This is a genomic window from Parendozoicomonas sp. 2304DJ65-17, assembly GCF_058148445.1.
The window spans coordinates 173,015-230,685 of the sequence record NZ_JBYVJV010000004.1; the positions used below are offsets into that span (position 1 = coordinate 173,015).

Here is a 57,671-nt window from a genome sequence, read left to right on the forward strand (position 1 = left end):
TTGCTGTTGCAGAGAAACAGCCTCCCCCATCTCCACATTCACGCTGGCAATGCGAGCCGTTACTGGTAAAACAATGCGGGTATTGTCCAATGAATGAAGGGCTTCCCTCATTCGGGCCTGATTCACATTCAGCTGGGCCTGGGTTACCTTCTGGTCTGCTGGAATCAGCGCCAGCTGGTTCTCTAAATCCTGTATCCGGGTTTGCAGACTCAGGTAAGTCTGCTGCTGGCGGTCATAATCTGAGCGGGAAACAGAGCCCTGCTTAAACAGTCGGGCCATACGTTCCAGCTCGGTTTTACCCAGTTTCCGGTTAGCCTGTTCCAGCTCAAGGGAGAACTGCAGATTGGTTTTCTGCTGCTGCAAGCGGATTAATTGCGCCTGTGACGCAGCCACATCCGCTTCAGCCTGAGCCAGCTTGAGTTCATAATCCAAAGGATCAATAGTGAGAATTTCCGTGCCAGCTGGCAGGATTCGGCCTTTTTCCAAATCCGGGTGTAAAGCGGTAATTTTGCCACTGACTTCCGCTACAGCTTTCCAGTCCACTTTTGGAGAAACCCTGCCAAAACCGGAAACAACCGGTGCGATATATATTTCTTGAATATCTGTTACCCGCGCTGGTGTAGCCCGCTCCGTTGCTGGTTTCAGCGCAGGGGCCTGTCTCAGGCTGGTGACAATAACCAGTACCACAATACCCACGGCAACAGCAGGGAGAAAAAGCAGCCTGGGATGCTGGTCGGCCCAGGCTTTCAGATCAGTTATTGTCATCACTCTCTTTCCTTAAAATTCCCTGCTTTAACAACCGCACATTGTGTTCAGCCAGTTGTTCTAAAAACTCATCATTCAAATCGAACGCTTCCCTCTCTCTGGCTACCGGCTCTATGAGAAAAGGAAAAACCGTCAGGCTCATTAGAGATAACCAAGCCATTCGGGGATCAACACCATCATCCAGAGACTCAGACAAACTGATGGAATGGCGCACCCGTCTGGAAAACTCTTCAGAAAAAGGCATAAGCCTGGTAAGGATTTGCTTTTGTGGCGCACTGGCTGGCATGGAAAGCACCCGAAAGATCAACCGGGGAATTTCCGGATTAGGAGCCATAACACGATAGTAAGTCCGCAATACCTGGATCATGCTGCCAGTTTCAGAACCCGAAGCTACCTTTCGGAACTGCTCCCTCACTGGCTGGGTGACTTCTGCCATCATGGCTTCAAACAAGCCATCTTTATTGCCAAAGTAGTAACGTATCAAGGCAGCATTCACATCTGCCTGTTTTGCCAGTAACCGGGTAGTCACCTTTTCATAAGGCATAGAGGCAAAAAGTTGCCGGGCACTGTTAATAAGACGGATACGGGCATCAGAACCACCTTTTGGACGTCCTGCAACAGCCATGATATCTCCGCTAATTCATCATCCGGTGAATATTCTACGAAAGACCGGAAATAACTGGCAGAGCATTAATTCCGCCAATTTCATCATTTGATGAATTACTGAACAGGCAGGCTGACAATAACCTCCCGGGCCAGCCCAACAGCAATCAGTGTGATGACCATAATGGTTGTTGAAACCCAGCCAGCCCACCTCGATCGAAGCCACCCGGTTATACCGATGGCAAGCAGAAAAACCAGAAGCCCGGTAGTCGCTCCAGCCGTACTGAAATTCCTGACATAAGCGACCTGTGCAACCAAACCCTCAGTAAACAACTGGACACCTGCAAGCCGTAGTATCAGGGATACATCCACATAGAGCGCAACCAGAAAAAGTAACGCGCTGATGGTAAACAGCAGAAAGCAAAAAGTGGCGAGAGGCCGGGGATCCCTGCCCCGAATGATCTGCACGGCGATCGAAAGAGCAAAGCCACACATCAGGCTGCTGATATAAGCAACCTGCCCTGTTCTCAACTCCAGAATTTCACTCATAAAGGCCAACTCCAGACAGGCTCAAACGAGGCCTTAATTATGGGTGAAGATTTGGCCTCCCCGGTCGATAGGCAAGGTAGTTGAACGACGGATAATGTTATGAAAAATGACAGGAAATCACCCCTAAACCGGCGAGGGTTTACCTTGATTGAGCTGATGGTCGTCGTTGCGATCATCTCGATTCTGGCAGCCTATGCCATGACAGAATTCGAGAAAAACGCTGGCCGAGCCAAAATTCAGGAAGTAATAAGCCTTGCGGAAGGGGTGAAGGTTGAAATTTTGGAGTATTACAGCGTTAACGGGGAACTTCCACCCACCAGCGACTGGAGAGAAGTCACCGACTCAGAGACTATCGGGTCCTGGCGTGTAGCCCGCTCTTCCGACACCCCTACCCGTGGCACTATTGCCGTAACCCTGACTGACAAAACCTATCCAGGCTCCAACGGCAACAAAAGAATACAGCTGGAAGCCAATGTTCAGCCGGACGGAACGCTGGAGTGGACATGTGGTACCCGCAACTACTCTTTACGCAGGGTTGATTTTGATTACATGCCACGAAACTGCCATAACCTGCTTATGTCTCCCTACGACGACAATCTCTAGCTAACATTAATATTTTTAGCCATTCTCAACTAGACTCTATTCCCGCAGGATCATGAGGCGGGAATAACAACCACGCCACCCTTTTGCGTTTTTGCAAAAATCATATTTTCTCTTCCCACTTTCGCTATCGACTCTTTGGCCTGCCTGCACATATCGTTTTGTCCAAATTCAGTGAATCTTCTTCTCTGCTCTCTGCGTAACCCCACTGACCAGAGATGACAAGCGGTAGTAGTTTCTCCATGCACAATGTTATTGCAGCCCTGTCCGACAACCACCACAGACTTAAGCAGCATCTCTCTATTGCTGTTATTCACGGTGGAAATAAAGACGACGAAGGCAGCTGTTTTTATAAAACACACAATCCCAGAGCCACCAAAAGCTATGAGCCTGTCGCCAGGCAGATTGCAGAAGCCCTGCGTAATGCTGGCTATCGCCATGTAATCACCCTGCCAGAAAATGCTCAGCTTCTTGAGCAGCTCCATAGCCATGGCATTGATATTGTGTTCTGCAACAGTGGCGGCCTGCAGGGTTATAACCCCATGTCACACCTTCCAGCTATGCTGGAAATGGTTGGTCTTCCTTACGTCGGGCACAACCCACTTAATGCCACCCAGCTTGATAATAAACATCTGTTTAAACAGGCACTGACAGACCTTGGCATTCCCACGCCAACATTTCTTGTTTGCCATAGCTGCAATCAAAGTTTTGAGGAATTAAAGGCCAGAATCGAGAAGCGTTTTGGTCAGACTGATGGGCCTTTTATTGTTAAGCCAACCTCTGGAAGAGCGTCCATTTATGTTAACTACGCAAAAGATATTAACGACGCCTGGCTATTAACCCAGGAAACCCTTAAAAAAACCTCAAACACAGTTTTGGTAGAAGAGTACCTGCCAGGACGTGAATTTGTTGTTGCGGTCAGTGGACCTGTTGTTAAGAACAATAACCGGCTGAATGTTCTTGAAACGCCCTTTGCCTTTTCAGTGATCGAAAGAAAACTTGAAGACAATGAATATGTTTTTACTTCAATGGATAAAAAGGCAATTTCATCAAACAGGCTGATGTCCGTTGATGATGAAGAGCTGATCCAGAAAATAAATCTCTTGGGCCAGCAGGTGCATGCAGGGCTTTGCCTGCAGGGGCTGGTTCGCGTTGATATTCGTATGGATGTCAACGGCCAGCTCTCAGTTATGGAAGCAAACCCTAAGCCTGACCTGACAAAGCCAGAACCCCACAAAACCAGCCTGGTTTGCCATGGGCTTCCCAGAGAACAAATGAGCTATGAAGAGCTAATCGAATCACAGCTTCTTAATGCTATCAGTCTGCGTATGAAAACATTGCCAGACTCCATCCCTCATATCTGCAGGTTGCTTCACTGATGGTTCAACACCTGCTAACCAACCTGTTTCACTGCATCCGATTGTTCAGCATATGCGTACCAATAAGCATGGCAGGGGCTGGCTACAGCCAGTCTTCGGAGTTTCCTCAATGGTTTGGAGTGAAAGATGATATTACCTCGTGGTCGCTTAATTTTGCCGAGCAGGGCCCGGCGTCGCCAGCTACTGAAAAGCAGATACTCTTTATCTATTCCAAAGCCTCGCAGGCTTATGACCAGGCCTTTTTAACCATCGGCAGATCGTTCCAGAAGCACCGGATAGATGCCAATTACACACTGGTCAATAATCGTACCGCACCGGAACTAACCGAGCAGCTGATAACAGGCAACCAATTTGACCTGATATTTATTGCCGGGTCCTCTGCAACAGCAAAACTCTATAAAAAGCACCCTCAACTGCAAACGCCTGTGGTGACAGTGACGGCAAAAGATCCGGTTATTCTTGGCTTAATTGACAGCTACCAACCTGCCTCTGGCAGTTATGCGTTTACTTCACTGGATATTCAGGCCAGCAGCCTGATGAGCTATTTGCAGACTATGAACCCCCAGCTGACAGCTATTGGAGTTTTGTACGGAGAAAATAACAACAGTGCCCTGAAAACCCAGGTACAACCACTTGTAGCTGCCGCAGAGTCTGCAGGTATAGATGTTGAAATGCTGGCTATTTCATCAGTCAAAACAGCAGATAGCATTCAACAGCAACTACCTGGTGTCGTTCAACGATTCCAGAACAGCTCAGAGTACAAAGGAAACTCTCTGCTCTGGATAACAGGAAGCACCGTTCTTTTTAAACACCTGGATCTCATAGATGAACTGGCAGGCAATACACCGGTACTCACAGCTGTTCCTGATTTAGTCAGCTCCAGTCCATTCAGCCCAATGCTGGCGATAGGAACAAGTTTTACTAGTAATGCAGCTCTTGCTGCACTGTATGGGCGCCAAATTTTGAACGGTTCTGTTTCACCAGACCAGTTACCGGTGGGAGAACTGTCACCACCAGATATCGCTATTAACTTTCAAAAGGTTCAGGAGTCCGGCTGGAAAGTGCCGGTCCGCATGTTTGAACTGGCCACCATTCTATTCAACAACAATGGCCAGTTAGTACAACAAGGGGGAATGCAGGTTGAACAGACAAGGTAATAAGCTGACCGCTTTGAGAGTCAGCTTGCTGTTGCCGCTTATGCTGTTCACAACAGTAGTCGCTGCGGCAGAAAGAATAAAGCTGGCGACCCAGGAATGGTCGCCTTACCAAACTTCAACACCTTCAGGGCAGGTTAGCGGTATTGCTATTGATCGGGTGCGCTGTGCACTGGCGACTATGCAGCAGCCCTATCAAATTGCCTTTATGGAATGGAGCAACGCCCAACTGAATGTGCGCCGAGGTGAGTTTGATGGTTTCTTTCTGGCTTCCAGAAACGAGGCTCGGGATAAATATGCAACATTGTCGGCCCCAGTGGCCCAGCAAAGCTGGGTTCTCTATAGCTTTCAGGACACCGCAGGTGACCTGTTTGCCACAATGGATTACAAGGAAAATGTCAGCATTGCCGCTACCTTTGGATCAGGTAAATGGTTCTGGCTGATGAAAAACGGTTATCGGGTCGACAAATATCCAAAAGATACCCGTCGCCTTGTCGATCTGCTGCTTGACAGAAAGGTCAGTGCAGTTCTTGAAACCCGCCTGGTTATGGAAGAAGAGCTGGCACGCAGGGGAATTAAGGCCGATATTCTCAACCAACTGGAAATACGCAGCAGTGATCTGGGCGTTTATTTCAGCAATACCTTTTTGCAAAACAATCCCGGCTTTCTGGAAAGCTTCAATCGTGCACTATCACACTGCCGCACGCAGAAGGAGCAGCCATGAGCTTACAACTCCAGGTTATTCATATTCCTGAAGGGGAGTTACTGGCGGATACTCTGTTTAAAGTTGCCAGCTCCGGTGGCCTGATCGGACGTGCGCCAGATTGTGTGGTTTCTCTGCCAGACAATAGCCGTATGATTTCCAGCCGTCACGCCCGGTTGTTTCAGGAAGACGACAAGTGGCTTATTGAAGACACAAGCATCAATGGACTTTTTATTAACCAGTCAGACCGGCCTCTTGGGCGTAACAGGCGGCACACGCTGGTTGATGGTGACATTCTTACCTGTGGCGAATACCGCATACAGGTGAACCTGTTCTCTCCGGAAGTCAGCCTGACTCCAGGATCGTCCTCCCTCTCTTTTGAAAATACTGAGCCAGATACAGGTGAGGATGATCCATTTTCCGAGCCAACAGAGTTTCAGAAACTACCTGGTGCAAAACACTCCGCTGCTTTGGATGACCCATTTGCAAGCCCGGCAGCCAGCGATTTCCAAAGTTCATCGTTGCCGGTATCGGAAGATATAAGTCTTTCCGCTGATGAATCATTTCTGTCTCAGGCTTTGCCTACTGAAGAGAAAAATACACAGCCAGTAAAGGTTACCTCTGACAACCTGATTAATGTGTTGGATCAGGAAAGTGATGATGTTCAGGGCATCCAGGCCGTGGACATTATTTCTCCATCACATCAGCCTGTTACACATTCAGAGTCTTCTGTTACGGCACAGACTCAGGACAATACGACTGTGCAAAATCCACCAGCAGCATCTGTACTCTCTCAAACCTCCAGATCTTTACCAGCTTTTACAGCCCAGGCTGAAAGCGAACTTTATCGCCTTCAGGAAGAGAACCGACACCTGCGGGAAATGTTGAAAAAAAAGAGCCGACTGCAGAAGAAAATGATCTATCACTGCATGGGTGAAGCTCTTGAGCAGACACTGATGGACTTTTCACCGCCTTACCTGGAAAACCTGTTCGATGACTACTCTGCGAAAAAAACGGGATGGCTGAAGAAGCGCGATAACTGGCAGCTGTACAGCCGCCACTTCAAGCGGGTTATGAAAGAACAGACATTGCGTCTGAAATTTACCGCCCGGTTTCAGGATGCTATGCGCAAGCTTCAGGAGAAAGATACATGAAACTCTTGAACGCCATTGTCATCACAGTGCTGACACCGTTACTGCTGAGTGGTTGTAGTATTTTTTCGGGGTCTGCAGAGCAGGTCAGCCAGATTCAAAACAGCAACACCACCCTGGAACTGTCTTTGGAGGCTGGTTATGACCTGAACCCCAATGACCGTGGACAGGCGTCGCCCTTGATCATACGGCTCTATGAACTCCAGGCTGCTGACTTGTTCTCCCAGGCAGATTTTCTGGATCTGTTCGAGCAGGATTCTGCTGCGCTTCAGGACAGTCTGATCAAAATCCACCGCATTCCGGCCCAGCGCCCGGGTCAGAGAACTCAACTCTCAATCAACCTTGATGCGGCCACCCGTTATATCGCCGTGCTGGCAGAGTTCTCTCAGTATCTGGATGCGGATGCCCGGGTTATTGCCCCGGTAGTTCAGGACACTCGCAATATTGGCCGTCTGACTATGGACGGCAACAGTCTCTTTCTGCAGATTTCACCCGAGCGTAATGCCATCGAACAAGCCCAAGATTGGTGGAGTCAGAAGCTGAACAGTATTCCCGGTATCGCCCCTGGCACAGAAAATCCGGAACCGACTCACTCGTCTGGTCAGCAGTAACCGGATAACAAAGCATGGAATTCGCCAATGGATAATAATCGTACCGTATGGCATGAGGGCATGTTTCTCAGCCCACAGCATTTCCAGCAGCAGGAACGCTATCTGGAATATTACAGCCGTCAGCTGATTGCTTTATCTGCGGGAAAGCCAGCAGGCTTCTCTGAACTGACTATCGATCAGGAGCAGCTGTCCATTGGGCGTTTTATGTTGCGCCGGTGCAGTGGCATTCTTCCGGACGGAACACCGTTCCGTTGCCAGAGTGCAATTGTTCGAGAAATAACAACACCAGAACCCGGCTCACTGATTTATCTGGCATTGCCAGCCGTGCGCCCTGGTACTGTCGATACCAGTGCGGAAGGCGAACAAAATTCAGGTGCATCCCGTCATCTCAGTTTTGATCATGACGTTTATGACAGTGCAGACAAAGACAATGACCCGGTTTCCCTGACACTGTCACGTCTGAACCTGAAAATTCTTCTGGCCGATGAAGAGCCAGATACTCATATACGCCTGCCTGTTGCCCGCATCCAGGAAAAACAGAATGATGGCCGCCTGCTGCTGGACTCAACTTTTATTCCCCGCTGTCTCGACTACCGCAGCAGCCAGTACCTGAAAGAACAAGTGCAGAACCTGCAGGCCCGTATGAGAAATCGTGCGGCCATCATGGCAAACCAGATAGGCCCTCACGCAGAACAGAAAAGTGTTCACACCATGCAGCTGGAATACCTGTGGCTGCAGGCTCTGAACCGTTACTCTGCACGTCTGACCAGCATTGCAGGCGGAGAATGCCTGCGCCCGGGAGAGCTTCACCGGGAGCTGGTCACCATGGCAGCGGACCTATCAACCTTCACCACAACACTGGCGCCTGAGTTTCAGAACTATAACCCAGAGGAGCCCTACCAATCCTTTGCTCCGGTTCTGACTGCACTTCAGCAAAACCTGAGACAGGCACGCAACGAGAAGATTCTCTCTCTACCATGGGATGACAGTCTATTCGAACGCCGTCGCTTATTACGCACGATGGTGGAAGACCGTTCACTGTTTAATGATGGCCGCTTTATCCTGGCTGTCACCAGCTCCCTTGGGCCTGGTCGCTGCCGTGAACTGTTTCCGGCATCGGCCAAACTCGCAGGCCATCAGCGCATTGCCGAGCGGGTTCGAGGAGCTTTATCGGCAGTCCCATTAACTGCGATGCAGATTCCTCCTCTGGAGCTGAAAGCCCGGGCCGATACGGTTTACTTTGAAGTGGATACCAGCCATGAACTCTGGCAGGAGATTATCTCCAGTCAGGATGCCATTGCTCTCCACATAGATGAACAGATATCGGCCGACAGCAAAGTCGCCCTGTATGTTGTGAGGTAACATTTATGGGACAGGTATTCAGTTTTCAACGCAGCGATACAGTCCCCCGGCATCATGGTGATGTACAGGGTCAGTCGTCTGCCACAAACGCTAACAAAGATTTTGCTGACGAACCCACTTCGTCGACAACAACACAAACCGGTCAGAACTGGGGAGTCCATGGTCATGCCCGGGAGCAGTTGAATGATTTTCAGGCCAGCAATAACAGTTTGATTAACCTGTCAGCTGAGCTGCTTGCTTTACTGGTAACACTGCCACAACTTCACCAGCCTTTAAATCTGGCCGAGTTTCGTGAAAATCTTGTCAGCCAGGTGTCGGCCCTGAATAACCGCGGACGACTGTGTGGTCATCCACAAAGTTTGATGGACCGCTGCTGTTATGCACTGTGCGCATCGCTGGACGAAGGCATTAACCAGACCCCATGGGGCAGAAAATCAGCATGGGAAAACCACAGCTTAGTCAGCCGTCTTTTTCAGCAGCGAAATGGTGGCGAAGTTTTTTTTGTGCTGCTGGAACAGGCTCGCCAGCAACCAGAACAGCAATCTGAGCTTCTGGAGCTGATGTATGTTCTGCTGCGCATGGGGTTCAAAGGACGTTATCAACATCAACCAGATCCTGCCCTGACGTCTTACCAAAACAACAGTCACGACTTAACCCGGCTGTGTGCAGAACTTTACAGCGAATTAAGCAGAGTGCGCCCAGCGGCTAAAGAACGCCAGCATCTGCCAGTCGGTCGAAGCTGGAAGCCTTTACGGCTGTTCCGAAAAACGCCCTGGCTGATTTTGATTCCGGTTCTTTTACTGGCTGGATACGGCGTCACCGCATTCTGGATCAATGACTACAACAACAGTCAGCCGCAGAAGTTAGATTCATTGCAGAACTGGGTAAGGCCCGGACCAAGCATGGGTACCATCTATAACAGCACAGCGGACGATATGGAGCAGTTTCAACCATGAGTTCCCTGAAAAAAGCCCTGACTATAATTTTTATCATTTTCCTCAGCTTTTCCCTGTTTCTCATCTGGACTGGCTATTACATATGGCCTGAAGCCCTGTCTGGATTAGAACAGTTAAGCACCCGGGTTGAACTTTCCCTACTGGTTATTGGTACCCCTGCTCTGCTGTGGGCTCTGTTTTATGGCATCAGCAAATGGCGCCAGCACCAGCATCGCCTGCAGCAGAATCAGGAACTTCAGTATCTGCGCAGAGAAAAACAGCGCCTGAACCAGAACTGGAAAAAGCTGCTCAAGCAACTCAAGACACAGCCCGGTGGATACAACCCCTATTCACTTCCCTGGTTGACCATGCTTGGTGATGACACATCCGGAAAAAGCAGCTGGCTGCAGCAGGCTGGTTTTGAGCGTGTCACGTCACTGGCTGAAAACGACGATGAACGTGAAACAGACGATATTGTTTTCTGGATCAGTGAACACGCCGTTGTTCTGGAGCTTGCCGGACACTATCTGGAAGAAAGCACCAGTGAACTGGATACACCGATTCTTCAGCACCTCTTCTCTTTACTGAAAAATTATCGCCCCCGCCAACCTTTAACAGGGGTACTTGTGGCCCGGTCAGCAAACCAGCTGATTGTCCATCAACCTTCGTGGCTACAGGAACAGGCAAGGCACCTGCGTCGTCGACTGCGGGAACTGGATACCATGACAGGGATAAAGCTACCCGTCTGGTTACAAGTTACTCAATGCGATCATCTGGAAGGGTTTCAGGCCTGCTTTAACCAGAGCTGCAGTACCGAACGCAGCCTGCCTCTCGGTATTAACCTGCCAGATGGTTATCAGCCTGACATCTGGCAGCTGGCGTTTAAAGAATTACAACAATCACTGACAACCCGCCTGACTGAACTACTGCACAGTGAGAAAGAAGTGACCGAACGTCAGGCAATCACCCGTTTTCTTCTACAGCTCACTCTGCTGCAGGAACGCATCAAGATCAGTTTTGAGGAACTCTACGGTAATCGTCACCACGCCCCCGTTGCCTGGATTGCCGGTGTGTGGCTAAGCTCTGCAGCACAGGCTGGTAACAGTTATAACCTGCTGGCCAGTGAAATCAGCCGCAGCTGGGGTTTTCAAAACCAGCGCCAGCAATCTCAGCGACTGGGTAACAACAGTTATTTTATACGCAGCTTCTTTTCACGGATCGCGCTGCCGACACTGGCCAGTGTCGAAGAAAACAATCTGGCCCGGCATTTCTGGCAAGGCAAGGTACTAGCTGCTGTCGCATTGACAAGTCTGCTACTAGCAGGAGGCGCTCTGGTTCTGTGGGAAAATGTTGTTTTCAACCAAAGCTTGCAGACTCTGACAACAGAAGAGTTCAATAACTACACCACAGAAATCAATGCTCTGGGAACAGATGCTGATATTGCAGACCTTATCCCACCATTGTTACGACTGCGCGAATTAGTACAGGCATTCGAACAGCCCCGCCCCCTGATGCTGGATATCGGGTTGTTTGATTACCAAGCGGCCGACAAAGTTCGTCAGGTCTATATTAACCAACTGCAACAAAGACTGTTTCTGCCACTTGCTGAACGCAGTCACGATACGCTGTCAGCTTTTGTGCACTTAGGTAATAACGAGGAAGTATTCCGAAACCTTCTGCATTACCTGATGCTATTCGATGGTGATGTTCGCCAGAACCAAGAGCTGAACAACTATCTTGCAGGTATGCTGGCCGACCGAGAGGAACTGTCCGAAGGTACTGAGGACTACCTGTTTGCCCTGCTTGATGACCTTTGGTCAACACAGCTAGATACCTTCACTCCTGACAGTAACCTTATTGCTCAGGCTCGTAGTGATCTCAGCCAGAGAATTGATAACCAGCTGGTGTATGACTTTATCCGTGCACAACCAGAGCATGCTGGCAAAATCGATATTCGTAACCGTCTGGGTGAGAACTTTACCAGCCACTTCCAATTCAATGAGGGCTTTGATGGCTATTATCTGCCGGTAATTTTCACCCGTGAGGGATACAGCAAGCTGGATCTCACCTCAGATTCCGAGCTGATAAAAAAGGCCATCGCTAACCTTGCCCGGGTAAAAGGTGACAACCAGTCTCTATCGCTGGCCGAGAGAAACCGCATAAGTGGCAAGGTACGGGAGCTGTACTTCCTGGATTATATCCGGACCTGGAAAACGCTGATCAGCAATATTTCCCTAGTACCTGGCCGTGGTGTAGATCTGCAGTTAGAGCTTCTGGAGTCTCTTTATCAGGGGGAAAACCCCGCCCTGTTTGACCTGATCGCAGCCATCGCCGATCAAACCCAACTGGAACCTGAAACCGAAGAAGAGTCTTCCGACCCTACCAAGAAGCTGTTGGCTAAACAGGCGGAAAAGAAAGCAGCCAAAGCCTTGGGATTGAAAGGTGCCAACAAAAAGATTGCGAAAAGTGCCAGCCGCAGCGCACTGGCAAAGCTGCAGAAACAGCGCACCGCCGCAATTGTTGATGAAACATTCCGCGCTTATGCCACATTTTATGCCGATCGAGGCGATGCCTATACCGCACAACTTGATCTTCTCTACAATGAAATGCAGGCCATAAGTGCACACCCTGACAGCAACCAAGCCTATTTTGACAGTGCCGTGAAACTGGCCAAAGGTGAAGGCAGCAGCCTTCCTGAACTGCAGCGTCTGGCGAAACAGGAAAGAACTGCCGCAGGCATCTGGCTCAAACAACTGACTCATGCTTACTGGCAGGAGTGGCTGGCGGGTGCTGGCAACTATGTTCAGGAGAGTTGGCATTCAGGCCCCTGGAATACCTGGGAAAGTCGCTTCTACAACCGTTTCCCCTTTACCCGAGATGCACGCAGAGAAACCAGGCTGGGTGATTTTGTCGAGTTCCTGCGCCCTGATGGAGAACTGGATCAGTTTATCAACCATTATCTTGCTCCCTTTGTTATCAGCAGTCAGGAAAGAGGCAATCGACACTGGCAACTTCGCACTGTGAATGGCGCAACGCTGGCTCTTGACCATGGATTCCTGAAACAGCTGGCACAGGCCGATCAAATCAGCGATGCCTACTTCAGCGCTAATGGTGACCTGGACATCAGCTATCGTATGCGGGCACGACGCCTGAGTAGTGATATCACCACCTTTAATCTTCGGGATGGTAACGGCAACTTCAGCTACAGCCACGGACCGCTGCGCTGGCAAGAGAGACACTGGCCTCAGGATTCAACCGAAATTCTATCTCTGAACTTTTCTAACAGTGGCCTGCAACTTGCCCGTAACAGCTACTCAGGCCCCTGGGCATGGCAGCGTTTTGTTGCCGACAGCAGCTTATGGGAAGGTAACGGTCAGATGCGGCTGACCTACGGGTTGAAAAAGTTTGATATCACCCTGGAGCTTGAACTGGATCGCCGCAGTAATCCTTTTGATCCGGCATTGCTATCAGGCCTGAGTCTTTCATCCAGAATCATTACCCCTGCCAACAACATTTCCAAGGACAGCTATGCCTATGCAAGATAAGGACATCACTGCCCAGAAGGATTTGGCTGAAGCAGGACTTATTGCTGGTCGCTTTATGTGTGGTTCCCCTCTGGCCAAAACCCGACACGCTCAGGTTTACCAGGGATGGGATCGCCATTCCGGCAAAAGTCTTATTCTCAAAAAACTGATTGAGCCCACTCCGCGCAAAGTTGCTGCTTTGCGGCGGGAAGGCTCTCTCCTTAAATTGCAGTCTCATCCCGGTCTGATTAGCGGCAAAGGCTACCTTAACTGGCAAGATCAACACTGGCTGGTTATGAACCCTGCCCAGGGAAACCTTTTACTCGACCTTTTAAAGTCTGGTCAGGTTTATTCCTGGTCGGAATCCCTTCGTAGGCGAGTGGTGACCAGTCTGGCTGAAGCTTTGAATAATCTCCACGACAATGGCTGGATACACGGAGACCTGAAACCCGATAATATTTTTGTCGATGCCGATAAAGGGAGTATCCAACTTATCGATTTCTCTGCCACACGCCTGTTTGGTGAGGAATATGTAAATCCTTATTACACTCCCGAGTGGCAGCACCCAGAAATAGGCAAAGATGAAGCGGATGAACAGATTGACAACTACGCCTTAGGCCTTCTTATCTGGTGCCTTTGGACAGGAGATCATCCTTTTGCTCGTTATGAGGCGGTTAACTTTAACAAACCGCCTATGCCATGGCCTCTGAAAGAAGGCAACTGGTTAAATGGTTTCTGGCTTCGGCATAAGTTGAAAACCAGAAAGCCTCTCACTCTGGTTGATCTGGAGCAGCGATTTGGCATTGGCAGAATGCCCAAAAGCCATTGACAGCTACTCTCACCGTTCCACAGGGTGCTAGCAAGCCGTTTTTCCAGATGCATCTGCTGGTGCACATAAGGGAATAGACCACATAAAGTCTGCTTGAAAATATTTTTGAAACAGCTCATCCGAGCTCATCAGTTTAAAGAACCATTCCCATTGGGGGGCTCCATTAAAGCTTTGCTGCTTCTTGTTAAACACATCAGGGTGATATTTTCCCGATACATCCAGGGCAGCTCTTGCATGGCAGGTTAAACAGCTGGATGTTGTCTGAAAACCAGCCTCAGTGACAGAGTTACCTAAAATCACAGGCCTGCCGTAGGAGTCTGTGTAATCAGTCATAGCTCCCACAAGCCGGTAATTGGTAATGACTTCTACAAGAGAACGAAACTTGTCATCATCACCAGCGTTCTGACGAGCCATAAGCAACAGCTCTTCACTGAAATCAGCGTCCGATCCAGATGGGTATCCAAAATCATCCTGAGCCTTGAGGTGTCTATTAAAACAGGGGTTATTTCTGTGTTCAAACGTTGCCCAAGTCCAGCCAGGCAACTGCTTGGTAGCAACATGCATGGACACCATTTTCCAAAGCTGGTATCTACTGTCACGGGCAGTAATAAAATTGCCGATATCTTCTTTGCTGTCTGTTTTTACCCAGCTGGTTTTCAGCTTGATACTCCCCTTGGGCATGATCAGGCTCTTGCCCCGCTTCAGGAATCTAACGACTCCCGCCTTGTGCCATAAATCATTGTCTCTTAGATACCCCGAAAGAGTTTCATTAAAGAAAACCATATCTTTAGATTTCATTCGGCACAGAGAATCTGCTTCTTCACTCTTTAACTTCGCACGCTCTGCTCTGCCCGACATTCTGATCTGCTGCTGTCTGGACTCCTGAGGTGCAAATGTCTGCCGGGAAACTGTTATCCAATGGTTCTGAAAGGAGAACACCGCTTTACGTTCTTTCCAGGGCAAATTAAGAAATGAAAAGCTTCCAGCCTCGCGACCAACTGGTTTTACCACCTGAAGAAAAGTCATCCATGACTGCATAGCAGGAAAACGTACGGCTTCATTTTCAAAACCATGTGCAGGAGAAGATCTCAACGTTGTTGGCTTTTCAAGAATTGCGGCCGGGCGTGCACAGCTATCTGATGGTTTTAGTCCCGGCTCCGCCCCTCTTTTATCTGTCGAAGTACTAGAAGTCACACCACATTGTTTATCTGGATAATGGCTTTTTATAGCTGAACTGATATTTGGAAAAATTGAACAAAAAACAATCAGGAAGACAGATACTGAAGAAGACAGCTTGGTTTTTATCATTGATTAAAATCCGTTTTAATTAATGACTTTTAGAACTAACAAATTTAGCAGATTTGAACAACAAGCGACCTAACAGAATTATTAAAAAAATACCGATAGTTCAAAGAACTACCGGTACAGAAGCATCAAAACAAAGATTAACTATACGTAATCTATTTGAGTACCTTCAAACATATCCTTGCGGAGCACTTTATAAGCTATACATTCACCGCTGCCATGGGTTTTGGCCTGCTCATAGGCAGAAACTACCTGATGCAAGGCCTGCTTGTCTCCTGAAATTGCAGATCCGAGCTTCCCTCCCTGAACCTGCCGCTGGCTGATAATAAACTCCTGGGTGATCGTCTTCCCGGTATCGGGTGGTAGCATAGGCCCTGTTGTTATTGGCCCAGAGATATTGGCATGCCCTCCTCCAGCTTCAGAGCCAAATACTCTGTCCAGGGGTTTTGTTTTTATAGTCTCTGTTGTGTACTCATAATACTTGGACTGTGAGCTGCCCTTCACTCCTGCGGCCATCTCTTGCTCGGACATTTCACTGTAACCAGCAAAACCAGGGGTGCGGAATTCAGTTATCTTATAAAGACGGTCAGCATCAGCATTCATCGCTGCAAGACAAGCAGCGATACGGGACTGATTATCCAGATAAACCTGGTTGATCTCCCCTTTGGACGCCTGCTTGTTCAGGTAGTCACAAAGCTTCTGCATACGCTGGGTATGGGGGCCACTATTGTATTTTGCCATAACTTCCCCCAAAGCCAGCACGGTAGGAACTGCCAGGAAGTCATAGCCCAACAGCAAAACACCGCGTGGATTCACAACGGACGTGCAGCCCAGACTCGAGCCAATACCTACAGTTGCCCCGGCGGATGTATCAAAATAACACTGATCCAGAGAAGCTCGGGCAGACACTTTACCCTCAACACCCACTCCAGCGGTAAAGCTTTCCCTGAACTTCACGGAAAAAATACTGACATTACGGGATGGGTGCTTCAGCGTAACTTTTTGATCTGAACCTACCTCAAAGCCGGCCATGGCTTTACCGCCAATGTCCATGCCCACTTCCTGTTCATTAATCAGGAATTTGACATTGCCACTGGCGGCGGCACCAGCAAAAATATCACCGGTCACATCTATATCCAGAGATTGGCCAACGGTAATCCCAGCATTGCCCTGAATACGAAGAGCTATTTCTACCTGTGCACTGCCATTCACGTCCAGGATAGACAGCTGCTCAGATCCTTTAGCCGTCTGGATTGCCTTATCATCATCGCTCAGGGTGCTGTCCTTATAAGACGTTGCTTTAGCCTTGAACGGGGTGTCGCTATAGTGACCGAAAGATGTACTGCCAAAACCCGCTACAGAGGCCGACCCTGAAGCTTTAGCGCCCAGACTGCCAGTGACACTGCCATTTAAACGCCCTTCAATTGTTTTAAACTGAGGCCCCAGCAGGCGCCTTAAATAACCAACCTTAACCTTACATTTGTGCTCAATCTGATAATCGATATTGGCTGAAGCTTTCAGCTCTGCCCCTAAACCGGCATTGGCAGATAACCTGAGGTCATCCAGACGGGCACTGGCATTGGCGTAACCAGCGGCACTGGCCGATGCCAGTACAGATGTTTTCACCTGATGACTGATACCATGGCCAAGGTTTACCGAACCGGAATCATAACCAGCAGTGGCCGTAGCGCCGGCCTTGACAACAACAGATGCTTTGGCCTCTGTTTTATCACGGGAGGCTTCCGGCGTTACCCCATGACTGGTACTGGCAGAGCCAGTTGCAGTAGGTTTATTGAGTGCACCTCCCTTATACCGGTTCACCAGTATTTCTGCGGACGTCGCCAGGACTTCACACTGCAGTCGAGAGACAGCCAGATCCTGGATCGTTTTCACGCCCAGATCTTTGTCCTCTTTCAGGAACTTCAGCAGCTGTGCCTTATTACGCAAATGGCGGGTCACTTTACTGTTTTCCACCAGCTGCCGGGTACGCTGCTGTTCGACCAGAGTTGGATGGTAAACCTTGATATGCTCAGGAAAGTGATAAAAAGCCGCCAGCATCAGCACTTCCCATTTGCGCTGTTTCTGGATCACGGAGGGATCAGTTGTCTGAAGCTTTTCTTCCAAAGCTGTATAAACCGTATCAATGGCTTCCTGCCAATGCTCCATACGGGTTTTCTTCTTGTACCCCACTCGCTTGCCCATTTCATGGGCCCAGTCGTTGATCAGTACTTTGAAAGTTTCGTCAGGTATTTCAGTGACGCCTTTTGGATATTTATCCAGACTGACAACTTCAGAAAATCTCATGAACAGTCCCTCATGAATTAGATCTCACCTGCCTTGATAAATACACGACAGGCTTTTGAGTTATTACATCCACAAATGCCTTTCGGATGTGACAATATGTAAAAATGTTGTACAAAACGCTGAACGCAATATTCACCCCCCGATCAAAACCGTTGGCCACCCCAGAACCACAGTGCCCCCATGAGCAGTTGGATCCCCCATACGCACTGCCGGTTTGTTATTCACCAGCACAGTCAGGCTTCCCATAATGACGCTGTCTGGCGGGCCGACACAGACACAGGGCTGCCCCACAGTTGCCGCCGGTAAATTGCCAATCAGTACTGTGCTGGGCAGAGGCAACAACGGCCCACCAACATGGGGAATGGGGACAACAGCCGGTGTCTGCATAGGACAGACATGCATATCAGTCGCTCGTGACGCAGGCCTCATCAGCACCTCCTGGTGTTATTGTGAATCCGTTAACGGCCATTGCCGCCATTGGCTATATCAAGCCCAATTGCAATCATTTTGCGGTAATTCGTTTTTGCACGACTGCCATCTGGTAATACTGCAGTCAGGCAGATAGCCCCGGAGACAGCGTGGGAATAAAGATACGGAGGTGCAGGACTCGCCGGCCCATCCACCGGAGTAATACTTCCACCACTCCAGAATGCAGACTGCGCCAGCCAGCCAGCTGCGTTATCAAGCTCCGCTCGTTTGGCTCTGGATTCTGCTATACGACGGTTGGCCTCTGTTGGCTCCTTTACCCAGAGTTCAGCCGCGTGCAATGCCTGGCGCTGATCCTCAGAAAGATCGGGATTTACAGATTGCAGACATAAACATCCCCACCAGACAGCTTCGCGGGCCGGCAGTCCGTGACAAAGGAAAGTCACCACTTCATTAAATTTATCTTCATCAAGCCAGCGCTGAATAAGCTGCATGGGAGAAAGACCGGGCTCAACACTGTCACGTAGAGTTTTTTCAACCTGATAGCGCTCAATAATTTCCAGAGCCGCTTTCTGGGGAATTTTCAAAAGGGTTGTCGGTAAGTTGTTCATCATCAGTTGATCTTGGCGATCGCCCCCTGTACTTCAACCATGGCCCCGGCTTTTATCTGAGTCATAGCATTACCCTGCACGGCTACCATCGTGCCCTTGATATCGGTTTTGACTGTTCCCTCCACCGTACAGGCCACGCCACTCTTTAATTCCGCCTGTACCTGACCTTCAGCCTTAAACTGCATGCCGGAGATTTCCACACCACTGGCTGACAACTTGATTGTGCTGGGACCACAACTGATCTCTACAGAAGAGGGAGAGAGGGATACTTTGCTGGCACCGACCTCCAGATCAATAGCCTGTTTGCCTGTGCCACTGATACTGGCGCCATCAAGGGAAATCGCATTGGTCGCCTTGCCATCAATATTGCCTTTGCTTTCCATGGCAATATCACCGGTATTATCAACGGCTGTTTTTCCCTTTACCGTGAATGAGGCATCACCATCAGTGGTCTGCTCAAAGTTGCCCTTGGTAGTCAGCTGATAATCTGCATCAGTGGTAATAGCTATGTTTTTAGTCACTGCTATCTTTTGTTCACCTTCCACTGTCAGGCTGTCGTCTTCTTTCACCGTTCTGGTGACCACCTTCTGAATTTCTTCAGTCAGGTTACCGACAATAGTTTCGTTACGGTCATTCTTAACCTCAATCACCAGGTCTTTCTCAGCCTGCATAAAGATCTGCTCTTCATCTTTTTTGCAGTCGAAACGCAATTCATTGAAGGTGTCGGCACCACCATCAGGAGATGACTGAAGTTTTATGCCATAACTGGTGGGGGTTTCGTATGGAGCTTTGTGGCTGTTGTTATACACAGAACCAATAACCAGCGGCCGGTCAGGGTCTCCATCAAGAAAACTAACCAGCACTTCATCGCCAACCCTGGGAACAAACTGGCTACCAAAACCATTCCCCGCCATATGTTGGGCTACTCGCACCCAGCAGGACGAGCTGTCGTCTCCCTTACCCTCGGTATCCCAGTGAAACTGCACCTTGACCCGGTTGAAATCATCCATATGGATCTCTTCCGAAGAAGGGCCGGTTACCAGAGCACTCTGGAGTCCGAGAATCCTTGGTTTTTCAAAAGCTGGCAGAGGTCGATAATCAACATCTGCAGGTATACATTGAAAGCGATTACTGTATTGAGGCTCCCTGAGGCTTTCTTCTGCGGAAAATTGGTGAGTGACTGACAGGATCATGTATTCCCCCTGCTCTTCTCCATCAGGGTGGTGATCCAGAGAAAAGCGCTTACCCGCTGCAAAACCACTTAAACTGCTGCTGCCTTCCACCTGACTGAAACGGCTGTCGAAACCTTCAATCGCCTGGCTGGCAATATCGGAGCCAGCACTTTTCTCGGAATAGCGACCGGGATAATAGTAATGCTGAAGGGCTTTTTGGGCTTTCAGTCCTGATGCACTGTTCACCTTATTACCCGGCATGGCTTCAGCCAGTTCATAACTGTAATCAGACGTCTGCACACTGCCTGCTGTTAAAGAAAAGCTGTGCTGCCAGTCTGTTATAGCCCACTCACGCTTCTTGCTCTCTGCAAAGTATTCGATGTCTGTGTGCTGAACCTTGGCGAAGCAGCTGTTATCACTGCCAATCACCAGCGTGTGATCACCTTTTTGTTGCTGAACGTGATAATGCCAGCCTTCTTCTTTCAGAATCCGGGTAATAAAAGCCAGATCTGTCTCATTAAACTGCACGCAGTATTCACGGGCTTTATCGCCACTGACGGCCAGATCCAGCTGGCTGCTGAAACCATGCTCTCCGGCAAGGGTTTTAATAATGTCGCTGGCTTTTTGCTGCTGGAAAACACGGCAATGCGTTCGGTGCTGCAACAAACTGAACCAAGGCACAAGTACTGCCGAATACTGCTCATAGCCGCGGCTTTGCAAAACACCGGTCTTGAGGATGTTGACACAGATTCCATGAAAGCTGGCTTCGTGGCTCTTACTGCTGCCCTGCTGGGGACGATAGTTGATGCTAACCCCCGCACCCAGCAAGCTTTTAGGGTCAACTTTCCGGGCAATAAACGACACACGATGCTCATAGAGTCCATCGACAATGTCGTGGCTATCCAGTCGGGTCACAATCCATTCATCCCCGGCTTCAGTCTGGAGAGTGAGTGGACGTTTTTTCGGATCATAATCCTGTGCCGTCATAAAGCCTCTCCTGCCCGCTCAGAGTGAGGAACTGCACTTACCGCACGTTTACGGGATACAACAGTAAACACGAGGGCCAAAACAATAAGGCCACTGGCCATCCAGATTAGAGCCTGCTGGCCAGACGTTGCCAGAATCAGAATTTGCCCAGCCAGCAATGGACCAAGAACATGTCCAAAGCGTTCCAGAAAACGGTAGAAGGTGACTGTGGATTGAAGGCTGATCTGCTGTTCATCAACCACTGTGGTGACATGACTGACTACAGGGGCATTGATACCACCATGGGATAATCCCAGCAGAAAAACACCACCTATGATGACACCGACTGCTGTGAGTACCTGCTCACTGCCTATCAGCCAGAAACCAGTGGCAATTATCAGTGTCGCCAGCCCGGACAGCGTCATCGCCCATGACAGGATCAGCCCGGTATTACCCTTCTGATCAACCCAGCCAGACAACAGTCGCGTACCAAGAAGAACGGCTACCGCATAAGCAATTATGATCTGGCCAATATCTTCACTAGCAAATCCTTGCCGGGACAGAAGCAGAGGTAAGGTGAAAGTGACAATACCGGTCAGTGTTGCCTTTGCTGGCAGGCCGATACAGGACATGGTTCCCAGAAACCCGCGATGTTTCAGCAGATAACCATACTCGGCCAGATTACCTGAGGAAGTATCGCGACTGTGAGAGCCCACACTTCCAAATGCACCTTTGAGGTTTGAACGTTCCAGCATAGAGGCAGCAATAACAACACCGAGACCTCCAGACAACGCACTGATTATAAATACCCCCTGGCTGCCCAGATAACTTGCCAGAAGTGCTCCCAATGCCGTGCCGCAGATAAAACCACCGTTAAAGCTGATAACAATAATGGATGCACCCGATGTCCGATTGCTGGCAGATGTATTGGCAAGAATTTCATTCTGCACCGCCACCATCAGTAATCCCTGGCCTGCTCCAGCCAGAACACGGGCAAGCACAATCAGCTCAACACCACTGCCATTTGATAGTCCGGTGAACAGCAGCAGGGCTCCAGAAACTGCCATGAGGAAACCTGCCAGCAGCATCGTGCGGTTCCCCCACCGGCTGCACAACCGGTTACCCGGCAATAGCATCAGCGCAAAGCTCAGGAAATAGAGCATAAACAACACAGAGGTCAGCCCTGTACCCAACCCAGCCTCTTTAGCCACGCTATTAAGGAGTTCTGGAAGAATCGCGGTGTAGAGTGACTCCATAAACACCGCAATAAAAAACAGTGGCCGTAGAATTTCCAGCGTCCGGTCAGAAGACTTCTCAAGTTGTTTTGCCCGATGCCGTGAAGGCTGACGTACTAGCCGGTTAAAAAGAAGGGACAATAACAATGTCGTCAGATACAGGGCGGTAAAATTTTTGCCTGCTCTTAACACCTGCAGAACAACTTCAGAAAAGGGCATAGTTGTCGTCAGTCGCATACCACTGCTGGCAAGCAAAGATTCATCAGACAACTGGTAGAAGTCACCGGCAAGTGGGCGGCCTACCATGTCATGGTCAGAACTGTGGGTGACCACGCTACTCTGGCTGAGGGTAATAGCCTGCAGCTCAGGGTTCAGCATGTGATATTCATTAAGCAGCCCATCAATACCGCTGAGCATATCCAGCGGTATACCATGACTGTCTGCGGCAGAGAGGCGGGCGAGAAGGGAGTCATTCACCTGCCGAACCTGATTACCGGCACTCTGGATGTAGAGCCCGGTCAGAACCAGAACCAGAACCAGAGACATCAGTGAAAATGAGAATGTAAACCAGCCCTGCTCCCGCCAGAATCGGGGCAACGGACTCCTGGCCAGTAACCAGCTGGCAGGCAAAGCCAGCACGATTAGGGCCAAGGCAATCAAAAACAGAGGGGAGAAAATCTGATCAACCATGGTATCAATGGCTGACTTTGAAAGGTCAACCTGCAAATACCCTTCAGCTTCAAGTCGTCCGTCCAGAGGTAAGCGGAAAGAGATAACATTATCCCCCTCAGCCATGCCCATAGTTTCGGACATAACATTTATATCCAGCAAAAGTTCGCTGCTATTACGTGGATATATCTGCCTGCCAGAACTATCGACAATTGTGACACTGTTGACTCCACTGTCTGTCAGTAGTGTTGACTGAGCCAACCTGTCCAGGCCAGCAATATCATCAAGTGGAATACCAGAATGAAGGGCACTCTCTATAGAAGAGCGAACCAGGCCGGCCTGAGCGCCAGCCTGCTCCTGACGAAGCTTCTTCACTGTGAGCAGGGTTTCACCGTAACCGGCGTAGACCAGCAACAACAGGGCAAGTATCGAAATCAGGGCGTTGGATAAGATCCGCCACAAGGACAAACCAGATTCCAACACCTCAGCTTCGGGTTTAACTGACTGCAATACTTAACTCCCGGTTTTCCACACCAATATCGATACGCTTAATATCAAGGCCATCACTGGACTTGATCAGACACTCACGGGCCAGATTAGGCATCAGCTTGCGATTGATAATCTGCTCAATAGCACGAGCACCGGTATGAGGACTGTTATTCCACATCACCAGGCGTTCTATTGCATCGTCATCAACCACAAATTCTGCCTGATACTTTTCGGTAATGTTGTTCTCTATACGCTTAAGAGCTATACGACAGATTCGATTCAACTCATCATCGGTTAAAGGTAAGTAAGGAACGACATGAGCCCGACCAATAAATGCAGGCTTGAAGTGGTTGAGAAGATCATCCTCAATATCTTCCATAATGTCGTTGTAATCGGGGTTCAATGGATAGACATCTTTGTGAGCCGTAACAAAGTCACAGATAGCAAAGTCAGCCGCATTTGATGTCATAATTATCAGGGTGTTTCGGAAATCGATCTCACGCCCCTCACTGTCGGCAATACGCCCCTTATCAAAAATTTGATAGAAAATATCATGCACCCCAGAGTGGGCTTTCTCCATCTCATCCAGCAACAGCACAGAGTGAGGGTTCCGGCGCACAGCTTCTGTCAGCACACCACCTTCGCCATAACCCACATAGCCAGCTGGAGCTCCCAACAGCATGGACACTTTGTGCTCTTCTTTGAATTCCGTCATGTTGATGGTGATCAGGTTCTGCTCTCCACCGAACAATTGATCAGCCAGAGCCAGTGCAGTTTCTGTTTTACCAACACCGGAAGGACCACACATCAGGAATACACCCATCGGGCGACGACTGTCGCCAAGGCCTGTGCGATTGATACGAATGGCTTCACTGATAGCGTTAATCGCCATGTTCTGGCCAATAACACGCTGCTTCAGAGATTCTTCCAGATTCAGTAGTCGACGGGTTTCATCCGATACCATCCGGGAGGCAGGAATACCGGTCCAGCTCTCAATCACCTGAGCAACAGCCTGATCATCCACCAGAGGCTTAACCATAGGATGATCACCCTGCAGTTCTGTCAGTTTGGCTTGCAACTGATGCAAGTCAGCCAGCTGAACTTCATCTTCGGACTGCTCAAACTCTTTTGACAGTGAAGTGATTTGCTCAGCAAGGTACTTTTCCTGTAGCCAGCGAGCATTAAGGGTGGCCACTTCGACACTGATATCGGTCAGCGACTGGTCAAGCTGCTTTAGTCGTTCACTGTGATCCTGGCCACTGAACTTTTCACTGGATAGTGCCTGAAGCTCCTGCTCAAGATACATTTGCTGTTGTTCAAGCCGGCTGATCTGGGCAGGTGTCGCCTGCATAGACAATCCGATACGAGAGCATGCCGTATCCAGAAGACTGATTGCTTTATCTGGTAACTGTCGCTCAGGAAGGTAACGGACTGAAAGACGTACAGCAGCCTCAACCGCACTGTCCAGAACACGAACATCGTGATGCTCGGCCAGAGATGACACCATGCCCCTGACCATGGCAGTGGCATCCTCTTCTCCAGGCTCATCAATCTTAACCACCTGAAAACGACGGGTCAGTGCGGCATCACTCTCAAAGTATTTTTTGTACTCAACCCAGGTAGTTGCAGCAATGGTTCGAAGCTCTCCCCGTGCCAGAGCGGGTTTGAGCAGGTTAGCCGCATCGTTCTGGCCGGCACTGCCTCCGGCCCCTATCAAAGTATGGGCTTCATCGATAAACAGAATAATTGGCGTCGCAGAACTCTGAACTTCGTTGATAACATCCTGCAGGCGTTTTTCAAACTCGCCTTTAATACTGGCGCCAGCCTGTAACAGAGCCAGATCAAGGGTTCGCAATTCAACACTCTGCAGGTTGTCGGGAACTTCTCTGGCGACCAGAGCACGGGCCAGCCCTTCGACTACAGCTGTTTTACCAACACCAGGATCCCCGACAAGGATTGGATTGTTCTGACGACGACGTGACAACACATCAATCATCTGCCGAATTTCGTCCTGACGGCCACTGATAACATCAATTTCACCAGCTTCGGCCTGTGCGCTCAGATTGTGGGTGTACTTATCCAGAGCTGCTGTTACCGATGGCAGACTTTGATCAGCAGTACTGGCTTCTGGTTGCTTACCCAGGTTTTGCAGGCTTTCCCTGGATAACTTACGAAGCTCCTCTGTCAGAGGAGATGAAAGCAGCATAAAGCTTTCCCGGTTCACCAATGCCAGCAACAGGTGAGAGAGCTGGATCTGAGTTTGGCCGGCATTAAGGGAGGCCACTACCCAGGCATCCTGCATAACACCAACCAGAGATGATGACAGCGCTGGAGCTCCCTGATGTCCACGTTCAAACGCATCTACCCTCTGTTCAAGATTCTGCAGCATGGTTTCATGATGCAAACCAGACTGTTTGGCAATACCGGCAAAACCTGCGCCTCCTGTCGTGACCAACTGCCAGAGCCAGTGTTCAATCTCAACGGTTCGGTTTCCCCGACCGGCACAGTCTGCGGCGGCGGCTTCCAGAGTGGTGAGAAGTTCCGGTGCCAGCCTGTCAATCAACTGCTTGAGTTCCTGCTGCATATCAGAGGCCTGCCTTCCTGTTTTGTTTTTTATTGTTCATATAACCGGTGCGATGGTTTTCGAGAGTCATCAGTACATTTTTTGAAGCATCTGCGGTGCCAGTTGTGCGGGGTTTGTGCAGTCCGGTACCCAGCCCAAGAGCTGCTGATTTTGTGGTGGGGCAGGTATGCCCGGACATCAGCTGTGCCTGAGGTAAAAGTTCTGACGGACAATGCAGACAGATATCAAAGTCCACGCGATGTCCGAGAAACAAGCGACACATCTCAGACATAACCGGCATCAGCTGCCGATCACGCTCCAGCTGACGCCGTTCACGGGCAGATGAGACCTGAATCCTTATCTCCAGCCTGTCTCCTGCCATCCAGGTACTACGCCCAACCAAAGCACCCTGCCCAAGCCGATTGGTATCTGTCGGCCATGCCGACAAACCTGTACGACATTCATCGGCTAAATAGTGTTTTTTCAGGGGAATTGCTGACACAGAAATATCCATGGCGAAGTAGTCCACCAGGATCTGCTGCAGAAGAGCTGGCGACGTTGACTTCTGCCCTAACAGTCCGGCGTAGCGGCTTAAATGATCGACAGGTATGTGTTGTGGTTTTGGCAAACCAGCCAGTGAACAGAGCTGGTCACCAAGACGAAGATGTGATGAGGATTTCTTATCATTCTCAAAACGGCAGATAAGACGGTTGCGGGTAATAACCCGATAACTGTTCCACAGGTTTCTCTGACTGAAAATATCGTAAAAATCCTGCAAACCTGCATTATCACTGCCAACACGCAGTCGGTGAGCGGTGTCCTGGTAACCGTAAGGCAAAACACCATGAATACCGGTTAAAGCTGGCAAGGTGACCGACAACGTCCAGTGGCTTCCCATTCGCCCTGCACCGGTAACTTCAGCATCGGTGGCCCGATAACCTGGGTCACTGAGCAAATCCAGAGTGACAGGTGCCTGTTGTTTCGCAGCAAGCAGGGTTCTTACAGCCTGGGCGAATTGCCATCGCTCAGGTTTCGTCTGAAGTTCGGTGGCCAGACTGGCTGGCTGCTGGCTCAGCCCTGTCGTTTTGGACACTGGTAAAACACTCCTGGCTCACCTTTCAGGCAAACCTGCAGACGAGTAAAACTATTGTGCCCCGCATAACCGGACAGCAAACGATCAAGGACCTGGATAAACACCATCATGGACACACCACTGATCCGGGAATCATCCAGAGTCAGGGTGATATCAGTGCCCTGCATATAACACTGGCGCCCTTCTACTTTTACCGGAGCAACCAGAACATCAGCCTTAAACTCGGTAATTGCCTCAATACAACGACGATGGCCGGCGTGACCGGTCAGGTTATACAGTGATAACAGCTCCCGAAGTTGTGAGGCTGGATCCTCAGCTCCCAGCAAAGCTTCGAAATTCAATTGCAGATGTGCCAGGAATGCCCAGCGATGAGCATGCCCGGGGTCAGGTTTCCATGGTGCAGACACCTTACCCAGCAGCTTTGGTACCATCGGCAGAGAAACACTTTCCAGGCAGGACAAAGAGTGAAGCAGACCAAGCTCCAGTGGCTGCTCACCATTGCTGCAGGTCAGCTTTGGCGAAAGCTGCCGAATCCAGCTTCCTCCAGCCGCAGGTTTCACGGGATCCATATTTAAATCTGTCAGGGACAGTTCACCATGAGCTTCCCCTCCAGTACCAGGAACTCCCTGAGGTTGATAGTGCCAGTAGCAGCCTTTATCACTGTTTGTTGCGGAGTACTTCTGCCCATAAACCGATGGCAAAGGTTCTGGTTTTAATCCGGAGATATCCAGAACCGAGTCAACGGAAAACACCTGCTCATGATTGGCAGAACGGGCATCAATCACCAACGGATAACCCAGACGCGTATGATCAACCTTGAGTGGTTCACCTTTACGCTGATACAGATTCACCACGGGTACACAGCCCAACTGAAAGTTTTCGGTCGTAAGAGAGCGTGAAAGCTCAACCGGGCAGTCTTCCAGATAGATACCCAGTGAGATTCGATTACTGGTAAAGCGGGTCAGTCTGTTATTAAGCCCCGCAATACGAACAGACAGAAAAACATTCTGATAGGCAAGATATTCCAGCAGCAGCTGATAACCCGGAAAGGTATTGCCAGCCAGTGGCAGGATACGTTCATCCGCCCCCATCAACACCGGCTGCAAACTTTCTGCGGGTAAACGAACACTGTGACCAGATTCATCAAACAGAACCAGCCCACGAACTTTGCTGAACAGCTGGTCGTACAGCTTCTGGGTCAGATTCAATTCACCTTTCAGGTAGATATCAAGACAGCTCAGGTCACCAATACTGTGGAAGCCCAGACTGGCATCAAGCAGTTGCATATCCAGTCGTAACATGGAGGCTGGGCTGCCCGCAGGCTTTGGTGCCGGAATAGAAAACGGGGTCTGTTCAACATCAACATCAGCGACCTGAAATGGCAAAAGCTGTAAAGCACTGCAGGTTCTGAATTCGCAATGCCGGTCTTCGTCCAGGACTGCGCGGAAACGACTGCCGGAACTGACAGTCTGAACAGAAGCAACATCCTTGGAAGGCGCAACCTGCATTATCCCGACGCTTGGCAAAGGCCGTAGAAAATGAGGAAACAACAGACGGAACAGAGGTTCAGTCAGTTGTGGTAATTCTTCTTCCAGCTGCTGGCTCAAACGGGCATTCAGTAAAGCCACCGATTCAACCAGACGGGAAACATCCGGATCTTCAACCGCCTCACCACTGATACCAAGACTGCGGGCAAGCCCGGGATGTTCGCTGGCAAACTGCCCGGCCTGCTTGCGGAACCAGGACAGTTCCCGCTCATACCAGAGCGAGAGATCAGACATAACAGCCTCCATTAACAGCCTGACTGCATTTACACATCCATTGGGTCATGGCTGATATCCCTCAATCATCAAAGTGCTGTTGGTCAGATTAATAGTGGTATCAAAAACTTCCCGTTCACCGTTCTGCCCATTAACCGCTGCTTCAATATGAAAACAGAGGGCGTTGTGCTGCTCGTCAACCTGCTCCAGCTCAACAACGATCTGATGGAGGCGTGGTTCAAAAGTCTGGATAAGACCTTCAAGATCACGGCAGATTTCACCGATTTCCACAGAATTACGGCAACGGTGCAGATTACCCATGCCATAGTTGTAAAGAGATCGTTTTAGCTCAACGGCAGATACATCGGCTTCAGCCACTGAGCGACGGGATTCCAGTACCATTTCCAGATTACGGCAGATGGATTCACGCAAGTCAGAACTATAAGAGCTTCCAGTACTCCCGCGCTCACCAGGCTGATGATTCAGGAAACTATCCAGTAGGCTCATCCAGCCCTCCCTACAGTTCTTTCTCCATCCCGGCTACTGCCCAGCTCTGTACGTAGCACGATACTCGAGCTGAGAAAATCAAACTGATACTGAGGTTGCAGGGATATCTGGCAGTGGTAACGCCCGGTTCGTGCATCACCGGACACCTTGACCAAGGAGCGCTTAAGCGGGTAACGGGAGAGAATATGTTCTTCTGCATGCTCAATATTTGACGTGTAAGTCTGAAGCCAGCCATTCAGTTCCCGTTCACATTCCGAAGCTGATTTATAGCTGCCGATCTTGTCGCGAATCTGGATTTTCAGATAATGACCAATACGGCAGGCTAACAATGTCGTCTGCAGCATACTGATCACCGTTTCATCACTTCTTTTCGAGAGTGGAACGTCTGGCTGGTAAACCGAACGGTTACTGTAAATACCAACGTTTCCTGTCAGGTAACCACTGGCCAGTGGTATGAAACCACTGTCGCTGTAAAAGTTTTCCAGAGATGGTGTCACCCGTAAGGACACAGCCGGATCATCGTACAGGTCAACAACGGCTCCACCACTCACAACATCATTGCCACTGCGCAGGAATCCAAACCAGCTGATCCGGCAGAACTCCCGCAAAATATTATCGGCCAGAGCAAAAGCACTGTTTCCCCATAATGTGCTGCTGCCTGACCTTGTTGCAGACTGCTCTTCAAAGACAAAACCGCTCTGGTAGCTTGTCCAGGGTTTACGAACCCGTAATGCTGGCCATGTCAGCCCCAGAAACTGACTGACCTTTTCTTTTCTGAGTTGCCGCCATCCAACAAAATCGTCACTGGCCAGAATCCGCCCAACCCTGTCGGGATCACACCAGACATCGGCATCATCAGTGCCAATAAAGTTGTTTGCCACTGGCATAAGCACCGGGCATAAGGCTTCATGCCCCAGCTGCCCCAGCAGTTGCAGGGTATAGAGATCATCATGCTCGCTGATGACGTTAATCTCTGTTGAGACTTGATGATCAACCAGCAATAGCCCAAATGGCTGGCCACCAGAAGTATTGAACTCCTGCTGATAAATTCGCCGGTATAGAGAAGAATCTTTTAAGGAGAAACTCAGATTCAAGTCATCTGACACCTGCTCCCAGTTCATATCCAGAATACGAATCCGCACCTGATGACGTGGGTATTGCTTCTCCGTCAATGCCCGGGTATTTCTCCAGAGCGACTCCAACGCTTTGAACGACGAATGCTGAATAACAAGCTCGAGCTGTCGGCTGATCCTGTCGTCAATTTCAAGAATCAGTCTCTGTATAACCGTCTCGCACCAGGCATCCCGCTCTTTACTGGAAAGCGTTTTCAACTCTGAGGCAGTTTGCAAAGCCTGAGCGAAAAGTTGAGACAGCACGTTCATAAGCAACTGGCGATTGACTGAGTTAATGCAGAAGAAAGGGCTGTAACCGAAGGCAGTCCAGTACTGACAAGGGGAATGAGCACAGTCGCTCCGATTACAGCCACGAAACCGCCTGCGTTATCCTGGAATATTGGCAACCATCCGCAAGGATGTGGTCAGCTCTTCCAACTGCAGCCATGGGCGCAGATAAGCAATAGCAGAGTAGCAACCAGGGCGACCTGTCTGCTCTTCAACTTTGATAACCGCTTCCCGCAAAGGCTTTTCAGCTTTTGCATCATTACCCACAGCATTAGCGTTAACGTACTGACCGATCCAGGCTTTCATATCGTTCTGAACATCAACCGGGTCCATGGCAGAGCCAATCTTGTCCCGACCCATCACTTTCAGATAGTGGGCAACGCGGGAGCTGGCCATGATGTAGGGAAGACGCGCAGAAATCGCAGCATTGGCCGTCGCATCAGGATCAATGAACTCTTTAGGACGCTGAACTGTCTGAGCTCCCATGAAGACGCCATAGTCACTGCCTTTGTAATGAACCAGAGGTAGCAAACCGAGATCAGACAGCTCCTTTTCACGCTCATCAGTCAGGTTGATCTGAGTCGGACATTGCTGAATCTGGTCGCCAGCTTCTGACTTGTAAACGAAGTTAGGCAGTGCTTCGACCTTTCCGCCATTCTCGGCACCACGAATAGCGGTACACCATCCGTATTTGGTAAAGGCATTATTGATCAAGAGGCCAAGATCAAAGGCGGCATTGGTCCAGGTAAAGTCCTGCTCACCTTTTGGACGGCGCTGACCGTCTGCATCTGCACGAAACTCTTCAAAGTTAAACTCTTTGACACCTGTTCCATTCTGCCCATAAGGCATGCGAGACAGAGTCTTCGGCAAAGTCAGGGTTACGTAGCGTGAATCATCGCTGTCACGGAAGGAGTTCCAGCTGGCATAAGCTGGCGTATCAAATCCAGCAGCAACAGGTTTGCCTTCGTTAAAGGTGTCAAAACTTTTGAAATCAAACAGCGCTGGACCGGCAGCAGCAATAAAAGGAGCATGAGAAGCTGCAGCAACTTCACCCACATACCGGAGCAGTGCGACATCTTCATCTTTGTGGGTAAATTCAAAGTCACCTATCAGCAGGCCGAAGGGTTCACCACCCGCAGTACCATACTCATGCTGGTACACCAGGTCGAAAAAGCGGCTGCGGTCAACAGCTGGAGCATCTTCAAACTGCTCCAATAGCTCATCGCGGGTAAAATCAATGATACGAACTTTTTGTTGGCGCCCCAGTTCACTCTGCTTGACCAGTTTATTCAAACCACGCCAGGAACCTTCCAGTTTCTGGAATGCTTCATGGTGCATGGCATCCGCCAGCTGTACAGAAATTTTTTCATCGAGAGCCAGAATGGCATCTTCAATGGTTTTGGTCAGGTTTTTGTCCCAAGTGACTGTACCTTCCATCACCTGCCCCATCAGCACAGACAGCAGTTCTTTGGTGGTGTCCTGTGGGGTTTGTGCCGTTACAGCAATCGCCTGATCCAGAAAACTCAGTGTTTCCGTTGCATCACCCGCCTGGGCTTCCAGTTGCTCGGTGCTCATTACGCGTCTTCCTTATTCAGGCCCAGTTCATCAATCAGTGAGGAGGTAGCATCCTGACTTTGCAGAACCTGCTTCAGCAGTTTCTCAAGATCACGGGAACGATCTGCTTTCGACAGCAGCTCCTTCAACTGGTTTCGGGTATCCATAAGCTGCTTGAGCGGTTCAATCTGACGGGCAACATTAGCGGGTTCAAAATCTTTCATGGATTTGAAAGACAGATTCACTTCAAACTGATCATCGGCGTCTGTCAGCTTGTTATCGATTTTATAACTCAGCTGCGGATCAACCTTACTCATGACAGAATCAAAGTTGTCTTTATCCACATCAATAAAGCTACGGTAATCTACCTCGTCTTTTTCATGCTCTGGCTTATGGCCGGCAAAATCACCGACAACACCAACGACAAAAGGCAGTTCCTTTTTTTCTACCGAACCATTGGTTTCCACGTCGTACGTCAAACTGACGCGGTTTTTACTGATACGTTTCTGCTGTGAATTAAGAGCCACTTCTTTTCCCCTTACCATGAAGCTCGATGAATCGTTTGAAGTACTCCGCTACTCAACATAAGAGCAACGGAGATTATTCAGGCGAATTAGCCAGCCATTGCGTGAGATTCAGCCACGCCTGTTGGCAGGTCGTAGGTCACATCACCACCAGCAACCAGGTTGCCACCTTCTTCTTCATGCCAGTGCTTGAAGGTCACCTTGCTGTAAGACAAAGCGATATTTTCAAAAGGAGTCGCACCATCAGAACCGCTCAGGGAATAGTTCACAATCCGGGCCTGCTCGAGAGTAATCATCAAGTACACTTCGGCACCCTGACCAGTACGCGCAGGCTTTGTTACGATAATTTCAACGGTATCACCGGCTTCACCGGGCACGTACATATGGGAGAGGATATTCTCGGATGCACCGTCCAGCTCTTTGCTGACGGAGATTTCACTCATCGCCACCATACCGGCATCACGGTTCATGCCGTTACCGATATCCATGGAAACATTTCGGGCTGCGCCCCAGTTAAAAGAACGAATGGCAAACCAACCACCTTCGGATACCCCGGCATCCCCAGTGTAGGATGCAGTTGCATCGCCATTACTTTCGAGGTCACCGATTTTCATATAGATGTTAGCCATAACTACAACCTTTCTGTTTCACTTGCTATAAAATCCGGGCGCAAAAACCCTGCGCCATTAATCAACAAGGACATGGCTTGAGGAAAAAACCCGGACGGTTTTTGTTAAAAATCAAATCAATCTGTTTGCGTTTTGCTTACTGATATTTACGCCGCACATAATTGAAAAGATTCAAAAAATTTCACTTTATTTGTAAGACAATGTAATTCTTTTTAACGAAATCTAACGTCTCTTCAGCTGAGACAAATCAATACCTCCAGGCCCTGTTGGTTTACGTACAGCAGGTTTCTTTTCCTCTTTGGAAGAAATATTCACAAAACTGGGAACGCCATTCTGCGGTGCAGCTTTTTTCACATCTGCCTGACTATTCTCTGTCACCGTAGAAGAGGGCTGAACCGGTGCAGACTGAGTCTCAGTTTCTTTATGCTGTTTCGGCGCACTACTATCTATAACAGTTGCAGTGTTTACCGGTTGCAACTGTGAAGGCGCTCTCGGGCTTTCCGTTGGTGGTGCAACCAACCCTTGGGCCGAAGCACCCGGAATATGAACCTTCTCAGCATTCATTCCCGTTAACTCGCCAATACGCCCCATTAAACCGTCATGCCCCTGCACCAGTTCGTTAATCAGATCTGGTAATGGGGTGTACCCCCAGCGAATCGCTTTCTCAATCAATCCGGATACAGGGCTCTGGGGTTCAGTACGGGAGAAATAATCAGCAATCAATCGCAGCTGTTGAAATGCCTGATCCCGGTTGTAAATAGCTTCAGCCTGAACGGTTACCGGTCGTTTATCATCTTCTGGCAAAACAGAGGTATCATTAGTGTCTATATTTTCCTCTACAGTTACTTCTTCCGCTTCAACTATTTGCGGCTGCACATCGAGAGGCCATGGAACAATGGCACCATCAGTCAGCGCCTTTATAGCATTCAGATTCGCACTCAATTGTGCACGCAGAAAACGACTGCTGACTGGTGTTGTGCCACTGTCTTTAGCGTACGCAGACAGTGTCACATCAAGAGAATCCAGAGTCTTTAGTGCAGCCCCAATTTCCAGAATGCGCTCAATCACCTGGGCCTGCTCATCAGCCAGAGCCTGGCGGGCACGCTGTTGCAAATCACTGCGATTACCCTGCCGGTCAGCATTTCGCCAGTCGGCAAAGTCAATATCAGCAATAAGTGGCAGCATTCTCAGAGGCAAGCCAAGCAGACCGCTCTCCTCAGATTCACCAAATACCTGCAGCAATGGTCGCAGTTGAAGCTCTGCCCGCTCTGCTTTCCTGCCCGCATCATCTTGTGCGCGGAGCTTTGTATCTGGCACACGAGGCTGAACCTGCTCACCAAAACGACGGACACTGGTTTCTATCAACTGCAGACACCCAGTCAGATTTTCATAGGGTTGTCGAGAGAACAACTGAGACAGAGTCAGCCAGCTCATGCATTCAAGATCTTTGGAACGACTGGCAATAACATCTTTCAGTTGATCAGAAAGCACCTGCCAGTTGTTCAGGTTTTCCTGCTGAAGATCATCCAGTTCATCTTCAGGGGGGTTATTGGTTAGCTTTCGAAACGACGTCTGAGCAACGTTATAAGCATTCCGCAAGGGACGATAACCAGCGCGATCATCCTTGAGGTACATACCTGCCGGGTTATCACCTCCAATTGGCGAAAGAAGCTGATCCAGCTGCTGAGCAATAGTCATGAGTGCGCTCCCTTAGCTGATGCAGCCAGATCCGATAAAGTTTTCAAAGGTTTTTCTTCGGTCTTTTGAATTCCGTCAAACAGGGATTGCGACAGCGCCTGAGCCTGCTCAAGCTGAGGGCGGGACATCTGAACTGCAGCAGCATCACGCAGAGGTGCAGCTGGACGGTAACCCAGAGCCACAGCAACATTTAACCAGGCATAGCCCTTCTGAAGATTTGCAGAACCGCCCTGTCCTCTCAAAGACAGCAAGCCCAGCGCATAACTGCTCCAGCCATCACCAAGCTGAGCAACTTGCTTCAACTCTTGTCTGGCCTGATATATATCATCGTCTGTCAGACCGGTACCAAAGTCATACCACTTCTGGTCATCCAGCTGCAGATAAGCCTGGGCTCTTCGCGCTTCCAGGTGTCCAGCCTCAGCACTGCGCTGCAACCAGCGTCCTGCGCGAAGAATACTGGCTGGCTCAGAGTTACCCTGCAGGCTATCTAGCCCCAGGTTATATTCCGCCGCGGTAGAACCCAGTTCTGCAGCCCATTCAAAATATTCACGGGCAGACATTGGATCACGCTCTCGCCCTTTACCCAGCAAGGTTCTCCAGCCCAACTCGTTCGCAGCAGAGCTGCTGCCTGAAGCAATAGCTTTTTCCAGGGTGGCGGCACCTTTGGAGACATTCACTTTTTCTCCAAGCCCTTCAACTTCCATCAACCCTTTCAGGTACAGAAGCTCGGAGGACGGCTGTGCAGATTGAAGATAATTGACAGCAAGCCTGTCACTGGCCACAGAGCCGACACCATAAAAACTCATAACAGCCAGATAGGAGCGCGCCAGTGCTCTCAGTTTCTGGTCTGCACTTTTATTGTCTGCCAGCTGTTTTAGATAAATTCTGGCCTGCTGGTCATCCCGGGGAATATTGTCTTTACCCAGATATAATCTGCTCACAACCGCCTGTGCCGGGCCATAACCCGCTCTGGCTGACGCCCGCAATGATTTAAGAGCCTGGGATGGCTGTTCAGGGAGCTGAATAATACCGGCAAGATAGTTGGCAAACGGATCACGATGATTGAGTTGATCCAGCGCATTCAAAGCACTTTGACGGCGCAGTGAGGGGTTTACCTGGGAACCAAATCCATATCCCTGCCAGATAAGCAGCGCCTGATGAACCCGGGCATTATCATTACCCTGGTCAGCCAGTTTTCCAATCCATTTCACCTCCAGTGCGGCAACGCGCTGGAATGCACTGTTTTCATCAAGACTGGAAAAATCTCCAGCCTGAACAGGCAAAGGTAGTAATTGCAAAGAGCCAAGCAAACGCTGGTAAGACGACTCTGCTCGTTCAAGGGGCCAGCTGTCCCGGTCATACTCCATCACGGGTGCTTTCAGCTCATAATTGCTGATAAAGCCCAGATAGGAAATTCGTGAGTCGGTTTTTGGTTCAACAACCGAACAACCCGCTATACTCAACGCCAGAACAGGAAGGGCTATGCGCTTCATTACGCTCGGCCACTTGCTGCTGTTTCCTGTTGTGAAAAACGCTCGGGTCAAAAGACTTACCTCAAAACTACTCGTCACTGACTCGTTATGTACTCTTGCCAGGCTCGGCTGGATTCAACGTCAGTAGCGGCAGAATAACGACGGGGCAATCTTTTTTAACTCCAATCTTTGCAAATCAGCTTTGCATAAATGCAACAATAACCAACACAGCAGTGTGCCCGTATCGGGTATCGTGCCCACCATGGACCTAAATGCAGTAAAACTCTTTATAAGCGTGGCTGAAGCCGGCAGCCTTTCTGCCGCATCACGCAATCTGGACCTTCCGGTATCAACAATAAGTCGTCGTATACAGGCGTTGGAAAAACAACTGGATACCCGTCTGCTGGAACGAAGTACCCGTAAAATGCAGCTGACACTCAGCGGGGAGGATCTTTATGATAGCTGTGTCTGTGCTATCACAACCCTTAAAGACGCAGAACACACTCTTACAGACCGGCGAGACCTACCATCCGGAGTGGTAAGAATTACAATCCCTCCTGGCTACAGTGAACATCTGTTTCTGCCACTTCTGCAAAGATTCAGGCGACACTATCCAGATATAAGCATCCGAACATCCTGCCATGGAACGGGCACAGAACTTAGCTCTGGGCTGTCCGACATTATGTTCTGCACAGAGCCTGTTGAAGATCACCGGGCTTCAGCACGATCATTGGTAGAATTTCGGCATCAACTGGTCACTTCACCAGCCTACCAGAGCCAGATTGCGGCCCTTAATCATCCAGAGGATCTGCTTCAGTATGACTGCGTTCTGTTTGGCCATGCCTGTAAACCTGGTGTATGGCAATTCGAACGCCGGGATCAGTCGGCATCCTCCAGAGTACTGCCACCAGATGAGATGATCTTTGATTGCTACTCCCTGGTACAGGAAGCTCTGGCTGGAGGGCTTGGTGTCGGTGAGTTGCCAGCTCTAATGGCTGGCCCGCTTTGCGAAAAAGGAGTGCTGGTTCCGGTGCTGCCAGATTGGGCGATGACCAAAGGCAGCCTGGATGCTGTGATACCGGCCCATCGTCAGCTGACAAGAGCTGCGAAGGTTTTTATGGATTTTGTTGAAGAATATCTGCCCTCAGCGATCAACTGGCCTCTGCTGTAATATCCTCTGACACCCGCTTCTTTAAGTGGCGGAGTAACCGGTTGGCGTTGCTTCCCTGTTCCGGATACCGGGCTGTTTCCATGACAAATTCTGGAAGCACCCGATCTCCAGTAGCCATGACTACTGGAGTGGATAAGGCCTGTTTAACAATCTCAGCAATATCCTCTTTCTGATCCCCCTCTCGAAGAACAGCAAATTCATCCAGACCGCAACGAGACAAAGTGACATCCAGAGGCAGTCGATCCTGAAGCTGAAACGCGGTTCTTTTCAAAACCTGATCCCCCACGGCATGACCATGACTGCTATTGAGAGCGACCAGGTTAGTAACTCTGATCAGGGTAATTTCAACTGAATAATGCCTTACCCTCGCTCTCTGGCAAGCCATATGCAGCCGATCCTGAAACAGATGACGATTCGGCAAACCAGTCAGTGGATCATTCTGTTTGGCAAACATCTCAGCATCCCGTTGGGTGTTCGCCTGAAAACCAGACGAGTAAATGCCAAGGTAATGTTGCGTCTGCCCATCAATCACAATGGCTTGAATCGACACATGTTGCCGCAAAACAGCGCCATTGCGGCAACGGTTCCAGATCTCACCCTGCCACTTTCCCAGCTGATGAACTTCGTTCCACATTTCCTGATAAAAACTGCGATCGTGGCGACCTGAGCTGAGAACCGCAGGTGTATTACCGACTAGCTCCTCAGAGCTGAATCCTGTCGCCTCCTGAATAGAGCGGTTAGCACTGACAATGCGATGATTGGCATCGGTGATGAGAATACCTTCACCGATATTGTTCAGGACCATCTCGATTTTCTTCTGCTCAACTTCCTGCTGTCGGGTATAAGTTATATCCATCACCATGGTAACCATTACCCGGGTTGTGGAATCTGCACGGTACAAACGATACTTCAGTACAGAATAAAACCTCGGCCCATCCAGAGTCTCCATCACCATTTCATAGGACTTACTCTGGTCACTTTTGAAAAGTTCTTTATCCGGCCGACTGAGCTGACGCTCCTGCTTATACTTTTCCGGCAAATGTTCCAGATCGGTACGCAGGAGTTTCAGAAAGGATTCATTGGCATAGAAAAACTGCCCGGTATCTTCCATAAGAGAAATGGCAACCGGAGCACGATCCATCATGATTTCTGCGTTCTGCTGATAAGCTTTAACCATCCGCTCCAGCATCACCTGATCATGAATATTGATCCCAACACCACGATAACCGGCAAAAATACCCTGCTCATTCCTAACCGGCCTGCCACTCAGTGCAACCCAGTATTCTTTCTCACCCACAGGAACTCTTATATTGCGAATGGGGAGATGGTCAGCCGTTGCTCTGGCGGCTTCAGAGAGACCTTTCCCCTGAAGCAGGCCAGCCAGGTTTTGCCCCCTGATCTGGGATGCACTTACTCCAGTCTGCAGAGAAAACTGACTCGATATATTGGTAACATTTAAATCTGCATCGGTTTCCCAAAACCAGTCTGAACCACTGCGGGCAAAATCCTCAAACCTATCCCGAGTCAGTTTCAGTTCGGTTTCCATCTCCCGAAAGGCCGTGATATCAGACAGCATTCCCACTGCCCTGACCGGCGAACCATCGCGTGCCCGCTCACATACCTGCCCTCGGTCCCGAACCTGTTTTATCTGCCCCTGCTTGGTGTGAATACGATATTCCACATCATAGAAATCTGACTCTCCGGTCAAATGTTTCTTTAAGGCTGCCAGAACTCTGTCAGCATCATCTTTATGAACCAGGTCATACCAATTTGAAAACTGAGGCTTGCGCTCCCCAGGCTCGAAACCCAGCATCCGATCCAGCTTGGGGCTGAAATAGACTTCATTGGTTTTCGCATTCCAGTCCCACAGCCCATCACAGGATTCATTGAGCGCGAAAGACAGCTGCGTTTCTCTCACCCGGGAGATATCTTCACGAGCAGAGACCAGGTAAAAAGTTGCGTCATCCAGAACAGCTGTCGAAATAATCAGCTCAACCGTGACTTGAGAGGGATCCAGCAAGTTATAAGCAGAGATATTAGTTTTGTTTTCACAGAGAAGACCCAGATCCTCGCAGGTAAACTTCTGGCGTGACAAAGAGGAAAAAACATCTGAGAAACCTCGCCCACTGACCTCCTCTCGTGAAGCTCCAAGAAAAGCAGACATTACGGGGTTCAGATAACAGATCTGCAGCTCTTCTGCTGAAACCAGCATAAGAGGTGTCGGCAACTGTCCGTAAACAGACTCAAAACACATGATGTACAACTGACAAGATAGAAGATCAGAAAGTTCGGTTTATTGTTTGTAGACCCGAACAGCAGGCTGGGCAATGTGCCACAATCCCAGACCAATAGCCATCTCAACTACCAATTGTGTGACTTGACAGGAAAATCATCACCAATAAAAAAAGCCGCTTGTCTTACAACAAGCGGCTTTTTTACAAACTTTTATGGTTACATCAAATGCTATGCATTGGTCGCCACAAAGTACTTAGGATCTTCGATCACGTTTACTTCAACCAAGCTACCAGCCTTGTTCAAAAGCTTACGGCAGTCAGGGCTCAAATGACGCAGGTGCAGAATTTTCCCGGAATTCAGATAACGCTCTGCCAGTGTATCAATCGCTTCCAGACCGGAATGGTCACTCACTCGGGAGTCAGCAAAATCAACAATCACATCGGTATTATCTTCTTTAGGGTTGAACTGCTGCATAAATTCGGTGGTAGAACCAAAGAACAGCGGGCCGTGAACCTTGTACACGGTTGAGCCATTATCATCGTCCTGCTTCTCCACACGGATATGCTTGGCATGTTCCCAGGCAAAAACCAGCGCAGAAACAATCACACCAATCACAACTGCCATAGCTAGGTCGGTCAGAACAGTTACAACAGATACCAGAACAATAACGAAAGCGTCGCCCTTTGGAATCTTGTTCATAATGCGCAGGCTACTCCATTCGAAAGTACCCAGCACGACGATGAACATTACGCCAACCAGAGCCGCAACAGGAATCATCTCAATCAGGGAAGAGGCAAACAGGATAAAGCACAACAGGGATAATGCTGCGGTAATCCCAGACAAACGACCACGACCACCAGAGTTCACATTAATCATGCTCTGGCCAATCATGGCGCAGCCACCCATACCGCCGAAGAAACCAGTCACAACGTTGGCAACACCCTGACCAACACATTCACGGTTACTGCTGCCGTGGGTTTCGGTGATTTCATCCACCATGCGCAGGGTCAACAGGGATTCAATAATACCGATAGCGGCAAGGATCAGAGAGTAAGGGAAGATAATAGTAAGGGTTTCCCAAGTGAAGGGAACGCTTGGAATACTGAACTCTGGGAAGCCACCAGCAATACCAGCAACATCCCCCACGCTCTTGGTTTCCAGCCCAAAGCCAAGCACCAGACCGGTCACAACCAGAATTGCCACCAGAGAAGAAGGCACAGCTGTAGTGAGCTTTGGCAGGAAATGAATAATTGCCATAGTCAGCGCCACCAGTCCCAGCATAATGTGCAAAGATTGGCCTTCCATCCAGGAAACGTCAGCTACGCTGCCTTCCAGGAAAGTGCCTTCCAGCCAGCCCGCACCAACACCCGTACCAAACTGCCCCAGCTGAGCGAGGAAAATCACAATCGCCAGACCATTTACAAAACCCAGCATAACCGGGTGTGGCACCATGCGGATAAACTTGCCCAGTTTGAACACACCCGCCAGCACCTGCAGGATACCCATCAGCACCACAGTCGCAAACAGATACTGCACGCCATGGTCAGCGACTAGTGCCACCATAACCACAGCCAGTGCGCCGGTCGCACCGGAAATCATGCCAGGGCGACCACCAATAGCAGCAGTAATCAGGCCCACCATAAAGGCAGCGTACAAACCAACCAGTGGTTCAACACCTGCTACAAAAGCAAAAGCTACGGCCTCTGGCACCAGCGCCAGAGCCACTGTCAGCCCAGACAGCAGATCATTTTTTACAGAGGCGACTTTACTCGCATGAAGATCAAACAACAGGAAAGCTCCTTGGAGACCGGTAGAAACCACTCGTTATCTCGGTATCCGGTCAAATTTCGGGTAAACAATAATATTTATGTTAGGTCTGTGCGCACATTCTTACTGTTATTTTTTTAATGAGTCTGCAAAGCCGCGCGGAGTATAAAGGCATAGCTTTTTGTCTTCAATAAACGACTACGCCTGTTTTTCTGTCATTTTCGACAGAAATCACCACAGACTGAAAGATTTTCCCAACAGACAGCAGGCTTGACAATCCTGCTATTTGAGGAGCACGCATGTGCTGTTGTTTCCCCTTCACCCAGTAATGAGAAAACCACCCGCATACCCTGATAAAGCGTCTTATCAGCACAGTTCCCTGTTTACCGTTTTCGTATACTTTTCTCGAGTTTAAGAGTCATTTTCGCAGGCAGAGTTATCAAAGCAAATATTTAACTGATGAAAAAACCGGAGAACCTCGAGAACTTTCTGTTAAGCACTTTGATGATCACTAATTCGCAACAACTTAATGGCGGAGTTAATCTAGAAGTTAGCTTCGCTTTTTGTTTTGAGACTCATAATGGAAGATTCTCTCTCTATACGCTCTTACACTAATCAGCCCATGAGCCACGCCCACGAATGGCATCAACTGGTGCTACCACTAAAGGGCATTATCAATATTGAGATACCTGACTACTCCGGCAAAGTGATTCCGGGTGAATGTATTTTTATTCACTCTGGGCAATTACACTATTTTTGCGCCAATTCCGAAGCACGATTCGTAGTTGTGGATGTGAATCAATACCCTTGGGAAGACGATGAAATTCAATGGACAGTGTTTTCATTATCTGCACCCATGATCAGTTTTCTGGACTTTATTGAAAAGCAGTTGGAGCATCAGGTCAGCCCACCTATCGAGCAGACTATGATGGCCACTTTCATCCTATTACTGAAAGAACAAAGCCCTCACCGCCACCTTTGCCCTCGCATGCGCAAGGTACAGGAGTTTATTGCGCAAAACCTCGAATCAGACCTGTCAATTGCCACCCTATCGGAAGTCGCTTGTTTAAGCCCTACCCAGTTCAAGAAAATATTTCGGGAGCAAACCGGTACCAGTGTATTGAAGTACATCACCCAAATCAGAATGGATAAAGCCAAAGCTCTTCTTATGCATACCGATTATTCCGTGCTGAGGGTGGCGGAAATGGTTGGCTACCATGACCAATCCGCCTTTAGTCGGCGTTTCTCCAATTATTTTGGACTGTCCCCAAAAACCTTTTTTTCATAATCAGGAAAAGCACCTTATCGTCCCACACATGCGTCCTTTTGGCACAGTTATCTAACTCCTACTTTTATAAGCTCTTCCTATCTAAAAACATTCAGGAAGGGAGTGGCAATATGCAGGCAACCAGTATACAGAATGTCCGAAATGGATATGGAACAGCAGCCATTCTCACAGCCTGCCTGTTTTGGGGCACCACAGGTACAGCGGCCAGCTTTGCCAGCCAGGTCAGCCCTTTAGCCACTGGCGCATTTGCTATGGGTATGGGAGGACTACTGCTGGTTCTGTTCTCTTACAAACACCTTTACAGCTATAAATCTCAATTAAAAAAACAGCCTGTCACTATATTGTTGGGAGGGCTGGCGATCGCCGTCTACCCACTGACCTTTTATTCATCCATGCACTACGCAGGTATTGCCGTCGGCTCAGTGATGTCCCTGGCCAGCGCCCCATTCTGGAGTGCACTGCTGGAGTGGCTATTCAACAACACAAAAGTATCCAAGCGCTGGATGCTCAGTTTCCTCATCGGCATAACCGGAATTACCTGCCTGACCCTTGGCAATAATCACGGAACGTCTAATACCACTCTTGCACAAGATTATTACTTAGGGGTTGCACTTGGTTTACTCACTGGTCTCACCTATGCCTTTTACTCATGGACGACCAAACGCTTAATCAATCACGGCATTCATTCAAGAGTGGCAATGGCAAGTCAGTTTGGCATCGCTGCCGCAATCCTTCTACCATCGCTCTTGCTAACAGGCGACAACCTTTTTGCATCTTCTGTCAATACAATCGTTGCCCTGTATATGGCTGTTGTACCTATGTTTGCCGGTTACCTTGCTTTCGGTTATGGCCTGCAATTCGTAAACGCCAGCAAAGCCACACTGTTAACCCTCTCGGAGCCAGTCATTGCCAGCTTACTCGCTGTAGTTGTTGTCGGAGAACAGGTGAGTCTACTGGGATGGACTGGCATTGGGCTAATAATGCTCTGCCTGTTTTTTCAGTCTGACAGGAGTGTCCCACCAAGTAGAAACTACTCAAGCAGCCCGGGTCTCTTTCTGTACAGTTTGCATAAGCACTCTCGTCTCTTCAGTGGCTTGGGCTTTAAACAAAGCAATTCCCAAATAAGCGAAAACAATAGAAACAAAAGGATTAATCCAGTTCAGAAAGGCCCAAGGTGCGTATTCCAGAACAGAAACTCCAAGGGTTGAGGCAAAAAAAGCGCCACCAGTCGTCCAGGGAATCAGCGCCATGGTCAGAGTGGCGCCCTCTTCCAGAGAGCGACTCATAACCGAACGATCCAGTCCCTGACGATCATAAGCATCCCCAAATAACTGGCCACCGAGAATAATCGACATATAGGCTTCACCCATACTGAGATTGCCTATAAAGCAGGTCAGAATGGTGGTTCCCACCAGAGAGGCACCTTTCTTTATCCGGCTGACAATACCGGCAACCAGCACCCGCAAAAAACCAAAACTGCTGAGAATTCCACCAAGAGCCAGCGCCATAAGAGCCAGGGATAAAGTCCACATCATGGAAGCAATACCACCGCGCTCCAGCAATTTATCCAGTGTCTCTACACCTGAGCGAATATCACTGCCACTGAACAAACTGTTAAGAACAACACCCAGATCCCGTTGCTGAATCGTTATGGCAAGAATCACCGCCGATAACGCAGAAGCCATCATGGCAACTTCTGCTGGCACCCGAAAGCCACTCAACAGCAACATCACTACCAGAGGCAAAGCCGCAATCCAGCTGATTTCAAAGGTTCGTTCCAGGCCGCTGGTCAAAATATTTAATTCACCAACAGGCAACTGGTGATTGGCATATTCCATTCCTATCCAGCCAAAAATCACCAGCACCAGACAATACACAGGAACGGTTGTGTAACACATACTGCGGATATGGCTGTAAAGAGTCGTTTTGGCCGACATGGCCGCTAGGTTAGTGGTATCAGAAACAGGAGACATTTTGTCGCCAAAGCAGGCACCGGACACCACCATGCCCGCTACGATGGGCAGAGGGAAACCCATTGCCACTCCGATCCCCATAAGCACAATACCCGCCGTACCAACAGTTCCCCAACTGGTACCTGTGGCAACAGACATAAGACTGCAGAACACTAATCCGGCTGGAAGAAAAATAGCGGGTTCAATAAACTGCACACCAAAATAAATCAGTGAAGCCAGCGTGCCGCCTTCGATCAGGGCCGCGATCAGAACCCCGATCATGATAAAGATATAAATGGCGGTCAGTGCCCCCTTTATACCTTCATTCATGGCATCACGAATTGCTTCGTAGTTATGTCCAAGCATCATGGCACTAACGGCCGCAATGATAATGCAGCCCAGCATCAGGCTGTGGAGACTGGTTGAGAGATAAAACAGCCCAACGGCAATAACAGATAAAATCAGCAGAAAAGTAACAAGAGACTGACGAAAACCAGGCTGTTTAGCCGGCTCTGTAGTTTGACTCATCAGAAGTGCCCTCCGGGCAGGCAGCGATCAAAAGCGCTACCTGAACCAGAGGAAAGCTCATGGCAGCTCGCGATAAGACTACCATTTCATCCACAAAAAATCAGGGCATCCAGCGCTGTTCCAGATCAGTAAAAAAACCCTGAGCCTTACGGAAGGTGATCCAGTGATTGACATAGTTGATCCACACCTGATCACCCTGAGGCAGCAGAATAGCTAATGGCTTAGCCTTTCTGGGGGCAACCGGAAGAACGGCAAGATTCGGGTATTTCGCCACCAGCTTGGAAGCTTCCAGGTTGGACGTCAGAGCAACCTGCGCACGACCAGAGAGCAATTCCTGAAACCCACGGGCCGGAGCTTCAACAGATTTCAAAGTGGCATTAGGGAAATAACCTTTGGCTTCCTGCTCAAAGACAGTACCCAGTGTCACCGCAACTTTTACAGAAGATTTATTAATAGAATCCCAGCCGGTGAACTTCTCCAGATCAGAGCGCTTTACCAGAGGAACAGTCCCTACAGAAAAGTAAGGCTGGGAGTAACCTGCCACTTTGGCACGGCTCATATTTATGGAAGCACTGGTGGACATATCATACTTATCCGCCACCACACCGTTAACCAGTGTCTTCCAATCTGCGGGAACCAACTCCAGCTTCACACCCATATCTTCAGCCAGCGCTTTAGCCAGGTCGATATCAAAACCCTGGTAATCATTGGTGGCTGGGTTACGGAGTGACATAGGATCCCAGTCCCCGGTTGTACCGACCCGCAACACACCTTCTTCGAGAATGCGTTGCAAACGGGACTCATCAGCCCACGCTTGCGTTAATGTTGCCAATGCCAGCAAAACCAGCAGGGTCACTCGTTGAAATATCATCATTATTTTTGTCTTTTGGTTTTGTATAGGTTCTGGTTACTACGCACGGGAAACCATAACGGATTTTTGTCTGCCATCACAACGGGGTATGATGAACGGATAACAAAACAAAGACCTTGTCATGCAGTTTCTATCCCGTCTTTTTCTTATCTTTACATTGTCGTTCGTGCTGACCGGTTGTTCCGATAATTACCAATGGGGTTGGTATATTCTCTCCCCCGCCACAGAAGCCGGTCGCACAAATCTCAGTTTTCTAATACAGGGAATGACCTACACCCTTGGCATCAGTGTGCTGGCATTTTCCATAGCCATGATTGTTGGTTTACTGGTTGCCCTGCCCGGGCTGTCCTCCCGCAAACCTCTGCATTATGGCAACCGTATTTATGTAGAAACATTCCGCTCTATTCCCGTATTGGTAATGATTCTGTGGATTTACTACGGCCTGCCATTGGTTTCCGGACTTGAGTTCTCTGCCTTTACTGCTGCAGTCATTGCCCTGGCTTTATGCGAAAGCGCATTCCATGCCGAAATATTTCGAGGGGGGATTAATGGTATTGATAAGGGTCAGTTTGAAGCGTCTGACGCACTTGGCCTGACTTATTTCCAGAAAATGCGCCTGATTATTTTGCCCCAGGCTATTCGTAAAATGCTGCCACCGCTGGCAAACCAGTTTGTTTATATGTTGAAGATGTCGTCGCTGGCTTCCGTGATTGGCGTTCAGGAACTGACCCGACGGGCTAATGAATTACAGATCAGCGAATACCGGGCCATGGAGATTTATTCCATTCTTGTTCTGGAATATCTGGTACTGGTGCTGCTGTTCTCCTGGTTTGCCCGCAAGCTGGAGAAAAAACAGATTAATCAGTAAGTCTTTAGCAGATTGGCTTAAAACTCCCGATTCATTGCAACATTGCTTATGCATGCAGTTTTAAGCCTTATCCTGACAAGGCCTGAGTTACAATGAACCATTCTGTAGTTTTGTATATCGACTACCCTTGCCCATGATTTTCTAGTCATATTCCGGGGGTATTGATGAAACTAGGCAAAGTCTGGCTATACGGCCTGTCACAAGCTTTCTCGACTGTTCTCTTTGTAACAACAGTTCTGGCATCCATTAATGCATCAGCGGAAGATAACGATAAAGCCAAAGCCGAACAGCTGATGCATGACTATGTTCACGCTTATATGAAACAGGATATTGATGCTCTCAGTCGCCAGCTAGTATCGGACGGCAATATTGACCTCTGGGGTACAGGGCTTGATGAGCATCTGACCAACGTGACACAGTTCCGAAAACAGCTCCAGCGGGATTTTGATGAGGCTCAGTCTGAACTGGAAATTACAGAACTGCGATCTTTTCTGAAAGGTGATGCTGGTGTTGTTCTGGCTGAACCACGGGTACGCTTTAAACTCAAAAAAGGCCAGAGTAACTGGCAGAATTACCCACCTCTACGCACCACCCTGTTCGTTGAAAAAGAGAAAAACAATCAATGGAAGATTCGTCATTGCCACTGGTCCGTTCCTTTTACTGAACAGCCAGAAGGCCGGTCTTTCCCCGATGTAGACTGACACTTTCAATCAATAGATGCCGGAGCATAACAACTCATCAACGACTTTGGCGTCACAAAGGGTAAATCTTGTAGTGCCTTTGTTTTTCCATAACAACAATGGCATTATCCGGCACACTCTTATCTTGAATGCTGGTCACAGGATCAACCATGCACCTGCAGAAAACCCTAAAACAATTAATAACCTGCACCTGCCTTACGGCCTTATCCACTTTGAGTTTTGCCTCCAGCTGGCAGGACACTCTGGAAGAAGCGAAAGGTCAGTCTGTATACATGAATGCCTGGGGAGGCAGCGAGTCGGTTAACGATTATCTGGACTGGGCATCAAAGGAAGTTAAGAGTAAGTACGGTATCGCCCTTCACCATGTAAAGGTTGATGATATCTCCAGTGTTATCAGCCGGGTTCTGGCTGAGAAAAGTGCTGGCCGAACCAATAAAGGTTCCGTCGATATCGTCTGGATCAATGGCGAAAACTTTCGGGCAATGAAGGACAATGGCCTTCTGCATGGGCCTTTTGTGAACGACCTGCCCAACTGGCGCTATATCGATACCAAGGATAAACCAACCACAGTAGTTGATTTCGGTGAACCAACCGACGGGCTGGAAGCTCCCTGGGGGATGGCACAACTGGTATTTATGAACGACACCGAAGTTGTTCCTCAACCACCCAAAAGTATGCAGGAGCTGCTGAGTTTCAGCCAAAAGAATCCCGGCCTGTTTACTTACCCGGCACCACCGGATTTTATCGGCACAACGTTCCTGAAGCAGGCACTGCTGGAACTTGCAACCGACCCGTCACGACTGCAAAAGCCGGTTAATGATAAAGATTTTGAGAAGGTTACCCAGCCTTTGTGGAGTTTCCTTGACCAACTGCATCCTCAGCTCTGGCGCAGTGGACGCACCTTTCCAACTAGCTCAACAGCTATGATTCCTTTGCTGGATGATGGTGAACTGGCTATGTCTCTAACCTTTAACCCCAGTGAAGCATCTACCGCCATTAATAATGGTCGCCTGCCAGATTCGGTTCGCACCTATGTTCATCGCAACGGCACTATTGGCAATACCCATTTTCTGGCAATACCGTTTAACAGTTCTGCCAGTGCAGCTGCAGAAGTCGTGATTAACTTTTTGATGTCACCGGAAGCCCAGTTGAGAAAGTCTGATCCACAAAAGTGGGGGGATCCAACGGTCTTAAGCATCGACAGCCTGGATGCACAGGACAAAAGTGCATTCAAAGCCCAGAAACTGGGTATTGCTACACTGCGCCCTGAGCAGTTAGGCAGCCCGTTACCTGAACCTCATCCTTCCTGGGTGAATGCTCTGGAGCAAGCTTGGCAGCAGCGTTATCGTTAATGCTCCGCAGCTTGGCAGTAGTATGAACGCTCACCACAACGGACGTGCAAAAGCACTTGTTTATCTGATCCCTCTCTTGTTCCCAGCCATTATTCTGGCCGGGCTTGCAGGAGTGGTTTTACCGGCATTTGGCTGGTTTCCCGCTCTGGGGTTTCACTCATTCTCCCTTGCTCCCTGGCATGTCTTATTTAATACACCAGCACTTACAGAAATGGTGCTGGTTACAGTTTTTGTCGGGGTCAGTACCACAGCAATCTCGCTACTGTTGACACTGGTTTTTGCAGTCACCTCTTGGCAAACCCGATTGTGGAAGATCACTGCACGATCACTGTCACCATTACTGGCCATTCCTCATTCGGCACTGGCTATTGGAGTTCTTTTTCTTCTGGCGCCCAGTGGTTTTTTCAGCCGCCTGGCAGCAACACCAATGGATTGGTCACGGCCTCCCGATATTCTGTCGGTCAATGACCCTCTTGGGCTCAGCCTGATTTTTACCCTGATTCTGAAAGAAGCCCCCTTTCTTTGCCTGATGCTGATTGCAGCAGTCAGTCAGACACCAGTGAAACGTATACTGACAGCAGGCTGCGCATTGGGTTACAGCCCACTGCAGTGCTGGCTGAAACTTGTGTGGCCACAGGTGTATCCGAAGATGCGTTTATCAGTACTGATTGTGATGGCCTTTTCATTGTCAGTGGTTGATGTTTCTTTGATTATTGGTCCAAACCTGCCGCCACTTTTGCCAGTGCAAATTCTTTTCTGGCAGCAGGACCCGGATATTACTCAACACCTGCCTGCCGCCGCAGGAGCTTTGTTGTTGCTGGTTATGGTACTCGCTATGATGGGGTTCTGGCTGGCCGGGGAAAAGCTTCTTAAATACAGTTTGAGATACTGGCTGACAGCAGGTTATCGGGGTGGCCAAAAACCTTTGCTAGTGAAGTTCGGCAGAGTCACCTGGTCAGGAACACTGTTGATGGCCCTGACTGCACTGGTTGTTGTGGCTATCTGGACCTTTGCCTGGCGCTGGCGTTTCCCTGATATTTTGCCGTCTGTATGGTCGTTGAAATCCTGGATTCGCTACTTTCCAAGGTTGCTTGATCCTTTGATGACAACCCTGACCATCGCAGTTGCCAGTTCAGTCATTGGTATTGCTCTGAGTATTCTCTGTCTGGAGTTTCGTTCGCCAGAAAAATCCTGGCAGAACCGGACAGTGACAGCCTTTTTCTATCTACCTTTACTGCTGCCGCAAATGACATTTCTGCTGGGCATTCAAACACTGCTGGTATCACTGCATCTTGATGGTTATCTGATCACAGTGATTGGCTGCCACCTGTTGTTTGTTTTTCCCTATTGCTACCTCAGCCTTGCGGGCTCTTGGCAACAATATGACCAGCGTTACACACAGGCAGGGAGGTTGCTTTGTGGTTCGGCGTGGAAAACCTTCTGGCAGGTGAAAATCCCTATGCTGATGACGCCACTGTTAACCACATTGGCTCTTGGTATTGCCGTCAGCACAGCTCTCTACCTACCAACGTTGATGACCGGTGCTGGCCGTTTTGAAACCTTGACCACAGAAGCTGTGGCCCTGGCATCAGGTGGCAACCGACGCCTTCTTGCACTCTATGCCCTTATGCAGATGCTGGTCCCCATGTTGTTTTTTGCAGCAGCATTAGTAATGCCACGATGGCTGCACCTCACCCGTAAAGGTTTTTCTCTTACAGCCAGCCAAAGGACACCTCGCTATGAGTCTTGAACTGGACAATATTTCTCTGGCTGTTGCAGAGCGTGCTCTGCTGGAAGGGTTTTCTCTGACTATCAATGCTGGTGAAATCGTTTCCATTATGGGGCCAAGTGGCTGTGGTAAATCCACTCTGCTCTCGGTGATCTGCGGTGCCCAAAGCCCCGCGATTACAGCGTCTGGCAATATTATTGTGAATGGCCAGAATGTCACTGATGTACCAATGGAGAAGCGACGAATCGGTCTGCTATTTCAGGATGACCTGCTGTTCCCTCACATGACCGTCAATGGCAATCTAGCTTTTGCACTTCCTGCCGGATTATCAGCCAAAGAGCGTAGCTTCCGTGTCGACGAAGCTCTGGCCGCTGCAGACCTTCCGGGTTATGGAAATATGCATCCGGATAACTTGTCCGGCGGTCAACGGGCCCGCATCAGTCTTATGCGTACCCTGTTAGCAGAACCTGAAGCCCTGCTTCTGGATGAACCATTTTCCCGGCTGGATGCTCATTTGCGACAACAGATGCGTAGTTTTGTTTTTCATACAGTCAAGGATAAACAGATTCCAGCTTTACTGGTGACCCACGACCGCCAGGACTGCAGCGAACGCATTATTGAGCTGGATACTGCCAGAACCACCTCCGGAGAGGTTCATGATTGATCGTTGGACCCACGCCTGGGTACAAAAGCCCCTGAATATTTTTGCCAAAACACTGGTTGGTCGAATCACTCCTGACCAGTTAACGCTTGGTGGCTTTATTGTTGGGATGCTGGCCGTCCCGTTACTGGCAATGGAATGGTATATCCCGGCTCTCGTTGCCATTGTTATCAACCGAATTATGGATGGTCTGGACGGCACCCTTGCCCGCTATACTCAGACATCGGATGCCGGTGGGTTTCTGGATATCTGTCTGGATTTTCTATTCTACTCTGCCGTGATATTTGGTTTTGCTCTGGCAAATCCGGAGCAAAACGCTCTGGCCGCAGCCTTTCTGATTTTTTGTTTTATTGGCACCGGCAGCAGCTTTCTTGCCTTTGCGATAATGGCAGAAAAGCACCAGCTCGATCGCATCCAGTTTGAAAACAAATCCCTGCATTATCTGGGCGGTTTAACCGAAGGGACTGAAACTTTATTGTTCTATCTTGCTATTTGCCTTTGGCCTCAGCAGTTCCCTGTACTCGCTGCAATCTTTGGAGGCCTATGCCTGATCACTGTTTTCACTCGTATTTATGGTGGTTACCAGACACTGTCACGTATCCAACCATAGTCTCACGGGCTGAGGATAAATGGGGAAATGGCATTTGCATAAGCTGTGATAAGCCCCATCACACTCAAGCTTAAAAAGGCCGAGGTTGATCCTGATCGTTCATACAGCGGTTGTGCTACAAAATAAGTGTAAAGTACCTGAATTGCTGCCTCTACCCCTGTTAAATAAATATTTGACCCACAGTATGCTCTACCTACAAAGGCCATAAAAGCCCAGTGAACCATGACATGAGCCTTCATCCACCTGTATAAATAATATCGACGATACTCTTCTGGATAGCTTTCCTTACCGTAGGGCTGGTTTCGCGCATATATCAAACCATTGGCTCTCTCAGGCAGAGATATCGCTGTTCCGCCCGTGGCTAGAATAGGGAAAATGAAACTGTATAAAAATGCGTTCAGGGCAAATCCCTGACTCTTCATTTCCAAATCGCGCCGTAAAGAAGCGATAGAAATACTTCTAATCCCTAACACACCCGGGCTGCTGATATAATTTCTCCAGAAACTCCCACCGATAATACCTGTTCCCACCAAAGTCAATCCGGAGATAGCTCCAGTACCAGCTCCCAGCAACCCAGCCTGTAAAAGACTTTGTTCTGGTAATTGAGCAGCCCAGAAAGCCGCTTTATTTACCAATTCAAAGCCACCAAACTGATGCAGCATATGAATCAATTCCGCAGAGTTGAGATTATCCGCTCGATTCAGTGGTAAAGGCATATGCGACAAACCTTCATCCCCCCAGACAGTCTTCCAGCGCTCCAGCTGCCAAAGTGGTTGGGCATCGTTATAAAGCAGTAAAACCCGCCCCTCAGCTTCTGGTTCTCTGAATGACCCACCCAAATCAAACGAACCTATTTCAGCCCAGTGGTTAATTTGCGGGTCACAGCTCTTTAGCAAATTAACTCTCCCTTCAAGGGCCACTTCAGCAAAATAAGTACAACCTTGATCATCAAACTGGGCAAAGTGAGCAATAGCTTTCTGGTGATAGCTCACCCCTAGGGCAATACGATCTTGAGCCAACCCATTTAAACAATGAATCAGCAAAGAGAAAGCAGTGCCGACAAGTACCATTTGATACGACCGGTAGTTTTGAACCCGAAACACGCTCACCTCACCACAAACCAGACTCTTTCTACTAGCAGGCCGTAAAAAATTGAATGAACTTAATAATGTAGCTGCTCCCAATATAGGCAATAGTTGTATTCTGTAAACGCTCTAGAGAGTTGGTTATATAGGGTAACAATTGCCCTCCTCCTGATGAGCCGCCATAATCTGCCTCGCTGCTATCTATTCACTTTCAGGCAGATTCCAAGCCCCATGAGAAATGTTTCGCCAGTGACCACACAAGCCCTGACCCAGCTCCATGAAAACTTCCGTGAGAAAAGCCTGAGCAGCTCGGGACAACTGCCGGAATGTGACAAAGATCCTGAGTGGCCATCCCCCTGTGAACAGGCCCACCCCGATCCGGAGCTGAGTCACTGGCAAGCAGTGAGCTGCCAGGACTCACTGGATTTCTCAGGCCTTGAAACCGCTCTGGAACTAAACCTGCACCCGGATATTGTCAGCTACTACACCAGTTTCTACAGCAACAATATTCCCGCCTGCTGTGCTGACGGTGACCTAGAACTTTTGCAGGTATGGAATCGTGATGATTTTGACCGGCTTCAGGAAAATCTGATTGGCCATCTGATGATGAAGAAAAAGCGCAAGCAGAAACCCACAGTCTTTTTTGCGGTAACCGATGACGACGAGATTATTCTTTCTGTGTTAAATGAAACTGGGGAGGTTTGGGCAGAAAGGGTGGGACAAAATCCACACAGAAAAATGGCAAATAATCTAGCCGAGTTTTTAAGTACACTGAAGTTGTAGATGGTTTTCTGCACGGGTATTACAGTGATCCCCGTGCAGCAACCCGTGATCAATTATTTCACAATCATTAAGGTGTCATCCGCAGCCCAATTCCACATTGAGCCATCGTAGTTCCTCACCCTTTCATAGCCGGCCATCTTCAGGGCAACAGTCACCAATCCAGCACGAATACCTCCGGTACAGTATGCGATAATTTCATCGTTCTTACTGATACCCGCATCTGCCATCATAGATTCAATCTCAGGTTGGGTTTTCAAGAAACCATTTTCGTCAAGGAAGTCCTTATAAAAGATATGAACAGCTCCCGGGATTCGGCCATCACGCACCTCACCATAATTCTTTTCACCCTCATACTCTCTTCTCTCCCGGGTATCCAGCAGCTTCAGCTGATCAAGATTGTCTGCGATATATTGGGTAGTGGCGTAAATCGCTTTGTCTTTATTGATGATGAAAGAGCCATAATCATTTCGTTCAGACTTTGAGCTCAACTGATAACCAGCATCTTCATAAGCCCTGATACCACCATTCAGAATGGCGGCTTCACGGATACCCGCATATTTCAGCATCCACACCAATCGCCCATCTTCACCAAACCCATCAAGCGGATCGATATACACAACAACCCTGCTGTTCTGAGAAATGCCTAGTTTGCCAATTTCCCATGCCAGCTGGTCATCAGGTAGTAACAAACCATGATTTTTATCAGAGGGGTCACCCATAAAACTGAACTGAGACCAGACAGCATGTACAGCACCTGGAATATGTGCATCGTCATAATCGTCTTCACTGCGGGCATCAATGATCACCAAATTGGCATCATTAAGGTGATCATTCAGCCATTGAGCTGAAACCAGATATTCGGGGTGAGTATAAGCACTTGGTTGAGAAACGTTCTGATTGACGAGCGTTGTCGCTTGTACTTTTTCACATCCAGCAAGCCCAGTAACAACTGCCATAAAAAGTAACCAGTGTAGTTTCACGAAATCCCCCAAAACTCTACTCCAAAAACGCTGCAAACTGTGTACTGCAGAGTTTATGAATAAAGTGCTCCAGGACAGTGATGTTAATCACGACTATGCAAGCATGGTGTTAAATTTGATCCAGATATGCTTTCCGGAACATCACCAGCCTTGGGCGAGTTGAGCGGCGAGCATCAAACAAAAAAACATAGTCTTCGCCATCGTCTGCTGTCGGGATAGTTCTCTGGTACTTTCTTCCAGCAATTTTAAAGACCTGCTCCCCAGCAGAAACTTTTACATCAACCCGGTATTGGTCTTTGCCAAGAAATTCAAATGACTGGCCATCAATCTGGGAACCAGACAGTTTCAACCGTTTATAGGAAGGTTTCCCTGGCCGTCCGGCTTTAAGGATTTTCTCAAGGCGGCTCATTTCTTTCTGAACATAAGCAAGCAGTTCCTGATTCAATGCTTGATGGTCTTCTTCAGGAACAGCCACACTTTCCGGTGCAGGAATAACAACGTTAGACTTTTTAACGGGAGGTGTGGATTTCACCACTGGCTTGGGCTTTTTCTGTTCTTTCGGTTTGACGTTCTTCTTGGCAACAACCTTCTTAACAGGTGCTTTCTTTTTAGAAACTTTTTTCGCTTTGGCTTTCTCTTCTGCAACAGTTATTCGCTGCTTTTGTTGTTCAATACGCTGATCACCCTGATCAATCCGGCTGGTTAACTCCGCCTTTTCAGTCTCAAATTCAACAAGGCTTTGCTGAATTCTGTTGACGGACTTTTCACGGGTACGAAAGCTGCGCTTGGCCATTTCCAGAGAGTGCTCTGCCAGCTTCACTGCTCGCTGGTTGGCTTTACTATCCTGCTGTTCCAGCTTCTGTTTGCTTTGCTCCAGGTGGATCTGGGCTTCAGTAAGGCGTTGCATATCGGTATTAAGCTTTTCCAGAGCAATACCATGCTTATAAAGGTAAGCCTCCTCGTCCTGACTCAGCCCAAGTAACTCAGCCTGACGGTTTTCCTGAGCCTGTACCAGAATACCAAGAGTCTCTTTCTCTCGAGATACCGAACCAGAAGCCAGTTGTGCCAATAAAAGAAGGGAAATGACTGCAATACAATTTCGGACGAGCATTCAACAGCCCTGTTATGGTTATTATGCTGTTTATGACAGGCAGGTTTCGCTTACCTGTCGTTTATCAACAGACTCTAACCAGCACCGCTCCTAACTTCAATAGCACCTTAGCAACACTGTGACTATCTTCCGGTCAGGAGTTGTTCTGCTGCCCTTTCAGCATAAACGCTCCCAACAAACCGGCTAAACCGACAGCTGTCAGATAGTAACCCGGCACAGCCAGGTTTCCAGTTCTTTCCACCAGCAACATAATCAATGGTGGTGCCAGCCCACCGAACAACGTCATGCCGAGGTTATAAGTCATGCCGACACCACTGTAACGAATATGGGTCGGAAACAATGTACCCAGATAAACAGAGATACCACCTGTCATAAGCGCTGCCAGAATACTGGCAGGCAATCCGATAGCCCAAACACTGCCCCCACCTTGCCAGAGCAGGAAGGCCGGTAAAGAAAACAGACATAAAACTACTCCTGCCAACACAGGCAATTGCCTGCCCGACAACCGGTCACATAACAACCCTCCAACCAGACACAGTGGGCTGACCACAACAGAACTGACAGCCAGGGCAAAACTGATTTCACCGGCAGGATACCCCATAACCCGGGCATAATAACTGGGTCCGAATATCACTAATACGGTTACGACTGCACCATTCATTCCCATCACCAGCACGCCACCCAGCAGGTTGCGACCGTGGGAACGAATAAGCTCCAGGAATGGAACTCGGGTTTGCCGCTGGTGTGACAACATCTGAAGGAATACAGGCGACTCCTGAAAGCGCTTGCGAATATAAAAACTGATAAAACCAAGGCTGCCTCCTGCTGCAAAAGCCAGCCTCCAGCCCCAGCTGGACACTTCGTCCTGCCCCAACCAGCGAATCAAAAGAAAATGTACAAATGATGCGCCAGCAACCCCCAGCATCAACGCGAGGAACAGTGCTCCCCCGGCCAACCCTGGTCGTGACTGGGTTTCCCTCAAGTAGGTAATGGCCCCTGGAAGTTCCCCTCCGAGTGAAAACCCTTGGACTAATCGTAAAAAGGTTAGAAGCAACGGCGCAGCAATCCCTAAAACCTCATATCCCGGCAGTAACGCAATTCCCAGAGTACTGCATGCCATTAACAGAACACTCCAGGAAAATGTGCTTTTGCGTCCGTAACGATCACCAATATGACCAAAAATAATGCCGCCTATGGGACGAGCCAGATAACCAACTGAAAAGGTGCTGAACACTAAAAGGAGGGAAACAAAACCATCACTGGAAGGAAAAAAATGATCGGCAATATAACCGGCCATCATGGCATAAATAATGAAGTCATAGAGCTCGAGAAAGCCACCAAGTGACACAACCCCAACAACTTTTAGAGAAGAAATCCGCCCTGACACTGCCAATCCCAAAATTTATCTATTCATGAATTGTTACATAAAATAGCAGC

46 protein-coding genes and 1 pseudogene (1 of these 47 cut by a window edge) are annotated in these 57,671 nt (G+C 49.1%); 20 read left to right on the plus strand and 27 right to left on the minus strand.

From position 1 onward, the window contains the following. The 3 genes from ACY2RR_RS12795 to ACY2RR_RS12805 all read right to left on the minus strand — a co-directional run. Nucleotides 1-765: the 5' portion of an efflux RND transporter periplasmic adaptor subunit gene (locus ACY2RR_RS12795; RefSeq protein ID WP_490108543.1), read on the minus strand. Its footprint begins 576 nt before the window's first position; the window shows 765 of its 1,341 coding nt (coding positions 1-765); it begins with the start codon at nucleotides 763-765; the stop codon falls past the left edge of the window. After that, nucleotides 752-1,390: a TetR/AcrR family transcriptional regulator gene (locus tag ACY2RR_RS12800; protein WP_490108544.1), complete on the minus strand. Its 639-nt coding sequence runs from the start codon at nucleotides 1,388-1,390 to the stop codon at nucleotides 752-754. Before ACY2RR_RS12800 ends, ACY2RR_RS12795 begins: the two co-directional genes overlap by 14 nt. Before the next feature lie 95 nt (nucleotides 1,391-1,485). Further along, nucleotides 1,486-1,917, minus strand: a complete 432-nt coding sequence (locus ACY2RR_RS12805; RefSeq protein WP_490108545.1) for a hypothetical protein — start codon at nucleotides 1,915-1,917, stop codon at nucleotides 1,486-1,488. A 99-nt stretch (nucleotides 1,918-2,016) separates the two neighbouring features. Between ACY2RR_RS12805 and ACY2RR_RS12810 the strand changes: the two genes are divergently transcribed. The 10 genes from ACY2RR_RS12810 to ACY2RR_RS12855 all read left to right on the plus strand — a co-directional run bounded on the left by ACY2RR_RS12810 (nucleotide 2,017) and on the right by ACY2RR_RS12855 (nucleotide 14,165). Then, nucleotides 2,017-2,520, plus strand: a complete 504-nt coding sequence (locus ACY2RR_RS12810; protein ID WP_490108546.1) for a pilin — start codon at nucleotides 2,017-2,019, stop codon at nucleotides 2,518-2,520. Between the two features lie 215 nt (nucleotides 2,521-2,735). Next, nucleotides 2,736-3,896, plus strand: a complete 1,161-nt coding sequence (locus ACY2RR_RS12815) for a D-alanine--D-alanine ligase family protein (protein WP_490108547.1) — start codon at nucleotides 2,736-2,738, stop codon at nucleotides 3,894-3,896. Beyond that, on the plus strand, nucleotides 3,896-5,053 hold the full coding sequence (locus tag ACY2RR_RS12820; protein WP_490108548.1) for an ABC transporter substrate binding protein: 1,158 nt from the start codon (nucleotides 3,896-3,898) through the stop codon (nucleotides 5,051-5,053). Before ACY2RR_RS12815 ends, ACY2RR_RS12820 begins: the two co-directional genes overlap by 1 nt. After that, nucleotides 5,037-5,774 carry a substrate-binding periplasmic protein gene (locus ACY2RR_RS12825; protein ID WP_490108549.1) on the plus strand — a complete coding sequence of 246 codons (738 nt, stop codon included), beginning with the start codon at nucleotides 5,037-5,039 and terminating at the stop codon, nucleotides 5,772-5,774. Before ACY2RR_RS12820 ends, ACY2RR_RS12825 begins: the two co-directional genes overlap by 17 nt. Further along, nucleotides 5,771-6,907 (plus strand): type VI secretion system-associated FHA domain protein, encoded by a 1,137-nt coding sequence (locus ACY2RR_RS12830; protein ID WP_490108550.1) that lies wholly within the window; start codon nucleotides 5,771-5,773, stop codon nucleotides 6,905-6,907. The genes ACY2RR_RS12825 and ACY2RR_RS12830 overlap by 4 nt, the downstream gene beginning before the upstream one ends. Beyond that, on the plus strand, nucleotides 6,904-7,515 hold the full coding sequence (gene tssJ, locus ACY2RR_RS12835; RefSeq protein ID WP_490108551.1) for a type VI secretion system lipoprotein TssJ: 612 nt from the start codon (nucleotides 6,904-6,906) through the stop codon (nucleotides 7,513-7,515). Before ACY2RR_RS12830 ends, tssJ begins: the two co-directional genes overlap by 4 nt. A 27-nt stretch (nucleotides 7,516-7,542) precedes the next feature. Further along, nucleotides 7,543-8,877 (plus strand): type VI secretion system baseplate subunit TssK, encoded by a 1,335-nt coding sequence (tssK, locus tag ACY2RR_RS12840; protein ID WP_490108552.1) that lies wholly within the window; start codon nucleotides 7,543-7,545, stop codon nucleotides 8,875-8,877. Between the two features lie 5 nt (nucleotides 8,878-8,882). Then, a complete protein-coding gene (icmH, locus tag ACY2RR_RS12845; protein ID WP_490108553.1) occupies nucleotides 8,883-9,833 on the plus strand; it encodes a type IVB secretion system protein IcmH/DotU in 951 nt (316 codons plus the stop codon). Further along, on the plus strand, nucleotides 9,830-13,357 hold the full coding sequence (gene tssM, locus ACY2RR_RS12850) for a type VI secretion system membrane subunit TssM (protein ID WP_490108554.1): 3,528 nt from the start codon (nucleotides 9,830-9,832) through the stop codon (nucleotides 13,355-13,357). The genes icmH and tssM overlap by 4 nt, the downstream gene beginning before the upstream one ends. Then, a complete protein-coding gene (locus ACY2RR_RS12855) occupies nucleotides 13,341-14,165 on the plus strand; it encodes a serine/threonine protein kinase (protein WP_490108555.1) in 825 nt (274 codons plus the stop codon). Before tssM ends, ACY2RR_RS12855 begins: the two co-directional genes overlap by 17 nt. 27 nt (nucleotides 14,166-14,192) lie before the next feature. On the opposite strand, the gene ACY2RR_RS12860 is transcribed toward ACY2RR_RS12855, so the two are convergent. The 16 genes from ACY2RR_RS12860 to ACY2RR_RS12935 form a co-directional block, all read right to left on the minus strand. Beyond that, nucleotides 14,193-15,359 (minus strand): hypothetical protein, encoded by a 1,167-nt coding sequence (locus ACY2RR_RS12860; RefSeq protein ID WP_490108556.1) that lies wholly within the window; start codon nucleotides 15,357-15,359, stop codon nucleotides 14,193-14,195. 255 nt (nucleotides 15,360-15,614) lie between these two features. Continuing rightward, the gene (locus tag ACY2RR_RS12865; protein ID WP_490108557.1) at nucleotides 15,615-17,774 is read right to left on the minus strand and encodes a hypothetical protein; all 2,160 of its coding nucleotides are present in this window, start codon (nucleotides 17,772-17,774) and stop codon (nucleotides 15,615-15,617) included. A gap of 132 nt (nucleotides 17,775-17,906) precedes the next feature. Beyond that, a complete protein-coding gene (locus ACY2RR_RS12870; RefSeq protein ID WP_490108558.1) occupies nucleotides 17,907-18,203 on the minus strand; it encodes a PAAR domain-containing protein in 297 nt (98 codons plus the stop codon). 29 nt (nucleotides 18,204-18,232) lie between these two features. Next, nucleotides 18,233-18,814, minus strand: a complete 582-nt coding sequence (locus ACY2RR_RS12875) for a DUF6931 family protein (RefSeq protein WP_490108559.1) — start codon at nucleotides 18,812-18,814, stop codon at nucleotides 18,233-18,235. Further along, nucleotides 18,814-20,970: a type VI secretion system Vgr family protein gene (locus tag ACY2RR_RS12880; RefSeq protein ID WP_490108560.1), complete on the minus strand. Its 2,157-nt coding sequence runs from the start codon at nucleotides 20,968-20,970 to the stop codon at nucleotides 18,814-18,816. Before ACY2RR_RS12880 ends, ACY2RR_RS12875 begins: the two co-directional genes overlap by 1 nt. Further along, nucleotides 20,967-23,363, minus strand: a complete 2,397-nt coding sequence (locus ACY2RR_RS12885) for an MFS transporter (protein ID WP_490108561.1) — start codon at nucleotides 23,361-23,363, stop codon at nucleotides 20,967-20,969. The genes ACY2RR_RS12880 and ACY2RR_RS12885 overlap by 4 nt, the downstream gene beginning before the upstream one ends. Next, nucleotides 23,350-25,926, minus strand: a complete 2,577-nt coding sequence (gene tssH / locus ACY2RR_RS12890) for a type VI secretion system ATPase TssH (protein ID WP_490108562.1) — start codon at nucleotides 25,924-25,926, stop codon at nucleotides 23,350-23,352. The genes ACY2RR_RS12885 and tssH overlap by 14 nt, the downstream gene beginning before the upstream one ends. A 1-nt stretch (nucleotide 25,927) precedes the next feature. Further along, nucleotides 25,928-26,998, minus strand: a complete 1,071-nt coding sequence (locus ACY2RR_RS12895) for a type VI secretion system baseplate subunit TssG (protein WP_490108563.1) — start codon at nucleotides 26,996-26,998, stop codon at nucleotides 25,928-25,930. Then, complete coding sequence (gene tssF, locus ACY2RR_RS12900) at nucleotides 26,977-28,779, minus strand: type VI secretion system baseplate subunit TssF (protein ID WP_490108564.1); 1,803 nt, start codon at nucleotides 28,777-28,779, stop codon at nucleotides 26,977-26,979. Before tssF ends, ACY2RR_RS12895 begins: the two co-directional genes overlap by 22 nt. A 45-nt stretch (nucleotides 28,780-28,824) precedes the next feature. Further along, a complete protein-coding gene (gene tssE, locus ACY2RR_RS12905) occupies nucleotides 28,825-29,265 on the minus strand; it encodes a type VI secretion system baseplate subunit TssE (protein ID WP_490108565.1) in 441 nt (146 codons plus the stop codon). Then, a complete protein-coding gene (locus ACY2RR_RS12910; protein WP_490108566.1) occupies nucleotides 29,262-30,647 on the minus strand; it encodes a type VI secretion system contractile sheath domain-containing protein in 1,386 nt (461 codons plus the stop codon). Before ACY2RR_RS12910 ends, tssE begins: the two co-directional genes overlap by 4 nt. Nucleotides 30,648-30,764: 117 nt before the next feature. Continuing rightward, entirely contained in the window at nucleotides 30,765-32,240 is a 1,476-nt protein-coding gene (gene tssC, locus ACY2RR_RS12915) for a type VI secretion system contractile sheath large subunit (RefSeq protein ID WP_490108567.1), read from the minus strand. Then, a complete protein-coding gene (gene tssB / locus ACY2RR_RS12920) occupies nucleotides 32,240-32,746 on the minus strand; it encodes a type VI secretion system contractile sheath small subunit (protein WP_490108568.1) in 507 nt (168 codons plus the stop codon). Before tssB ends, tssC begins: the two co-directional genes overlap by 1 nt. An 86-nt stretch (nucleotides 32,747-32,832) precedes the next feature. Next, complete coding sequence (locus ACY2RR_RS12925; protein ID WP_490108569.1) at nucleotides 32,833-33,372, minus strand: Hcp family type VI secretion system effector; 540 nt, start codon at nucleotides 33,370-33,372, stop codon at nucleotides 32,833-32,835. A gap of 222 nt (nucleotides 33,373-33,594) precedes the next feature. After that, complete coding sequence (locus ACY2RR_RS12930; RefSeq protein WP_490108570.1) at nucleotides 33,595-35,070, minus strand: type VI secretion system protein TssA; 1,476 nt, start codon at nucleotides 35,068-35,070, stop codon at nucleotides 33,595-33,597. Continuing rightward, entirely contained in the window at nucleotides 35,067-36,563 is a 1,497-nt protein-coding gene (locus ACY2RR_RS12935; protein WP_490108571.1) for a tetratricopeptide repeat protein, read from the minus strand. The genes ACY2RR_RS12930 and ACY2RR_RS12935 overlap by 4 nt, the downstream gene beginning before the upstream one ends. Nucleotides 36,564-36,804: 241 nt before the next feature. Between ACY2RR_RS12935 and ACY2RR_RS12940 the strand changes: the two genes are divergently transcribed. Beyond that, the gene (locus ACY2RR_RS12940; RefSeq protein WP_490108572.1) at nucleotides 36,805-37,713 is read left to right on the plus strand and encodes a LysR family transcriptional regulator; all 909 of its coding nucleotides are present in this window, start codon (nucleotides 36,805-36,807) and stop codon (nucleotides 37,711-37,713) included. Here ACY2RR_RS12940 and ACY2RR_RS12945 read toward each other — a convergent pair. Both ACY2RR_RS12945 and ACY2RR_RS12950 read right to left on the minus strand, forming a co-directional pair. Continuing rightward, the gene (locus ACY2RR_RS12945; RefSeq protein WP_490108573.1) at nucleotides 37,694-39,967 is read right to left on the minus strand and encodes a sensor domain-containing protein; all 2,274 of its coding nucleotides are present in this window, start codon (nucleotides 39,965-39,967) and stop codon (nucleotides 37,694-37,696) included. The two genes, ACY2RR_RS12940 and ACY2RR_RS12945, sit on opposite strands and share 20 nt — an antisense overlap. Before the next feature lie 209 nt (nucleotides 39,968-40,176). Beyond that, a complete protein-coding gene (locus tag ACY2RR_RS12950) occupies nucleotides 40,177-41,736 on the minus strand; it encodes a SulP family inorganic anion transporter (RefSeq protein ID WP_490108574.1) in 1,560 nt (519 codons plus the stop codon). 559 nt (nucleotides 41,737-42,295) lie between these two features. Here ACY2RR_RS12950 and ACY2RR_RS12955 point away from each other — a divergent pair. Further along, nucleotides 42,296-43,003, plus strand: coding sequence for a helix-turn-helix domain-containing protein (locus ACY2RR_RS12955; RefSeq protein WP_490108575.1), 708 nt, complete (start codon nucleotides 42,296-42,298; stop codon nucleotides 43,001-43,003). A 110-nt stretch (nucleotides 43,004-43,113) separates the two neighbouring features. Then, nucleotides 43,114-43,989, plus strand: a pseudogene (locus tag ACY2RR_RS12960) (DMT family transporter); the annotation flags it as partial. A 48-nt stretch (nucleotides 43,990-44,037) separates the two neighbouring features. On the opposite strand, the gene nhaC reads toward ACY2RR_RS12960, so the two are convergent. Continuing rightward, nucleotides 44,038-45,483 carry a Na+/H+ antiporter NhaC gene (gene nhaC / locus ACY2RR_RS12965; protein WP_490108576.1) on the minus strand — a complete coding sequence of 482 codons (1,446 nt, stop codon included), beginning with the start codon at nucleotides 45,481-45,483 and terminating at the stop codon, nucleotides 44,038-44,040. Nucleotides 45,484-45,583: 100 nt separating this feature from the next. Further along, nucleotides 45,584-46,357, minus strand: coding sequence for a transporter substrate-binding domain-containing protein (locus tag ACY2RR_RS12970; protein WP_490108577.1), 774 nt, complete (start codon nucleotides 46,355-46,357; stop codon nucleotides 45,584-45,586). 118 nt (nucleotides 46,358-46,475) lie between these two features. Between ACY2RR_RS12970 and ACY2RR_RS12975 the strand changes: the two genes are divergently transcribed. The 6 genes from ACY2RR_RS12975 (at nucleotide 46,476) to ACY2RR_RS13000 (ending at nucleotide 52,275) form a co-directional block, all read left to right on the plus strand. Beyond that, a complete protein-coding gene (locus ACY2RR_RS12975; protein WP_490108578.1) occupies nucleotides 46,476-47,222 on the plus strand; it encodes an amino acid ABC transporter permease in 747 nt (248 codons plus the stop codon). 164 nt (nucleotides 47,223-47,386) lie between these two features. Beyond that, entirely contained in the window at nucleotides 47,387-47,923 is a 537-nt protein-coding gene (locus ACY2RR_RS12980) for a YybH family protein (protein WP_490108579.1), read from the plus strand. A gap of 149 nt (nucleotides 47,924-48,072) precedes the next feature. Continuing rightward, complete coding sequence (locus ACY2RR_RS12985; protein ID WP_490108580.1) at nucleotides 48,073-49,275, plus strand: ABC transporter substrate-binding protein; 1,203 nt, start codon at nucleotides 48,073-48,075, stop codon at nucleotides 49,273-49,275. After that, entirely contained in the window at nucleotides 49,238-51,025 is a 1,788-nt protein-coding gene (locus ACY2RR_RS12990; protein ID WP_490108581.1) for an ABC transporter permease, read from the plus strand. The genes ACY2RR_RS12985 and ACY2RR_RS12990 overlap by 38 nt, the downstream gene beginning before the upstream one ends. Next, on the plus strand, nucleotides 51,015-51,668 hold the full coding sequence (locus ACY2RR_RS12995) for an ATP-binding cassette domain-containing protein (RefSeq protein WP_490108582.1): 654 nt from the start codon (nucleotides 51,015-51,017) through the stop codon (nucleotides 51,666-51,668). The genes ACY2RR_RS12990 and ACY2RR_RS12995 overlap by 11 nt, the downstream gene beginning before the upstream one ends. After that, complete coding sequence (locus ACY2RR_RS13000) at nucleotides 51,661-52,275, plus strand: CDP-alcohol phosphatidyltransferase family protein (protein WP_490108583.1); 615 nt, start codon at nucleotides 51,661-51,663, stop codon at nucleotides 52,273-52,275. Before ACY2RR_RS12995 ends, ACY2RR_RS13000 begins: the two co-directional genes overlap by 8 nt. Before the next feature lie 2 nt (nucleotides 52,276-52,277). Here ACY2RR_RS13000 and ACY2RR_RS13005 read toward each other — a convergent pair whose 3' ends face one another. Further along, complete coding sequence (locus tag ACY2RR_RS13005; protein WP_490108584.1) at nucleotides 52,278-53,468, minus strand: hypothetical protein; 1,191 nt, start codon at nucleotides 53,466-53,468, stop codon at nucleotides 52,278-52,280. A 123-nt stretch (nucleotides 53,469-53,591) separates the two neighbouring features. Here ACY2RR_RS13005 and syd point away from each other — a divergent pair, with 123 nt between their 5' ends. Beyond that, nucleotides 53,592-54,143, plus strand: a complete 552-nt coding sequence (syd, locus tag ACY2RR_RS13010) for a SecY-interacting protein (RefSeq protein ID WP_490108585.1) — start codon at nucleotides 53,592-53,594, stop codon at nucleotides 54,141-54,143. Between the two features lie 53 nt (nucleotides 54,144-54,196). On the opposite strand, the gene ACY2RR_RS13015 is transcribed toward syd, so the two are convergent. The 3 genes from ACY2RR_RS13015 to ACY2RR_RS13025 all read right to left on the minus strand — a co-directional run bounded on the left by ACY2RR_RS13015 (nucleotide 54,197) and on the right by ACY2RR_RS13025 (nucleotide 57,621). Beyond that, complete coding sequence (locus tag ACY2RR_RS13015) at nucleotides 54,197-55,099, minus strand: sulfurtransferase (RefSeq protein WP_490108586.1); 903 nt, start codon at nucleotides 55,097-55,099, stop codon at nucleotides 54,197-54,199. Nucleotides 55,100-55,232: 133 nt separating this feature from the next. Beyond that, nucleotides 55,233-56,234 (minus strand): hypothetical protein, encoded by a 1,002-nt coding sequence (locus tag ACY2RR_RS13020; RefSeq protein ID WP_490108587.1) that lies wholly within the window; start codon nucleotides 56,232-56,234, stop codon nucleotides 55,233-55,235. Between the two features lie 133 nt (nucleotides 56,235-56,367). After that, complete coding sequence (locus ACY2RR_RS13025; protein WP_490108588.1) at nucleotides 56,368-57,621, minus strand: MFS transporter; 1,254 nt, start codon at nucleotides 57,619-57,621, stop codon at nucleotides 56,368-56,370. Nucleotides 57,622-57,671 lie beyond the last annotated feature (50 nt).

What these genes read in the sequence shown, in the direction of transcription:
- ACY2RR_RS12800 (WP_490108544.1), bottom strand. Translation starts at nt 1,390, where the DNA reads ATGGCTGTTGCAGGACGTCCAAAAGGTGGTTCTGATGCCCGTATCCGT.
- ACY2RR_RS12805 (WP_490108545.1), bottom strand. Translation starts at nt 1,917, where the DNA reads ATGAGTGAAATTCTGGAGTTGAGAACAGGGCAGGTTGCTTATATCAGC.
- ACY2RR_RS12810 (WP_490108546.1), top strand. Translation starts at nt 2,017, where the DNA reads ATGAAAAATGACAGGAAATCACCCCTAAACCGGCGAGGGTTTACCTTG.
- ACY2RR_RS12815 (WP_490108547.1), top strand. Translation starts at nt 2,736, where the DNA reads ATGACAAGCGGTAGTAGTTTCTCCATGCACAATGTTATTGCAGCCCTG.
- ACY2RR_RS12820 (WP_490108548.1), top strand. Translation starts at nt 3,896, where the DNA reads ATGGTTCAACACCTGCTAACCAACCTGTTTCACTGCATCCGATTGTTC.
- ACY2RR_RS12830 (WP_490108550.1), top strand. Translation starts at nt 5,771, where the DNA reads ATGAGCTTACAACTCCAGGTTATTCATATTCCTGAAGGGGAGTTACTG.
- tssJ (WP_490108551.1), top strand. Translation starts at nt 6,904, where the DNA reads ATGAAACTCTTGAACGCCATTGTCATCACAGTGCTGACACCGTTACTG.
- tssK (WP_490108552.1), top strand. Translation starts at nt 7,543, where the DNA reads ATGGATAATAATCGTACCGTATGGCATGAGGGCATGTTTCTCAGCCCA.
- icmH (WP_490108553.1), top strand. Translation starts at nt 8,883, where the DNA reads ATGGGACAGGTATTCAGTTTTCAACGCAGCGATACAGTCCCCCGGCAT.
- tssM (WP_490108554.1), top strand. Translation starts at nt 9,830, where the DNA reads ATGAGTTCCCTGAAAAAAGCCCTGACTATAATTTTTATCATTTTCCTC.
- ACY2RR_RS12855 (WP_490108555.1), top strand. Translation starts at nt 13,341, where the DNA reads ATGCCTATGCAAGATAAGGACATCACTGCCCAGAAGGATTTGGCTGAA.
- ACY2RR_RS12865 (WP_490108557.1), bottom strand. Translation starts at nt 17,774, where the DNA reads ATGAGATTTTCTGAAGTTGTCAGTCTGGATAAATATCCAAAAGGCGTC.
- ACY2RR_RS12870 (WP_490108558.1), bottom strand. Translation starts at nt 18,203, where the DNA reads ATGAGGCCTGCGTCACGAGCGACTGATATGCATGTCTGTCCTATGCAG.
- ACY2RR_RS12875 (WP_490108559.1), bottom strand. Translation starts at nt 18,814, where the DNA reads ATGATGAACAACTTACCGACAACCCTTTTGAAAATTCCCCAGAAAGCG.
- ACY2RR_RS12880 (WP_490108560.1), bottom strand. Translation starts at nt 20,970, where the DNA reads ATGACGGCACAGGATTATGATCCGAAAAAACGTCCACTCACTCTCCAG.
- tssH (WP_490108562.1), bottom strand. Translation starts at nt 25,926, where the DNA reads ATGCAGCAGGAACTCAAGCAGTTGATTGACAGGCTGGCACCGGAACTT.
- tssF (WP_490108564.1), bottom strand. Translation starts at nt 28,779, where the DNA reads ATGTCTGATCTCTCGCTCTGGTATGAGCGGGAACTGTCCTGGTTCCGC.
- tssE (WP_490108565.1), bottom strand. Translation starts at nt 29,265, where the DNA reads ATGAGCCTACTGGATAGTTTCCTGAATCATCAGCCTGGTGAGCGCGGG.
- ACY2RR_RS12910 (WP_490108566.1), bottom strand. Translation starts at nt 30,647, where the DNA reads ATGAACGTGCTGTCTCAACTTTTCGCTCAGGCTTTGCAAACTGCCTCA.
- tssC (WP_490108567.1), bottom strand. Translation starts at nt 32,240, where the DNA reads ATGAGCACCGAGCAACTGGAAGCCCAGGCGGGTGATGCAACGGAAACA.
- ACY2RR_RS12925 (WP_490108569.1), bottom strand. Translation starts at nt 33,372, where the DNA reads ATGGCTAACATCTATATGAAAATCGGTGACCTCGAAAGTAATGGCGAT.
- ACY2RR_RS12930 (WP_490108570.1), bottom strand. Translation starts at nt 35,070, where the DNA reads ATGACTATTGCTCAGCAGCTGGATCAGCTTCTTTCGCCAATTGGAGGT.
- ACY2RR_RS12935 (WP_490108571.1), bottom strand. Translation starts at nt 36,563, where the DNA reads ATGAAGCGCATAGCCCTTCCTGTTCTGGCGTTGAGTATAGCGGGTTGT.
- ACY2RR_RS12940 (WP_490108572.1), top strand. Translation starts at nt 36,805, where the DNA reads ATGGACCTAAATGCAGTAAAACTCTTTATAAGCGTGGCTGAAGCCGGC.
- ACY2RR_RS12945 (WP_490108573.1), bottom strand. Translation starts at nt 39,967, where the DNA reads ATGTGTTTTGAGTCTGTTTACGGACAGTTGCCGACACCTCTTATGCTG.
- ACY2RR_RS12955 (WP_490108575.1), top strand. Translation starts at nt 42,296, where the DNA reads ATGGAAGATTCTCTCTCTATACGCTCTTACACTAATCAGCCCATGAGC.
- nhaC (WP_490108576.1), bottom strand. Translation starts at nt 45,483, where the DNA reads ATGAGTCAAACTACAGAGCCGGCTAAACAGCCTGGTTTTCGTCAGTCT.
- ACY2RR_RS12970 (WP_490108577.1), bottom strand. Translation starts at nt 46,357, where the DNA reads ATGATGATATTTCAACGAGTGACCCTGCTGGTTTTGCTGGCATTGGCA.
- ACY2RR_RS12975 (WP_490108578.1), top strand. Translation starts at nt 46,476, where the DNA reads ATGCAGTTTCTATCCCGTCTTTTTCTTATCTTTACATTGTCGTTCGTG.
- ACY2RR_RS12980 (WP_490108579.1), top strand. Translation starts at nt 47,387, where the DNA reads ATGAAACTAGGCAAAGTCTGGCTATACGGCCTGTCACAAGCTTTCTCG.
- ACY2RR_RS12985 (WP_490108580.1), top strand. Translation starts at nt 48,073, where the DNA reads ATGCACCTGCAGAAAACCCTAAAACAATTAATAACCTGCACCTGCCTT.
- ACY2RR_RS12990 (WP_490108581.1), top strand. Translation starts at nt 49,238, where the DNA reads ATGCTCTGGAGCAAGCTTGGCAGCAGCGTTATCGTTAATGCTCCGCAG.
- ACY2RR_RS12995 (WP_490108582.1), top strand. Translation starts at nt 51,015, where the DNA reads ATGAGTCTTGAACTGGACAATATTTCTCTGGCTGTTGCAGAGCGTGCT.
- ACY2RR_RS13000 (WP_490108583.1), top strand. Translation starts at nt 51,661, where the DNA reads ATGATTGATCGTTGGACCCACGCCTGGGTACAAAAGCCCCTGAATATT.
- syd (WP_490108585.1), top strand. Translation starts at nt 53,592, where the DNA reads ATGAGAAATGTTTCGCCAGTGACCACACAAGCCCTGACCCAGCTCCAT.
- ACY2RR_RS13015 (WP_490108586.1), bottom strand. Translation starts at nt 55,099, where the DNA reads ATGGCAGTTGTTACTGGGCTTGCTGGATGTGAAAAAGTACAAGCGACA.
- ACY2RR_RS13020 (WP_490108587.1), bottom strand. Translation starts at nt 56,234, where the DNA reads ATGCTCGTCCGAAATTGTATTGCAGTCATTTCCCTTCTTTTATTGGCA.